The 57,671-nt window shown below is 41.9% G+C and carries 57 protein-coding genes and 1 riboswitch (2 of these 58 running past the window's edge); of the genes, 33 read left to right on the top strand and 24 right to left on the bottom strand.

Going from position 1 to position 57,671, the window contains the following annotated elements; all coding sequences use genetic code 11:
- The 3 genes from EWE74_RS15885 to EWE74_RS15875 form a co-directional block, all read left to right on the top strand.
- Positions 1-415: the 3' end of a DUF5686 and carboxypeptidase-like regulatory domain-containing protein gene (locus EWE74_RS15885; protein WP_130142587.1), read on the top strand. Its footprint begins 2,120 nt before the window's first position; the window shows 415 of its 2,535 coding nt (coding positions 2,121-2,535); the start codon falls outside the window, past its left edge; it ends in the stop codon at positions 413-415.
- Between the two features lie 85 nt (positions 416-500).
- Positions 501-1,280 carry an enoyl-CoA hydratase/isomerase family protein gene (locus EWE74_RS15880; protein WP_130142586.1) on the top strand — a complete coding sequence of 260 codons (780 nt, stop codon included), beginning with the start codon at positions 501-503 and terminating at the stop codon, positions 1,278-1,280.
- A gap of 36 nt (positions 1,281-1,316) precedes the next feature.
- Positions 1,317-2,363, top strand: a complete 1,047-nt coding sequence (locus EWE74_RS15875; RefSeq protein ID WP_130142585.1) for an AI-2E family transporter — start codon at positions 1,317-1,319, stop codon at positions 2,361-2,363.
- 45 nt (positions 2,364-2,408) lie between these two features.
- On the opposite strand, the gene EWE74_RS15870 is transcribed toward EWE74_RS15875, so the two are convergent.
- Positions 2,409-3,578 (bottom strand): alpha-hydroxy acid oxidase, encoded by a 1,170-nt coding sequence (locus EWE74_RS15870; RefSeq protein ID WP_130142584.1) that lies wholly within the window; start codon positions 3,576-3,578, stop codon positions 2,409-2,411.
- A gap of 411 nt (positions 3,579-3,989) precedes the next feature.
- Positions 3,990-4,091, top strand: a riboswitch (SAM riboswitch).
- Positions 4,092-4,165: 74 nt separating this feature from the next.
- Here EWE74_RS15870 and metE point away from each other — a divergent pair.
- The 4 genes from metE to EWE74_RS15850 all read left to right on the top strand — a co-directional run bounded on the left by metE (position 4,166) and on the right by EWE74_RS15850 (position 12,956).
- On the top strand, positions 4,166-6,478 hold the full coding sequence (gene metE, locus EWE74_RS15865) for a 5-methyltetrahydropteroyltriglutamate--homocysteine S-methyltransferase (RefSeq protein ID WP_130142583.1): 2,313 nt from the start codon (positions 4,166-4,168) through the stop codon (positions 6,476-6,478).
- 143 nt (positions 6,479-6,621) lie between these two features.
- Complete coding sequence (locus tag EWE74_RS15860; RefSeq protein WP_130142582.1) at positions 6,622-6,993, top strand: hypothetical protein; 372 nt, start codon at positions 6,622-6,624, stop codon at positions 6,991-6,993.
- 243 nt (positions 6,994-7,236) lie between these two features.
- Positions 7,237-8,340, top strand: coding sequence for an efflux RND transporter periplasmic adaptor subunit (locus tag EWE74_RS15855; RefSeq protein ID WP_130142581.1), 1,104 nt, complete (start codon positions 7,237-7,239; stop codon positions 8,338-8,340).
- Between the two features lie 38 nt (positions 8,341-8,378).
- Positions 8,379-12,956 carry an efflux RND transporter permease subunit gene (locus tag EWE74_RS15850; protein ID WP_130142580.1) on the top strand — a complete coding sequence of 1,526 codons (4,578 nt, stop codon included), beginning with the start codon at positions 8,379-8,381 and terminating at the stop codon, positions 12,954-12,956.
- A 6-nt stretch (positions 12,957-12,962) separates the two neighbouring features.
- Here the strand turns inward: EWE74_RS15850 and cdaA are convergent, their stop codons facing one another.
- Positions 12,963-13,757 (bottom strand): diadenylate cyclase CdaA, encoded by a 795-nt coding sequence (gene cdaA, locus EWE74_RS15845; RefSeq protein ID WP_130142579.1) that lies wholly within the window; start codon positions 13,755-13,757, stop codon positions 12,963-12,965.
- A gap of 87 nt (positions 13,758-13,844) precedes the next feature.
- Here cdaA and EWE74_RS15840 point away from each other — a divergent pair, with 87 nt between their 5' ends.
- Positions 13,845-14,564, top strand: a complete 720-nt coding sequence (locus EWE74_RS15840) for a pyridoxine 5'-phosphate synthase (protein ID WP_130142578.1) — start codon at positions 13,845-13,847, stop codon at positions 14,562-14,564.
- Between the two features lie 3 nt (positions 14,565-14,567).
- Here the strand turns inward: EWE74_RS15840 and lepB are convergent, their stop codons facing one another.
- The 5 genes from lepB to EWE74_RS15815 are packed head-to-tail and all read right to left on the bottom strand — an operon-like array spanning position 14,568 to position 19,332.
- Positions 14,568-16,058, bottom strand: coding sequence for a signal peptidase I (lepB, locus tag EWE74_RS15835; RefSeq protein ID WP_130142577.1), 1,491 nt, complete (start codon positions 16,056-16,058; stop codon positions 14,568-14,570).
- A gap of 13 nt (positions 16,059-16,071) precedes the next feature.
- A complete protein-coding gene (gene dapB / locus EWE74_RS15830; RefSeq protein WP_130142576.1) occupies positions 16,072-16,812 on the bottom strand; it encodes a 4-hydroxy-tetrahydrodipicolinate reductase in 741 nt (246 codons plus the stop codon).
- An 18-nt stretch (positions 16,813-16,830) separates the two neighbouring features.
- Positions 16,831-17,616 carry a DUF5683 domain-containing protein gene (locus EWE74_RS15825; RefSeq protein WP_206365278.1) on the bottom strand — a complete coding sequence of 262 codons (786 nt, stop codon included), beginning with the start codon at positions 17,614-17,616 and terminating at the stop codon, positions 16,831-16,833.
- Positions 17,616-18,533, bottom strand: coding sequence for a ParB/RepB/Spo0J family partition protein (locus EWE74_RS15820; RefSeq protein ID WP_130142574.1), 918 nt, complete (start codon positions 18,531-18,533; stop codon positions 17,616-17,618). Before EWE74_RS15820 ends, EWE74_RS15825 begins: the two co-directional genes overlap by 1 nt.
- Position 18,534: 1 nt before the next feature.
- Positions 18,535-19,332 carry a ParA family protein gene (locus tag EWE74_RS15815; RefSeq protein ID WP_130142573.1) on the bottom strand — a complete coding sequence of 266 codons (798 nt, stop codon included), beginning with the start codon at positions 19,330-19,332 and terminating at the stop codon, positions 18,535-18,537.
- 217 nt (positions 19,333-19,549) lie between these two features.
- On the opposite strand from EWE74_RS15815, the gene EWE74_RS15810 reads away from it, so the two are divergent.
- A complete protein-coding gene (locus tag EWE74_RS15810) occupies positions 19,550-20,071 on the top strand; it encodes an NADPH-dependent FMN reductase (RefSeq protein ID WP_130142572.1) in 522 nt (173 codons plus the stop codon).
- Here the strand turns inward: EWE74_RS15810 and EWE74_RS15805 are convergent.
- The 3 genes from EWE74_RS15805 to EWE74_RS15795 all read right to left on the bottom strand — a co-directional run bounded on the left by EWE74_RS15805 (position 20,068) and on the right by EWE74_RS15795 (position 22,139).
- Positions 20,068-20,898: a UDP-2,3-diacylglucosamine diphosphatase gene (locus EWE74_RS15805; RefSeq protein WP_130142571.1), complete on the bottom strand. Its 831-nt coding sequence runs from the start codon at positions 20,896-20,898 to the stop codon at positions 20,068-20,070. The genes EWE74_RS15810 and EWE74_RS15805 overlap by 4 nt on opposite strands.
- Before the next feature lie 161 nt (positions 20,899-21,059).
- Positions 21,060-21,701, bottom strand: coding sequence for a 4'-phosphopantetheinyl transferase family protein (locus EWE74_RS15800; RefSeq protein WP_130142570.1), 642 nt, complete (start codon positions 21,699-21,701; stop codon positions 21,060-21,062).
- 42 nt (positions 21,702-21,743) lie between these two features.
- The gene (locus EWE74_RS15795; protein WP_130142569.1) at positions 21,744-22,139 is read right to left on the bottom strand and encodes a hypothetical protein; all 396 of its coding nucleotides are present in this window, start codon (positions 22,137-22,139) and stop codon (positions 21,744-21,746) included.
- A gap of 121 nt (positions 22,140-22,260) precedes the next feature.
- Between EWE74_RS15795 and EWE74_RS15790 the strand changes: the two genes are divergently transcribed.
- Complete coding sequence (locus EWE74_RS15790; RefSeq protein ID WP_130142568.1) at positions 22,261-24,120, top strand: sensor histidine kinase; 1,860 nt, start codon at positions 22,261-22,263, stop codon at positions 24,118-24,120.
- 15 nt (positions 24,121-24,135) lie between these two features.
- Entirely contained in the window at positions 24,136-24,822 is a 687-nt protein-coding gene (locus EWE74_RS15785) for a response regulator transcription factor (RefSeq protein ID WP_130142567.1), read from the top strand.
- Positions 24,823-24,854: 32 nt separating this feature from the next.
- Here the strand turns inward: EWE74_RS15785 and pfkA are convergent, their stop codons facing one another.
- The 4 genes from pfkA to EWE74_RS15765 all read right to left on the bottom strand — a co-directional run bounded on the left by pfkA (position 24,855) and on the right by EWE74_RS15765 (position 29,096).
- Positions 24,855-25,829 carry a 6-phosphofructokinase gene (gene pfkA / locus EWE74_RS15780; protein WP_130142566.1) on the bottom strand — a complete coding sequence of 325 codons (975 nt, stop codon included), beginning with the start codon at positions 25,827-25,829 and terminating at the stop codon, positions 24,855-24,857.
- 85 nt (positions 25,830-25,914) lie between these two features.
- Positions 25,915-27,627, bottom strand: coding sequence for a protein-disulfide reductase DsbD family protein (locus tag EWE74_RS15775; RefSeq protein WP_130142565.1), 1,713 nt, complete (start codon positions 27,625-27,627; stop codon positions 25,915-25,917).
- A gap of 77 nt (positions 27,628-27,704) precedes the next feature.
- The gene (locus EWE74_RS15770; protein WP_165384745.1) at positions 27,705-28,154 is read right to left on the bottom strand and encodes a protein-disulfide reductase DsbD domain-containing protein; all 450 of its coding nucleotides are present in this window, start codon (positions 28,152-28,154) and stop codon (positions 27,705-27,707) included.
- 147 nt (positions 28,155-28,301) lie between these two features.
- Positions 28,302-29,096 carry a biotin--[acetyl-CoA-carboxylase] ligase gene (locus EWE74_RS15765; RefSeq protein ID WP_130142563.1) on the bottom strand — a complete coding sequence of 265 codons (795 nt, stop codon included), beginning with the start codon at positions 29,094-29,096 and terminating at the stop codon, positions 28,302-28,304.
- 28 nt (positions 29,097-29,124) lie between these two features.
- On the opposite strand from EWE74_RS15765, the gene rsfS reads away from it, so the two are divergent.
- The 4 genes from rsfS to EWE74_RS15745 all read left to right on the top strand — a co-directional run bounded on the left by rsfS (position 29,125) and on the right by EWE74_RS15745 (position 32,955).
- Positions 29,125-29,499 carry a ribosome silencing factor gene (gene rsfS, locus EWE74_RS15760; RefSeq protein ID WP_130142562.1) on the top strand — a complete coding sequence of 125 codons (375 nt, stop codon included), beginning with the start codon at positions 29,125-29,127 and terminating at the stop codon, positions 29,497-29,499.
- A gap of 45 nt (positions 29,500-29,544) precedes the next feature.
- Positions 29,545-31,599, top strand: coding sequence for an ATP-dependent zinc metalloprotease FtsH (ftsH, locus tag EWE74_RS15755; RefSeq protein ID WP_130142561.1), 2,055 nt, complete (start codon positions 29,545-29,547; stop codon positions 31,597-31,599).
- Positions 31,600-31,665: 66 nt separating this feature from the next.
- Positions 31,666-32,313 (top strand): LutC/YkgG family protein, encoded by a 648-nt coding sequence (locus EWE74_RS15750; RefSeq protein ID WP_130142560.1) that lies wholly within the window; start codon positions 31,666-31,668, stop codon positions 32,311-32,313.
- A 12-nt stretch (positions 32,314-32,325) separates the two neighbouring features.
- A complete protein-coding gene (locus EWE74_RS15745; RefSeq protein ID WP_130142559.1) occupies positions 32,326-32,955 on the top strand; it encodes a rhomboid family intramembrane serine protease in 630 nt (209 codons plus the stop codon).
- A gap of 6 nt (positions 32,956-32,961) precedes the next feature.
- On the opposite strand, the gene EWE74_RS15740 is transcribed toward EWE74_RS15745, so the two are convergent.
- Complete coding sequence (locus tag EWE74_RS15740; protein ID WP_130142558.1) at positions 32,962-34,500, bottom strand: YifB family Mg chelatase-like AAA ATPase; 1,539 nt, start codon at positions 34,498-34,500, stop codon at positions 32,962-32,964.
- Between the two features lie 228 nt (positions 34,501-34,728).
- Between EWE74_RS15740 and EWE74_RS15735 the strand changes: the two genes are divergently transcribed.
- The 3 genes from EWE74_RS15735 to EWE74_RS15725 are packed head-to-tail and all read left to right on the top strand — an operon-like array spanning position 34,729 to position 35,948.
- On the top strand, positions 34,729-34,998 hold the full coding sequence (locus EWE74_RS15735; protein WP_130142557.1) for a YtxH domain-containing protein: 270 nt from the start codon (positions 34,729-34,731) through the stop codon (positions 34,996-34,998).
- Positions 34,999-35,029: 31 nt separating this feature from the next.
- Entirely contained in the window at positions 35,030-35,449 is a 420-nt protein-coding gene (locus EWE74_RS15730; protein ID WP_239018683.1) for a hypothetical protein, read from the top strand.
- Positions 35,424-35,948 carry a hypothetical protein gene (locus EWE74_RS15725; protein WP_206365277.1) on the top strand — a complete coding sequence of 175 codons (525 nt, stop codon included), beginning with the start codon at positions 35,424-35,426 and terminating at the stop codon, positions 35,946-35,948. Before EWE74_RS15730 ends, EWE74_RS15725 begins: the two co-directional genes overlap by 26 nt.
- A 2-nt stretch (positions 35,949-35,950) precedes the next feature.
- Here EWE74_RS15725 and fcl read toward each other — a convergent pair whose 3' ends face one another.
- Positions 35,951-36,877: a GDP-L-fucose synthase gene (gene fcl, locus EWE74_RS15720; RefSeq protein ID WP_130142555.1), complete on the bottom strand. Its 927-nt coding sequence runs from the start codon at positions 36,875-36,877 to the stop codon at positions 35,951-35,953.
- Positions 36,878-36,923: 46 nt separating this feature from the next.
- On the opposite strand from fcl, the gene trmB reads away from it, so the two are divergent.
- On the top strand, positions 36,924-37,571 hold the full coding sequence (gene trmB, locus EWE74_RS15715) for a tRNA (guanosine(46)-N7)-methyltransferase TrmB (protein ID WP_130142554.1): 648 nt from the start codon (positions 36,924-36,926) through the stop codon (positions 37,569-37,571).
- 3 nt (positions 37,572-37,574) lie between these two features.
- On the opposite strand, the gene EWE74_RS15710 is transcribed toward trmB, so the two are convergent.
- Complete coding sequence (locus tag EWE74_RS15710; protein WP_130142553.1) at positions 37,575-38,303, bottom strand: RDD family protein; 729 nt, start codon at positions 38,301-38,303, stop codon at positions 37,575-37,577.
- Positions 38,304-38,408: 105 nt separating this feature from the next.
- Between EWE74_RS15710 and EWE74_RS15705 the strand changes: the two genes are divergently transcribed.
- The 6 genes from EWE74_RS15705 to EWE74_RS15680 all read left to right on the top strand — a co-directional run bounded on the left by EWE74_RS15705 (position 38,409) and on the right by EWE74_RS15680 (position 44,621).
- Positions 38,409-39,371, top strand: coding sequence for a stage II sporulation protein M (locus tag EWE74_RS15705; RefSeq protein WP_130142552.1), 963 nt, complete (start codon positions 38,409-38,411; stop codon positions 39,369-39,371).
- Complete coding sequence (locus EWE74_RS15700) at positions 39,362-40,279, top strand: ABC transporter permease (protein WP_130142551.1); 918 nt, start codon at positions 39,362-39,364, stop codon at positions 40,277-40,279. Before EWE74_RS15705 ends, EWE74_RS15700 begins: the two co-directional genes overlap by 10 nt.
- Positions 40,236-41,096, top strand: coding sequence for a hypothetical protein (locus EWE74_RS15695; RefSeq protein ID WP_130142550.1), 861 nt, complete (start codon positions 40,236-40,238; stop codon positions 41,094-41,096). The genes EWE74_RS15700 and EWE74_RS15695 overlap by 44 nt, the downstream gene beginning before the upstream one ends.
- Positions 41,087-42,301 (top strand): DUF4350 domain-containing protein, encoded by a 1,215-nt coding sequence (locus EWE74_RS15690; RefSeq protein ID WP_130142549.1) that lies wholly within the window; start codon positions 41,087-41,089, stop codon positions 42,299-42,301. Before EWE74_RS15695 ends, EWE74_RS15690 begins: the two co-directional genes overlap by 10 nt.
- The gene (locus tag EWE74_RS15685; protein ID WP_130142548.1) at positions 42,298-43,293 is read left to right on the top strand and encodes an AAA family ATPase; all 996 of its coding nucleotides are present in this window, start codon (positions 42,298-42,300) and stop codon (positions 43,291-43,293) included. Before EWE74_RS15690 ends, EWE74_RS15685 begins: the two co-directional genes overlap by 4 nt.
- 107 nt (positions 43,294-43,400) lie before the next feature.
- Entirely contained in the window at positions 43,401-44,621 is a 1,221-nt protein-coding gene (locus EWE74_RS15680; RefSeq protein WP_239018682.1) for a DUF58 domain-containing protein, read from the top strand.
- Here EWE74_RS15680 and EWE74_RS15675 read toward each other — a convergent pair.
- From EWE74_RS15675 to EWE74_RS15645, 7 genes are all read right to left on the bottom strand, one after another.
- Positions 44,616-45,035, bottom strand: a complete 420-nt coding sequence (locus EWE74_RS15675) for a 6-pyruvoyl trahydropterin synthase family protein (protein WP_130142546.1) — start codon at positions 45,033-45,035, stop codon at positions 44,616-44,618. The two genes, EWE74_RS15680 and EWE74_RS15675, sit on opposite strands and share 6 nt — an antisense overlap.
- 26 nt (positions 45,036-45,061) lie before the next feature.
- Complete coding sequence (lipB, locus tag EWE74_RS15670; protein WP_130142545.1) at positions 45,062-45,757, bottom strand: lipoyl(octanoyl) transferase LipB; 696 nt, start codon at positions 45,755-45,757, stop codon at positions 45,062-45,064.
- A 26-nt stretch (positions 45,758-45,783) separates the two neighbouring features.
- Complete coding sequence (hflX, locus tag EWE74_RS15665; RefSeq protein WP_130142544.1) at positions 45,784-46,974, bottom strand: GTPase HflX; 1,191 nt, start codon at positions 46,972-46,974, stop codon at positions 45,784-45,786.
- A gap of 173 nt (positions 46,975-47,147) precedes the next feature.
- Entirely contained in the window at positions 47,148-48,122 is a 975-nt protein-coding gene (locus tag EWE74_RS15660) for a helix-turn-helix transcriptional regulator (protein ID WP_130142543.1), read from the bottom strand.
- Positions 48,123-48,185: 63 nt separating this feature from the next.
- Positions 48,186-49,028, bottom strand: a complete 843-nt coding sequence (locus EWE74_RS15655) for a heme ABC transporter ATP-binding protein (RefSeq protein WP_130142542.1) — start codon at positions 49,026-49,028, stop codon at positions 48,186-48,188.
- 3 nt (positions 49,029-49,031) lie between these two features.
- Entirely contained in the window at positions 49,032-50,072 is a 1,041-nt protein-coding gene (locus EWE74_RS15650; RefSeq protein WP_130142541.1) for a FecCD family ABC transporter permease, read from the bottom strand.
- Positions 50,069-50,908, bottom strand: a complete 840-nt coding sequence (locus EWE74_RS15645) for a heme/hemin ABC transporter substrate-binding protein (RefSeq protein WP_130142540.1) — start codon at positions 50,906-50,908, stop codon at positions 50,069-50,071. The genes EWE74_RS15650 and EWE74_RS15645 overlap by 4 nt, the downstream gene beginning before the upstream one ends.
- Positions 50,909-51,044: 136 nt before the next feature.
- Between EWE74_RS15645 and EWE74_RS15640 the strand changes: the two genes are divergently transcribed.
- The 8 genes from EWE74_RS15640 to EWE74_RS15605 all read left to right on the top strand — a co-directional run.
- Complete coding sequence (locus EWE74_RS15640) at positions 51,045-51,611, top strand: biliverdin-producing heme oxygenase (protein ID WP_239018681.1); 567 nt, start codon at positions 51,045-51,047, stop codon at positions 51,609-51,611.
- A 9-nt stretch (positions 51,612-51,620) separates the two neighbouring features.
- Positions 51,621-51,881, top strand: coding sequence for a transcriptional repressor (locus tag EWE74_RS15635; RefSeq protein ID WP_130142539.1), 261 nt, complete (start codon positions 51,621-51,623; stop codon positions 51,879-51,881).
- A gap of 81 nt (positions 51,882-51,962) precedes the next feature.
- Entirely contained in the window at positions 51,963-52,667 is a 705-nt protein-coding gene (locus tag EWE74_RS15630) for an HmuY family protein (RefSeq protein WP_130142538.1), read from the top strand.
- Between the two features lie 45 nt (positions 52,668-52,712).
- Complete coding sequence (locus EWE74_RS15625) at positions 52,713-53,654, top strand: HmuY family protein (RefSeq protein ID WP_130142537.1); 942 nt, start codon at positions 52,713-52,715, stop codon at positions 53,652-53,654.
- 64 nt (positions 53,655-53,718) lie between these two features.
- Positions 53,719-54,969: a hypothetical protein gene (locus tag EWE74_RS15620; protein ID WP_130142536.1), complete on the top strand. Its 1,251-nt coding sequence runs from the start codon at positions 53,719-53,721 to the stop codon at positions 54,967-54,969.
- 107 nt (positions 54,970-55,076) lie between these two features.
- A complete protein-coding gene (locus EWE74_RS15615) occupies positions 55,077-56,105 on the top strand; it encodes a DUF5018 domain-containing protein (RefSeq protein ID WP_130142535.1) in 1,029 nt (342 codons plus the stop codon).
- Positions 56,106-56,126: 21 nt separating this feature from the next.
- Positions 56,127-57,326 (top strand): HmuY family protein, encoded by a 1,200-nt coding sequence (locus EWE74_RS15610; RefSeq protein ID WP_130142534.1) that lies wholly within the window; start codon positions 56,127-56,129, stop codon positions 57,324-57,326.
- Positions 57,327-57,404: 78 nt separating this feature from the next.
- A protein-coding gene (locus tag EWE74_RS15605) for a TonB-dependent receptor (protein ID WP_130142533.1) crosses the window boundary here: on the top strand, positions 57,405-57,671 show its 5' portion. The gene runs 2,103 nt beyond the window's last position; only the first 267 of its 2,370 coding nucleotides appear in the window; its start codon is at positions 57,405-57,407; the stop codon falls past the right edge of the window.

Below are 57,671 nucleotides of genomic sequence, written 5' to 3'. Positions count from 1 at the left end.
TGAGGACACGCGTCATGAAATTGATTTTTCAATGATGCGTAGCATGGAGTTTGTCGCCGACGCGTATATCCGTATGGCATTTGAACATCAATTGGAAGGGTTTATCTTGAACAAGATTCCATTGATCAAGAAACTTAAGCTCCGGGAGATTTGGGGTGCGAAGATGTTTTATGGAAGATTGAGCGATGAGAATAATCCGTATATTAGTAAAGATGTAGTCCATTTTGATACGGATGCGGATGGCAATATCATGACACACGTATTTGATAACAAGGTACCCTATTGGGAGGGAAAAGTGGGCATTGATAATATTTTTCGTCTGCTGCGCGTTGAGTATATACGTCGGTTGAACTATGCAGCATTACCGAATGTCGATAAGGACAGGTATCGGGTAAGCCTTCATTTAAATTTCTAATGTGATGCAACCATCATGATTTATCCGAACCTCGCAGGAGTGAAAAATCTGATAGCTTCATCACCTTTAAAAATAATTTATTACGATGAAAAAAACACCTACTTATTTTCTATTGGAGATCAAACATAAAACGGCTTATATCACAGTGAATAGACCGGATAAACTGAATGCGTTGAATACTTCTGTCTTGAAGGAGCTTACGGAAATATTGGCCGGGCTAAAAACAAATGATGATGTGCGGGGTATCATTTTGACCGGGGCAGGAGACAAAGCTTTTGTGGCTGGTGCCGATATTAAAGAATTTCAGGAGCTTTCGCCCGATGAGGCCTGGCAGTTGTCGAAATCGGGGCAGGAAGAGGTGATGGATGAATTGTATACCTTTCCAAAACCGGTGATCGCGGCCATCAATGGGTTTGCGTTGGGTGGAGGCTTGGAGTTAGCCATGGCCTGTCATATCCGTGTGGCTAGTGAGCTTGCAAAGATGGGGCTTCCGGAGGTTTCTTTGGGGATTATTCCGGGATACGGCGGCACACAACGATTGCCGCAACTGGTCGGACGCGGAAAAGCGTTGGAGATGATTATGACCGGTGAGATGATTGATGCAGCGGATGCATGGCAATGGGGGCTGGTTAATTACGTAGTACCTTCAGCGGAATTGATCCCTGCTTGCGAGAAGCTTTTGGAAAAAATGTACCAGCGTTCGCAAACGGCGATCGCGGCGGCTATCCGTACGGTGAATATCGGGCTTATGGAACCGGAAAAGGGATATGAAGAAGAAATGGATGCGTTTGCAGATGCTTTTGATACGCCGGATTTTAAAGAAGGGGTAGCAGCTTTCTTGGAAAAACGAAAACCAAACTTTTAATATGTTTGTTCATATGTTATAGATGTTATTAACTGTATGAACAATCCTGTTTTTTCCCAAAAAGAGAGAAACATTATTATTCTCTTAATCGTCCTGACTTTGGGCGGTATTCTCCTGTATGCTACGCGAGGAATTTTTGGTGCTTTTCTCGGTACGTTGGTTATGTATACACTCTTCCGTACACTAAACATTTTCTTTATCGAGAAATGGCGATGGCCGAAACCTTTGTCTGCCGTGGTTATTATTATCCTTTCTATTTTTATTATCGTTCTTCCCTTTGTAGGTATTGGTAGCATGTTGGTCCGAAAAGCAATAGAACTACAGGAAAACCCGGTTTGGATAAAGCAGATTATCGATGCGATCAACAAATTTGCGGGCGATACCTTGGGAAAGCCGGATTTGCTGAAAGAACAGCTCCAGTCAAGTGCCGCTTATTTCGGAACATTGCTAACGGCGGTTTTGGGTGGAGCAGCTAATGTATTTATCGAGGTAACGGTGATGTATTTCATCTTGTATTTTCTGTTTATCAACTACCAAGGGTTTGAAAGTGGTATATTATACTATCTGCCGTTTGATGAGGAGCAGGCGGTGGTTTTTGGGTCAGAACTAAAAAATATCACCTATTCTAATATTGTGGGACAAACGATCATTGCGATTGTTCAAGGCGGATGTCTGGCAATCGGCTTTTGGATATTTGGGGTTAATGATGCGTTATTCTGGGGTGTTATTTGTGCCATTCTGTCTTTTATTCCCCTTTTGGGACCGCCATTAATTTTTGTTCCCGCTACGTTGATACTGCTTTCTCAAGGACAAACTTGGCAAGGAATAGGATTGCTTATCTGGGGTTTCGGCTTGGTGATTAATATTGATAATGTGCTCCGTTTTATTATTAACAAAAAGATCGGGAATATCCATCCGCTGATTACCGTAATCGGGGTGATTATTGGGCTTCCACTTTTCGGTCTTATAGGCCTAGTGTATGGCCCTTTATTGCTGGCTTATTTTTTAATAGCGGTGAAGATATATAAAGCGAATAAGCGTCTATCGCTAAAACGAGAGCAGCTAGAAAAGAGAAAAGAATAAAAAACAGGCTGTATCAAAAGTAAGAATACAGCCTGTTTTGACTCGCTATCTTTTCAATAACCTTTCTGGGAATTGGCTCACCTTTTCTAAGGTGAGTTGCTGCATTACCTGATATAATTGTGCTTTAAACAAACTGATGGTATGCTCGCCACCTTCGTCGCCTAAAGCACCGACACCGTACATGAACGGACGGCCCATAAAGTTAAAATCGGAACCTACGGCATGAGCCCGGGCGAGATCGACTCCGGAGCGTATTCCGCCATCTAGCATGATTTTTATTTTTTCTTTGTAAGTTGGATTGCTGGCGAGGTGTATTAACGAATTGATAGATGATTCTCCAGCATCTATTTGGCGTCCTCCGTGATTGGATACAATCACGCCGTCCGCACCGATGCTGATAACCGATTCCATATCTTCATCGCTTGTAATACCTTTTACCACGAGTGCGCCTTTCCAAATATCACGGATAGCTTTTACTTTTTCAATATCAACCTTGCCGGTAAAAGTACGATCCATAAACTTACCTAGTTGCGCAAGATCGAGTCCCTTTTCCATATAAGGTTTTAGCGTGGCGAAAGAAGGTATGCCGTGCTGCAAAGTTTTGATACCCCAAAGTGGGCGCATCATAGCTTGGGTGATATTGGCGATATTCATCTTGGGAGGCATGGACAAACCGGCTTTGATTTCACGGTAGCGAAGCCCAAAAGACGGAACATCGACCAAAACAACCAATACAGGGCATTCTACTGCCGCCAAACGACGCAAGATATCATCGCGAAGCCGGTTCTCTGTCGGGTGGTACAATTGAAACCAAGCCTTACCTTCCGATACCTCGGCAATACGCTCGATACTGCTGGTGGATACCGTGCTCAAGGTATATGGAATATCATGTTTGGCCGCGGCTTTCGCCAAGATTTCGGGTGCATTGGGCCACATCAATCCTTGGAGACCAATGGGAGAGATGCCGAAAGGTGCGCTGTAGCGCTTTCCGAAAAGCTCAACGGACATGTCAATATCGCCCGATACACGAAGGTATTGCGGTTTAAGCACAATGTCGTCGAAATCACTTTCATTTTTTGCTAAGTTCCATTCTTCATTGCAGCCTCCTTCGAGGTAATCAAATGCGAATTTTGGAATCCTGGATTTTGCTTTTTTCCTTAAATCTGCGATAGAAGGATATTTTGAATTATATCGATATACGATTTTCCCACTCATTTCTGAAAAAGTAATTTAAAAAAGTCTAGCGAATATACACACAATTTCCATATGTACTGTCCTGTTGTGTGTCGCTCGAGCCGTTAGGCTGTTACTTTTTTTTTCCGCAAAAAAAGTAACCAAAAAAACTCGCCACTTTAAAATTTTGAAAGAGTGGGTAGTGCATCTATAATATTTTTACATATTTCAAAATTTTACATGTGGCATTCAGAGGTTAAAGGAGGATTGTGCAATTGTATTATCCCTTCTTAACTTTTGAGGCCGCATCCGAATGTTTTACAACTGTACAAACTCATTCCTAGTACCATCCCTAGTGTAAAACATTCGAAGCGGCGATTTTTGTGCTCCTTTTTCTAAAAAAGGAGCATAAATAAAATTTGGTGAAACCCCATTTTATTCTTATCTTAGCCCTGCTTATAGAGAAAGGCCGAGGGAGTAGACCCAGTGAAGCCTTAGCAACCTGTCTCTTGACAAGGTGCTACATTCTACTCCTGATTGGGAGAAAGATAAGCTGAGCACACTCGTTCTGGTGTCCTTTTCTCCAAAGCAAACAGTAAAAAGAATTTAAACACAACACGTACATATTTATGTTATTAACAAACAATTTAGGGTACCCGAGAGTGGGTGCGTTCCGCGAATTGAAAAAGGCCAACGAAGCGTATTGGGCTAAGAAAATCAGCGCGGAAGAATTATTGCAAGCTGGACTTAAAATCCGTGAAGGCAACTGGAAGACACAACAGGAAGCGGGTATCGACTTAATTCCATCCAATGACTTTTCGTTTTATGACCAAGTATTGGATTTATCGTTGACAGTAGGAGCTATTCCGGCTAGATACAACTCTTTGTTAAACAAAATTGACCGCCAATATAACTTAGATTTATATTTTGCGATGGCACGCGGTTTCCAAGAGGAAGGTGTGGACGTCACGGCGATGGAAATGACGAAGTGGTTTGACACAAACTATCACTATCTTGTTCCGGAATTTACGAAAGATCAAGCGTTTAAATTGACGTCTGAGAAATTCCTGAACGAATACAACGAGGCGAAATCATTGGGTATCGAAACAAAACCCGTATTGATTGGCCCCATTACTTATCTATTAGTAGGTAAAGAAAAAGAAGAAGGCTTTAATCGGATTGATTTGATCGATCGATTATTGCCGGTTTATGAAGAAATTTTGGGCAAACTGGCTGATGCAGGTGCACAATATGTGCAGATTGATGAGCCTTTCTTGGCTTTGGATATTGATGATGCTACGCGCACTTTATATAGTAAAGTGTTTGAAAAATTAGCGACAGCTGCTAGAGGTATCAAATTAATTGTGGCGACTTATTTCGAAGCACTCCGTGACAATGAGGAAACAGCGGTAAACTTACCCGTTCACGCACTTCACCTTGACCTTGTTCGTGGAGAAAATCAACTAGATACTGTTTTATCAAAAGTTCCTACATCCTTAGCGCTCTCTTTGGGTATTGTGGAAGGTAGAAACATTTGGAAAAACGACTATGAAAAATCGTTGGCAAAAATTAAACAAGCGGTAGACGCGCTGGGTGCTGACCGCGTATGGGTAGCCCCTTCCTCGTCTTTGTTGCATGTTCCTTTTGATTTGGACAACGAAGATAATGAAGAATCTTTACCTGCTGAGGTTAAGAACTGGTTAGCTTTTGCAAAACAAAAGTTAGCAGAAGTAAAAGATTTAGCCGTGTTGGCTGATGGTGAGGTAGATGCGAAAACAACTGAACGTTTTGAAGCGAACAAAGCAGCTGCGGAAAGCCGTCGTACATCACCTTTAATTCACAGACCGGAAGTAAAAGAACGTACGGCAAATATTACAGATGATGATGCGACACGTACTTCTCCGTTCTCTGCCCGTAAAGCGGCGCAACAGACGAAATTTAATTTGCCGGCTTTTGCGACAACAACCATCGGATCTTTCCCGCAGACGAAAGATGTTCGTAAGTGGAGAGCAGACTTGAAAAAAGGTACGATTACACAAGAACAATACGATAAAGAGATTGCGGAAGAGACGGAAAGAACAATTCGTTTGCAAGAAGAACTTGATATTGACGTGTTAGTACACGGCGAGTTTGAGCGTAATGACATGGTGGAATACTTCGGTGAGCAGTTAGCAGGTTATGCGTTCACTAAAAATGGATGGGTACAGTCTTATGGTTCGCGTTGTGTAAAACCTCCGATTATTTATGGTGATGTTCATCGCCCTGCGGATATGACCGTTCGTTGGTCTGCTTACGCACAATCCTTAACTAATCGTCCGGTAAAAGGAATGCTGACGGGTCCGGTTACGATTTTGCAATGGTCATTTGTACGTAACGATCAACCGCGATCAACCACGACTTACCAAATTGCTTTAGCTATCTTGGATGAAGTACAAGCATTGGAAAAAGCGGGTATTAAAATTATTCAGATTGACGAGCCGGCTATTCGTGAAGGACTTCCTTTGCGTAAGGCTGATCAGCAAGATTATTTGAACTGGGCTGTTCGTGCATTCCGTGTTTCTTCCTCGAATGTGGAAGATGATACGCAGATCCATACGCATATGTGTTACTCCGAATTTAATGATATCATTGAAGACATCGCGGCAATGGATGCGGATGTCATTACGATAGAAACTTCGCGCTCACAAATGGAATTGCTTGACGCATTTGCAGGAGATTTCAAATATCCGAATGATATTGGTCCTGGTGTGTACGATATTCACTCACCACGTGTGCCTAGCACCGAGGAGATGGTACACTTGCTACGCAAAGCAAAAGCGGTCGTTCCTGCGGAACAATTGTGGGTAAACCCTGACTGTGGTTTGAAAACCCGTGCATGGCCAGAAACCAAAGCGGCACTCGAATCTATGGTAGAAGCCGCGAAAATATTGCGTGCGGAATAATGTAAGCGATAATTAGTATTATAAAAGTAGACGCAGCTCGAAGATTTTTCTTCGGGCTGTTGTTTTTTCATAAACGTAGAATTAACATTTTTTTTACAATAGCGGGTAGATTACTTCAAATAAGCTTAGTAATTTTGCAGGGCATGTTATTTAAGATTATTCATTCCATCGTGTTGCTGTGCTACTTGAATATTCTGGTTTATCAACCGGAGACAGGGTTTGCTATGCGTTATGACGATTCGCTGTTGAATGGCGAATCTCTCTTGGAGATTGTTCTAGATGATGTGTTGGCGCTGCCGATCGATAAAGACGCGGCAGATGTGGAAATACTATACGACGAATATAGGTCGTATGAATACCAAGTCTTTTCCTTAACATTTTTCGTATTGGTGTTGGCTGTCCTGTTTTCCTTTAAGCAGTTGGCGTCCTATGTAAAACATCCGGTATACGACGGAAAGAAACGACGTATTATACCGGGCTATTACACGCACTTGTATAGGCTACAACCTTTTTAGCCTTTTCATTCCCAATAGTTTCCCAAATCTTCGAATATTTTCGTAGATGTTAGCGTTTGGTTTTCGTCCCAATGCAGTAATAGGCAGAAATGCGTATACTTTTTTATTGATTTTCGAATATTTTTTTCTTGTCAATATGAATAAAAAGGACGCTAAAAATAATGTTTAAACACATTGCCTATTTCAAAAGGTTTCAAGTTTAATATAGGTTGATCATTTTTTAAGTAATAAATAATATAGTACATGAAGACACGTTCATTGGTATTCCCGGCAGTAGGATTGGCATTATTTGCTGGTAGTTGCACCGTTAAGAGTACGGAAAATAGTGCAGAGATGGTGAAACAGGTACCTGTGGTAAGTCTTACCGTAATGGATACCACCGTTTATAAAGAATACATTGCAGATATTCAGGCCACGAAAAATGTGGAGTTACGCTCGCGTTTAACAGGATTTTTGGAAAAGATATACGTAGATGAGGGTGCGCTGGTTAAGGCAGGCCAAGTTCTTTTCCAACTGAACAATGAAGAATATAAAGCAGATTATGCAAAGGCAGAGGCAGCGCTTAATATTGCCATTTCCGAAGCTAAAAAGGTAGAGTTAGAGAAGGAACGAACAAAGAAGTTGGTGGAGAAAAATATCGTATCTACGACAGAGGCCGATCTTATAGCCGTGCAATATAAGGCCGCACTTTCCAAAATAGAGGAAGCTAAAGCGGTGAAGAACCAGATGCAAACCAAACTCTCCCAAACGCTTATACGGGCGCCTTTCAATGGACGAATTGACAGAATTCAACTTAAGGAGGGTTCTCTGCTGGAGGAGGGATCTTTAATAACGACCATATCCGATTTAGGGAAAGTTAACGTTTATTTTGATATTTCTGAATCAGAATATCTCGATCTGGCTAGTGATTCCAATTTCCGTAGCAATACATTTAAGCGGGCTGTAAAGCTTGTTTTGGCAAATGGCGAGGAGTATCCGCATGGTGGAGAAGCAAAAATTGTAGAAAGTGAGTTCAATCCTGGAACGGGTTCGATCTCGCTGCGTGCAAAATTTCCGAACGCGGAAGGGTTATTAAAACATGGCGCTTCAGGTAAGATTGCTGTGCCCGTATCGACAGGTGACACGAAGTTTGTCCACCAAAAATCGGTCGTGGAGATTCAAGACAAAGCATATGTGTATGTTGTGGATAACAACTCTACCGTGAAAATGCAACCCTTTCAGGCGGGAGCGCGTGTAGGACATTATTATATCGTCGAAGGGGGCCTCGATGATAATCAAATGATTGTATTTGAAGGCGTTCGAGGGCTCCGCGATGGTATGAAAATACAGTCTGTGACACAGCAGTAATACGATTGGATATACACTAATTTTTAGCAAATAATTTCATGTTTGAAACTTATATAAAACGACCGGTTCTTTCGTTGGTGATCTCTATTTTTATCACCCTGCTGGGACTTCTAGCCTTATTTACCTTACCGATTACACAATTTCCCGATATTGTACCGCCATCTGTGGTGGTAACTGCAAATTATACCGGTGCGAATGCCGAAGTGAGTACGGATGCAGTAGCCATTCCTTTGGAACGGGCAATTAATGGGGTCGCTGGTATGACATCCATGAACACCGTTAGTACGAATAACGGAAGTACACTGATACAAGTGACTTTTAATGTGGGAGTGGATCCAGATATTGCCTCGGTGAATGTTCAGAATAGGGTGGCAACAGTGCTAGATGAGCTTCCAGAGGAAGTTATCCGTGCTGGGGTTATTACCGAGAAAGAGGTAAACAGTATGTTGATGTACCTCAATATTTATACGACTGACGAAACAGCCGACGAACGGTTTATCTATAACTTTACGGATATTAATATTCTGAAAGAGTTAAAACGGATCGAGGGGGTGGGTTTCGCTGAGATCATGGGTTTCAAAGACTACGCTATGCGGGTGTGGTTAAAGCCGGATCGTCTGGCGGCATACCAGATTTCTACCGAGGAGGTCATTGAAGCATTACGCAGGCAGAATATCGAGGCAGCTCCCGGACAGACCGGAATCGGTTCGGATAAAACTGTGAACATGCAGCAATACGTGTTGCGTTATCCTGGACGGTTTACAGAGCCTGAAGAGTATGAAAATGTGCCTATACGGGCGAATTCGGATGGTTCGATTCTGCGGATTCGGGATATAGCCGAGGTGGAGTTTGGTTCGCTGGAGTATGAAATGGCGTCAAAAGCCGACGGTCGGCCATCGGCCTCTATTATGATGAAGCAGCTCCCGGGATCGAATGCACAGGATGTAATCCAGCGTGTTAAAGACCGTATGGAAGAGTTGAAGGTGATGACTTTCCCTCCGGGAATGGAATTTAGTATGGGATACGATGTTTCCCGGTTTTTGGATGCATCCATGTCTAGTGTGATAAAAACGTTAATCGAAGCGTTTATCCTGGTTTTTTTGGTCGTGTTTATCTTCCTGCAGGATTTTAGAGCAACGATCATTCCCATCCTTGCGGTTCCGGTAAGTTTGATAGGAGCCCTGTTTTTTATGTTGATGATGGGTTTCTCTATTAACTTGTTAACGTTATTTGCACTCGTCCTTGCCATTGGTATCGTCGTGGATAACGGCATTGTCGTGGTAGAAGCCGTCTTTGCCAAGATGGAGGAAGAACATTTACCTCCTATGGAGGCAACACTTGCCGCTATGAAAGAAGTAGGCTCGGCAGTTATCGCTATCACCTTAGTGATGTCCGCTGTGTTTATCCCGGTAGCGTTTCTTTCCGGACCGGTGGGGGTGTTTTATCGTCAGTTTTCGCTGACGCTGGCGGCAGCTATTGTGATTTCGGGAATTAACGCGTTAACCCTGACACCGGCCCTGTGTGCACTTATTCTTCGCTCGCCGCACGATAAAAAAGAATCTAATAGTTGGTTAAGCAGATTCTTTAAAAAATTTAATGCGTCCTACGATAAAACCGCAGGTGGTTACAAAAAACTATTGACCCGTATTGCGGGGCGCAGGATGGTAACGGTGGGCATGCTTATTTTCTTCTTTATCGCCACGTGGGGCGCCAGTAGCATATTGCCATCGGGTTTTATTCCTACCGAAGATCAGGGAATGGTGTATGTCAACGTCACAACGCCGCCGGGAGCTACGGTAGACCGTACAGAACGGGCATTGAATGAAGTGGACGAGATCGCCCGAAGCTTGGAGTCGGTCGAGACCGTATCTACACTTGCGGGATACAGTCTTTTAACGGAGGTGTCAGGTGCTTCTTATGGCATGGGAATGATCAACCTTAAACCTTGGGATGAACGTGATGTGACGGTGGACGACGTTATGCGGGAATTACAGGAGAAGACAGCGCATATAGCGGACGCCGAGATTGAGTTTTTTCCACCACCGACCGTTCCGGGATTCGGTAATGCTTCAGGCTTCGAGTTACGATTATTAGACCGCAGTGGAAATGAAGATTTAAATCAAACGGCAGAAGTTGTCGAAGAATTTATAACGGCTCTTAACAACTCGGAAGCCATAGAAGGGGTGTCCTCTAGTTTTGATGTGAGTTTTCCGCAATATATGCTAGAGGTGGATTATGATATGGCTGCTAAGCGAGGAATTTCAGTAGAAAATGCCATGACTACCTTGCAGACATTAATGGGAAGTTTTTATGCGACCAATTTTATTCGCTTTGGGCAGATGTATAAGGTTATGGTACAGGCCGATCCACATTACCGGCAACGTCCGGAGGATGTCTTAAATCTATTTGTAAAAACAGCAGATGGAGAAATGGTGCCGTATTCTTCTTTCATCCAAATGAAGCGTATTTACGGACCGGAGCAGATAACGCGGTATAACATGTTTACATCGGCCATGTTAAATGGACAGCCGGCACCAGGATTCAGTACGGGACAGGCTATTGAAACGATTCAACAGCTGGCGGAACAATTGCCTCAGGGATATGTAATCGAATGGGCGGGCATGACACGTGAGCAGGTTATTTCGGGGAATCAGGCAATCTATATTTTTGCCCTGTGTTTGGTTTTTGTGTATTTATTGCTTTCGGCGCAATATGAGAGTTTCTTGTTGCCGCTTCCGGTTATCCTTGGATTGCCAGCAGGTATTTTTGGCTCTTTCTTGTTTCTAAAGTTGCTAGGATTGGAGAATGATATTTATGCCCAGGTGGCCTTGGTGATGTTGATTGGTCTACTCGGAAAGAATGCCATCCTCATTGTAGAATATGCCGTGCTAAAACAAAAACAAGGTATGAGTATATTACAGGCAGCGATCGAAGGTGCTTATGTCAGGCTACGCCCGATATTGATGACATCGTTCGCGATTATCGCTGGATTGATACCGTTGATGCTGGCTTCGGGTGCAGGTGCTATTGGAAACCGAACGATCGGTACGGCATCTGTTGGCGGGATGTTAATCGGGACGTTATTTGGCGTAATTATTATTCCGGGATTATATGTTCTATGTTCGCGTAAGAAAAAGGAAAAGAAAATAAAGAAGGAGAGTGTGGCAACCAACGTCTTAACATTATTGGCCGTTACCGGATTGATTGTATCGTGTAGCGTACCAAAGCAGTTGGAAAAAGGAACACATGCTGAACTGCCCACGCAATTTAATGGGGATAGTCTGACGCTAATAGATGCAGATACGTCAAATATCGCTTACCGGCCTTGGAAAGATGTATTTACGGATCCGTACTTAAAAGAGTTGATCGATTCGGCATTAGTTTATAATTATGATTTGCAGCAAGCTGTGCAGCGGATCGAAATTGCACAAGCGAGCTTTAAACAACGAAAAGCCGCTTTATTGCCTAGCTTAGACTTGGCAGCCGAAGCGGGATTACAGAAGTATGGATTCTATACGGAAGAGGGTATTGGGAATTATGATACTGGCTTTTCCGAGAACTTGAAAGACGATGAACAGATTCCTGAAATATTACCGGATTATTTTGTAGGCGTTCGGGCGTCTTGGGAACTGGATTTATGGGGTAAATTACGTGCGCAGAAGAATGCTGCATTTAATAGCCTGCTAGCAGAAAATGAAGCGAGACGACTTGTGGAAACCGAATTGGTGACCAATATTGCGTCTGCGTACTATGAGTTGCTGAGCTTGGATGCGAAGATTAATGTTTTTAATAACAATATCGTATTGAATGAGCAGGCTTTGGAGATCACGGAATTACAGAAAGATGCGGGTCGTGCTACACAGCTTGGCGTACAGCAGTTTAAAGCTTTTTTGGCAAATTCACGAGGAGAGCGTGAACGTATTAAACAAGAAATTGTGCTGTTGGAACATCATATTAATTACTTAACTGGGCGATTTAATACAGCGGTTCAACGAACAGAAGTTGGATTTGGCGCGCAACCTTTGTTTGAAAAATTGGACGTAGGAGCACCTTTTCAAATGCTAGCCTTGCGACCGGATATTAGGGAAGCATCGTTTCAACTTATCGGCGCAGAGCAGGATGTGAAATTTGCAAAAGCCGCATTCCTTCCTAGTGTTGTATTGTCCCCATTCGTCGGTTTACAGGCGTTTAGTTTTAATAAGCTTACAAACATCGAAAAGTCATTGACGTATGGGTTGACAGGTGGACTGACAGCGCCGATTTTCAATCAGCGTCAGCTTAAAAGCCAGTATGAAACCTACAAAGCGATGTATGGACTAAGCTTTTTGGAATATGAAAAGCGGGTTCTTAATGCCTATAACGAAGTTTCGAATGCTATAAAAACCCAAGACCATATCGAGCAACGACAGCAGTATATCCAAGAGGAAGTGGAGGCACTCAAAGGTGCCGTGGCTGCGGCGAATGAATTGTTTATTGCCGGACGTGTATCTTACCTGGAAATTATTACGGCACAAAAAGATGCGGTAGCCGCTGAATTAGATGAGGTGGAAGTACAGAAAGAAGAATTGTTGAATGAGATTGTCATTTACAAAGCACTTGGAGGAGGTTGGCAATAGGAATTGCTAAAGCTCCTCCTTCAGGATTTTTTCCAGTTCCTCTGGACTGAGGTTCATATTGACGTTTCCATCTTTGGTAAACGATATTTCACCGGTTTCTTCCGATACGATAACGGCAATGGCTTCTGACACCTCGGTAACCCCAATAGCTGCCCGGTGGCGCAATCCAAATTGTGGTGGTAAATCTTCACTATCAGACAAGGGCAATACACAGCTCGCTGTCATGATGCGAAAGTCAACAATAACGACAGCCCCATCATGTAGCGGGCTGTTTTTGAAAAAAATACTTTCCAATAAACGTTTGGAGACGGGGGCATCGATATATTCACCGCTGGATTGATAGTATTCTTCATCAAAATAGCGGGAGAATACAAGTAAAGCTCCAGTACGGGAGCGGGACATGCTACGACAGGCATCGATAATAGGTTTTATTTGTTCACCATTATCTATTTGTGCTGTTTTTTTAGTATTCAGAAAAGACCAGAAGAACTTTTTCCGTCGTAGGGAAATGTTTTTGCCGATGTGAATTAAAAAGCGCCGTATTTCCTGCTGAAAGACGACGATCAAGGCAATGGAACCAACAGATATGAACCCTCCAAAAATTTCGGTGAGTAGACGCATTTCCATTTGTTTAACAACCAAATAGATGCCATAGAAAAGACCAACTCCTATCAAGATATTAACGGCAATAGTACCCTTTATCAAACTATATATATAATAAATGATAATGGCCACCAACAAAATGTCAATGATGTCTAGTAGCCGGAAACCGCTGAGAATATTTGGATCAAAATTGTTCATTATCTGTTTGCAATTTAAGGTTTTTTTTGGATTTTCGTAAGAGCAAGGGATGTTATGTCCTTACGAAAATCCAAAAAAAGAAACATCATGACAAAACTATCTGTAAATATTAATAAGATTGCCACCTTACGAAATTCCCGAGGAGGGAATGTACCGAATGTATTGGCTACCGCTTTAGCCTGTGAGCGCTTTGGTGCACAGGGGATCACCGTTCATCCGCGCCCGGATGAACGGCATATACGTTACCAGGATGTTTATGACCTTAAGGCCGAGATTACCACAGAATTCAATATAGAGGGAAATTGCCAGGAACCTAAATTTGTAGACCTGGTGTTGGCAAACAAACCGACGCAGGTAACATTGGTTCCCGATGTACTTCATCAGATTACCTCCAATCATGGCTGGGATACCATCAAAAACAGAGACTATTTAAAAGAGATGGTGAAACGTTTTCAAGATAGTGGAATTCGCGTATCTATTTTTGTTGATCCCGATGAAATGATGGTGGAAGGCGCGGCAGAAACGGGTACCGATAGAGTAGAACTCTACACCGAGGCTTATGCAGCGGAATTTGGTTACGATGATCAAAAAGCGATAGCACCTTATATAAGAGCCGCTAGAAAAGCAGGGGAAGTGGGACTCGGACTAAACGCCGGCCATGACCTAGACCTTCATAATCTAAAATATTTTAACGAACATGTTCCTGGACTTCTTGAAGTAAGTATCGGTCATGCACTGATTGCAGATGCATTATATCTGGGGTTGGAAGAAACTATAAAACGCTATTTGGCGGCGTTAAAAGCTTAGACACTATTTTATCCCTTTAAATATTCTATTCCATCGTATTTTGGAAAGGAATGTTCCTTTTTCATCCCAGCTCATCCAGGTAAATAATGCTTTGCCGACGATATGATCTTCGGGAACAAAACCCCATGAACGGGAGTCTAACGAGTTATGTCTGTTATCGCCCATCATCCAATAATAATTTTGTTTAAAGGTATAGTTGGTTACTTTTTCACCGTTAATATAATAGTCCCCGGCTTTTTTCTCTAGCGTATTACCTTCGTAATCACGTATGGCGCGACCATATAGTGGAACGGTAAGGGAATCTAGGTTTACCGTCCATCCTTTAGCGGGAATGGTGAGCGGTCCGAAATTATCAATGGTCCAATTATAGTGTTTGTCATGCGGATAGGCAATTGAGCTCTCGTCAATGATCATTTCTACATCCTGTACATTTCCCCAATTCTTAATCATTTCGGCTTGCGGTACCGTCATGTGCATCATGAAGACGCTGGGGTCAGACATTTGTTGAAAATCTATACGTAAATCGTGCATCCTTTCACGGTTGAGCCCTGAGCCATCTGTATAAACAAAATAGGCATGTTGCATCTCTGGAGGGGTAAAGGCTGGTTCTCCATTTATCAGCAATTTTGCCCGTTCTAGAGATACAACGTCACCGGGCATTCCAACACAACGTTTGATATAGTTTTCGCGTTTGTCGATTGGACGGGTGACAATCGTAAATTGATTGTGCACGGTCTCTTTTCCCATATTGCGTACGAGATCCGCATAGGTAGTTTCTTGATATTCCAAAGCTACGGTGTCTCCAGCCGGAAAATTAAAGACGACCACATCATTCCGCTTGATTTTTTGAAAACCGGGAAGACGCTTGTAGGGTAATTGTACGACTTCAGAATAGGCTTTGCCTCCTGTGACAGGCATGGTGTGGTGTGCAAAGGGAAAAGCAATGGGTGTCATAGGAACACGTGGTCCATAATTCAGCTTGCTCACAAACAAGAAGTCTCCAATCAATAAGCTGCGTTCCATGGATCCGGTAGGGATCATATAGGCCTCGATCAGAAAGCCGCGAATCAAAGATGCCGCTATCGTAGCAAAAATAATCGCATCTGCCCATTCCCGTGCAACGGATTTCTTGTAAGGGTATTTTTTATGAAATTCTTCCGTATTAGACTGCCCTAGATATTTTATGTTGGGATCTCTTCCCCAAAGCGGCAAAAATATAAATGGTAATAATACGGCGACAACGGTTTCCCAAAAGCGACGCTTGCCGAAACTTTTTAGAAAATCGAGATATAGCGCATAAAAAATAAATATATTGACGATGGGCACCAAAAGGAGGATGACCCACCACGTGGGGCGAGCTGTCAATTGGGCCATGATATATTCCCGGTAAAAGGGAATAACAGCTTCCCAACCTTGCTTTCCAGCCTTTCTGAATAGCAACCACAGTCCGTATAGCGTGGCAATAATTAATATGAAGAAAATAATATAGTACATAAATTACACAACATTAAATAAAATCAAACATCTCTGTTACCTGATAAAACCCTTTTTTATCTTGCACCCATTCGGCGGCAACCACCGCTCCCAAAGCGAAGCCTGCGCGGCTATGTGCAGTGTGTTTAAATTCGATCTGATCAACTTCAGAGCTGTACAAAACGGTGTGTGTACCCGGAACTTCTTCTATACGATGGCTTTCGATTAGCAATTCATCGGGTTTTGCAATTACTTCTTCGCCCGTGTCAATGACATTGTTAACCCAATTTGTTTTACCGGGAGTGTTCTCTAAAATGCCTTCTGCAATGGTGATAGCCGTTCCGCTTGGCGCGTCGAGTTTGTGGATATGGTGTATTTCTTCTACCTGCACATCATACTGCTGATAGGGACTCATCGCTTTTGCCAGCAATTTATTGACATGAAAAAAGACGTTTACACCAATGCTAAAATTGGAGCCATAAAGCATTGTCTGATTTTCGTCTTCGCATATTGATTTTACTTCATCCAAGTGGGTGTACCAACCGGTGGTGCCCACAACGATGGGTAGATTTGCTTCAAAGCACAAATGGATATTGTCTAGCGCAGCTGCAGGCTCACTGAAATCTATGGCGACGTCTGCTTCAGCAATGTCACTGGCTGAAATAAATTCACGGTTGTCTTTGTCCACGATGAGAAAAATTTCGTGGCCACGCTTCATCGCGAATTTTTCGATAAGCTGACCCATTTTGCCGTAACCTAAAATAACTACCTTCATATCTGATAACTGGTTAATTTAATTTAAATTCATTGTAAGTTTGATGCCTGGCGCTACTCCGAAACCTCCTAAAGCGTGAGACCCTGCTAACGTGGTCTTCACATTCGGCATAAGTGTGGGACGAACCCGCATGGTCATGTCGGAGCCAATATTCCATCTATATTTTAACATAGAGTCTACATAAGCTTCTACAACGTTTAACCCCCAAAAGCCGGCTGTGATGAGGATAGTTAAATCACGATTTCGACGTCCGTAGTCTTTTTGTTGAACTAAGCCTTCCATATTCACGTAATTTATTAAATCGGGGTCGCGTCGGTCACCGTTATTTGCAATGCGATAATCCAATTCATCCAGGAACTTTTTATAATACCACTGCCAGTAATCAAACACAACATATCCCGTAACTAATCCGCCATATATAATAGGTACTTTAACCCACCATAATCCTTTGTTGGTATATTGTCCCCATCCAGGTAAAATCAAAGAACGTTTCCAAGCTGTGCGGGAAATCTGTTCGATTTCTAAGCGAGCTGAATCTTTTTTGATGTCTTTATAATAATATTTTTCGCGTTCTTTCTCTGCTTTCTCCCGTGCTCTACGCTCTTTTCGAGTTTCTTTTTTTACAGTGTCTTGTACCGCTTCTAACGAGTCTACAGATAGCGCCAAGGTATCCTGAAGCGCGACCTTCTTTTTAACGGTATCTATTGCCGTCGTATCTGTGGTTTTCGTTATCGTATGCTGCTCCTGTGCCCGTAGACTCAGCACGACAAAAACGCTTAAGGACAATATAAATATATAACGCATTACCAGTCCAATAATTCCAGGATACGGCTTAGGTCGTCTTCACTCTCAAAAGGGATCTCAATAGCGCCTTTGCCTCTACTGTTTTTCATGTTGAGTTTTACGCGTGTAGAAAATCTGGAAGCCAGATCGTCTTCAATTTTTTGGTATTGGAAGTCCAGTTGCTTACCTACTGGATTTTTCTTCGGTTTGTTCTGTTGCTGTATATTCCGCACCAAAATCTCAGCCATCCGTACAGAAAGTCCTTTGTCGATAATTTCCTGATAAACATATAACTGTTTCTCTACTTCGCCTACATTGATCAGGGCGCGTGCATGTCCCATAGAAATCTGCCCGTCACGGATACCTGCCTGAATAACAGGGGGTAATTTCAGTAGACGAAGGTAGTTCGTTACGGTTGATCGATTTTTACTCACCCGTTCGCCAAGCTCTTCTTGTTTAAGGTTGCACTCTTCGATCATACGTTGGAAGCTCAATGCAACTTCAATTGCGTTGAGGTTTTCGCGTTGGATATTCTCGATAAGCGCCATTTCCAACATCTGTTGGTCATTTGCTGTACGGACGTAAGCTGGTATATCATTAATGCCAGCTAATTTTGCAGCTCGTAGACGACGCTCTCCACTAATTAACTGGTATTCATTTTTACCCACCTGGCGTACCGTAATGGGTTGGATCAATCCTTGCACTTTAATAGATTCGGAAAGTTCCTGCAGGGCTTGTTCGTCAAAATCGGTACGCGGCTGAAAAGGGTTTACGGCAACCTGGTTAACTTTGATGAAATTAATACTGCCAGCGGCCGTATTGGTATTTTCTTTCGCTACAGCATCTGTTTTACCTGCGTTCTTTGTTATTTGAACGTCATCACCTTGCAATAGTGCACCTAAACCCTTTCCTAATCCTGTTTTTCTTTGTAATGCCATACTATACTGTTGCTGTTTGCGAATTCTCTGTAACTAAACCGTTTTTCTGTAATATTTCACGCGCGAGATTTAAATAGTTGATAGCACCTTTACATGACGCATCGTGCATAATGACAGAAATACCAAAGCTGGGCGCTTCGCTTAACCGTGTGTTTCGTTGAATAATGGTGTCAAAGACGAGGTCGCTAAAATGTGTCCGGACCTCTTCTACCACTTGGTTGGACAGACGTAATCGTACATCATACATAGTTAATAGGATACCTTCGATCTCTAAGCTTGTGTTCAACCGTGTTTGAACAATTTTAATGGTGTTCAACAATTTTCCTAAGCCCTCCAACGCAAAATATTCGCATTGTACCGGAATGATAACAGAATCCGACGCCGTCAATGCATTAATGGTAATTAATCCTAAAGAGGGCGAACAGTCTATGATAATGAAATCGTAGTCGTCTTTCACTTCATCCAGCATTTTCTTCATTTTGAACTCTCGTTCGTGCATATTGATCATTTCAATCTCTGCACCAACGAGGTCAATATGTGCTGGTAGCAAATCGAGATTAGGTGTGTCTGTCTGTTGAATAGCCTCGCGGGGGGGTAAGTCGTTCACTAAACATTCATATACACTTGCTTTGATTACCCGCGGGTCAAACCCAATTCCTGAAGTAGAATTTGCTTGAGGATCGGCATCTACCAACAACGTCTTATGCTCTAAAACAGCCAAACTTGCCGCCAAATTGATGGAAGTTGTTGTTTTTCCTACACCGCCTTTCTGATTGGCTATTGCTATTATTTTTCCCATGAGATTGAACCCTTTTTTGTCTAAATGCCGTTCGAATAAAACTTTCCCAAAGTTACTGCCAAATTTACATTCCTTAAATAAAGAAAATGCTTAAATGATGTTAAAAATCGTATTTTTGGCAAAAGCTCTCGCCTAACGGCTAAGGTTGCTAAGATACGAAAAAATAGCATTACCCTTTTATATAGAATGAGGGCTTTTTGTAAAGAAAGATAATTAGATGAACTTAATTATATCGGGAACAAATCGCGAACGGAGTAATTCGTTAAAAATTGCCAAATATTATCAACAGGAGCTACAGCGGAAGGGGGAATCATGGGAATTGCTATCGCTGTCTGATTTACCCCATGATATTACGGTTACGGATTTGTACGGGAAACGTAGTGAAGCTTTCAAGCCCATACAGTCGTTAGTATCCGCAGCGCAGAAATTTGTTTTTATCATCCCAGAATACAACGGTAGTTTCCCCGGTATACTAAAAGTATTTATAGACGCCTGCTCTTTTCCCGCTTCGTTTTTCCACAAAAAAGCAGCTTTGGTGGGGGTGTCTACCGGGAAATATGGAAATATACGGGGAGTCGACCATTTCACTGGCGTATGTAACTATATGCGTATGCACGTATTGCCCTTGAAGATCCATTTATCAAAAGTACACGATGAGTTAGACAGTGATGATCAACTTATCGATGAGTTGACGACGAAATTTGTGCAGGAACAGATTGACGAAATTGCACGTTTTTAGATAGGTCCATTGACGATGCTTTTTAATAACTCTTCGACGTTGTGTTGTAAATTTGTATCTTCTTCAGGGCGTTGTTCCAATTGGATTTTATGGTTTTCATAACTGAATAAGCTCCAGCTCCCCTGATGGTATTCCAAGGCAGTCAGGTTTTCAATCCAATCACCAGAATTCATGTAAGTGCAAGTGCCTTTCTTTGTTTCTATTTGTCGGATTTGTGGTTGGTGAATATGACCACAAATTACATAATCATAGCCGTTTTCAATAGCAAGGTGCGATGCAGTCTCTTCAAAATCTGAAATGAATTTTATCGCTTTTTTTACAGAGTTTTTGATACGCTTCGATAAGGAATATTTTTCATATCCTAATTTAACCAATCCCCAATTGATGATATTATTCAGTTGGATTAATCGGTCGTATCCCCAGCCGCCAAGTTTGGCGAGCCACTTGGTGTGTTGGATAGAAGCGTCAAACACATCGCCATGAAAACACCAAACTTTCTTGTTGTCGATATCCATAAGTTTTCGGTTGGTCAATTCGATACGTCCAAACTGCATCTTTCCGAATTTTCGTAACATCTCGTCATGATTGCCGGTGATATATACCACTTCACAGTCCGTATAGGCCAAATCTAATATATACTTTAATACCTGCAAATGGGGCTCGGGGAAATAACTTTTTCGAAATTGCCAAATGTCGATAATGTCACCATTGAGAATAAGCTTTTTAGGTGCTATAGAAGATAGGTATCGAAGGAGTTCTTTTGCACGGCAACCGTACGTTCCAAGATGAACATCGGAAATAACGACTAATTCAACATTTCGTTTCATCCGTTTACTTTTTATTTTTCAATTGTAGGATGGCACCTTGATAATGATGTTAATCATCCCGGGTTCCTATTCGTTTTTTCAAAGTAAACTTTTTTTTGTTAACCTAAAATGTGCAGGGAGTTAACAAATTATCAAATTTATTGCCCGAAATGAGATTGCATTTAATGTTCATCTACGACGTAACCGAGCATGTAGTCTTGAAATTTTTCGTAGTAAACGTGAAACGATTTGACGGCACTTGCTTTGCGTAACATAACGGTCATGACGCCCTGTGGTTTATATTGGAAAGGTAAGATAGTCATGTTTTCTAAGAAAGAAATACCTTTATTGCCTTGTAGTTTATAGACAGCTTCTTTGGCGCACCAGCAGGCGTATAATTGTTCGATATGATCATGCTGTATAAAAGCCAATTCATTCGGCTTCATAAACTTTTCTTTGATACGCACGACTTTATCTTTGACAATTTCGAGGTCAATGCCACAAGGACCTTTTTGGCTCATCATCAGTCCGGCATAATCATAGGAGTGTGTAAAGGATATTTGATAAGGGTAATCAGGTAAATACGGCTTTCCATTTGTATCGGATGGACAGGCGATAAATGCATCTGTTTTGAGGAGGTAACGAAGCAATACACGTGACGCCAACCAGTGTAGGGTACGCTTTCCTTTACTGAAACGTTCTAAGAGAGATTTCTCCCGTTCATCAAGTTGTAACCGGTCTAATAATTCTGTAGCCGTTTCCTCTATTTTCCATATTGCGAATTTCGTTTCGGCGTCTAATTCTCTGAGATATACCAATGCCATAGTCAAATTTAAATAAAAAAACGATCCTTTGAGATCAGTCTTTTATTTATTTTTTGATGATGTCTTAATCAGGATTTTAGGGTAAGGAGTGGATTCTGCCATGGCATTCCGTTTGTCCAAGCTGTCCAGTTTTTCTGTTCCGGGCATTGGAGCAAGTTCGTGGCCGTATAAGGTTTTTACTGGTGTCGGGTAGGTTTTCGATGTATCCATTTTCAGAGTCGGAATATCGACTATGGATGCTTCGGGAGCTCTTTTAATGATTGTTTTTTGTTTGATGATTTTTGCTGTATCGTCAGGGTCTATCGGTGTCGTGATAGCTGTATCGACCACGGTCATGATGGTAGCTCTAGAACCAGATGTGTTCTTGTCATTTTCGGTTTGTTGAGCTGATACTGCCGTCAGCAATATACAGCTCCATATTGTTAGCAACAACTTCATGTTTGTACGAATTATTAAATCATGAAGTTACGTAAAAAACTTAATTTTTACGGTGTTTGCTGTTAAATAGTGTTAAAGGCTGATTTTTAACGCTAACCCATACCTATTTTTGTAGTTCAAGATGAAAAAGCGTAGTATCACACTGATTATTTGGTTAATGTCTATAGCCCTTATGGGGGTGATGGCTATGCAATACTATTTTGTAAGAGAATCTTTTAAGCAGAAATCCCAACTTTTTGATGAGGCAGTTACGGCGGCACTTGCCTCGGTTGCCAGCAAGATTGAAAAGCAAGAGATTTTTGAATTTGCGCGCGAGCAGGACCGCATTAATCAAGAGAAGTTTAAAGCTGACCAAGCCATGCGGGAGCGAAATGAACAGCTTTTAGCGAGCCAATTACAAATTCAAGAGCAGATAAAAAAGTTACAACGTCAGCAATTTGATTATCAGCAGCGTTATCGGGCAGAGGAGGAGAATTTAAAAGCTGTTTTTCCGAATGCCATCTATGTTAACAATGCTTTTTATGAAACGTATATCAGAAGAAAGCGCTACCAAAGTTTTATAAATTTTAACGTAGACAATAAATACTTAGGCGAGGGGTATTTTGATACCGATATAAAATTAACGGCGACGCGCGAAGTGCCTCTAGTTCCCGCGAAAGATGATAGCACGCGGTTTATCATTCCTTATTTTAGGAATAACCAAGTGGAGGCCATGCAGACGGCCACCTTGATACCACGTTTAAATGGGGAAATAGCAGATCAATTGCAGACATTGGAGAACCAATTGGTCGTACTAAATGCTAAAAAATTGCAACAGGCGACTACGCTTTTTGACACCTTAGCTATTATTGGTGGTAAAAGTGAAGATATCTTGAAAGATGTGCAATCAAGTATGCTGCTCGCCAAAAAGCCGTTTCGTGAGCGTTTGAATGTCAAGTATTTAAAAAAGGAATTGGATGCCGAACTTAACAAACGTGATATCTATGTGCCGTTTAATATCGAAGTGAGAGACGACCAAAGTTATATTATTTACGAGACGTTACAAAGCAACAATCCGAAATCAAGAAAGCAACTTGCGAAATACAGCACCAAGTTGTTTGAGAATGATATAAACAGCTCGCCCGGCCTCTTGTCTATTTATTTTCCCAATAAATCCTCTGTTATCAGGGATACAATGGGCTATATGATGTTGCCTATGATAGCGCTTTTGGCTTTACTGATTGGTGCTTTCGCATACACCTTAAGCATTATCTTTAGGCAAAAGAAAATTTCGGAGATGAAGACAGATTTCATGAATAATATGACCCACGAGTTTAAAACACCTGTGGCAACTATTATGATCGCCAGTGAATCCCTCCGCGACCCCGAGATAGCTGCCGATGGTAAACGTGTAAACAGATTGGCGAATATCATTTATGACGAGAACGTCCGACTTGGAAACCATATTGAGCGGGTACTGAATATTGCTCGGTTAGAAAAAGAGAATTTAAAAATAGAGAAAGTGGATGTCCATATCAACGCAGTTGTTTTTGGCGTTTTGGACAGTATGAATCTGCAACTTCAACGAGCAAATGGCATACTTCATACGGATATATCCGCACCGAAAGATTTAGTGATTGGGGATGAGCTCCATTTGTCTAATGTATTTTTTAATTTAGTAGACAACGCGATTAAATATAGTAAAGATGCTCCTGAGATTACGGTGAAAACATATAACGCTAAGGATCATGTAGTTATTACTATCGCTGATAAGGGGATGGGGATGACGAAAGACCAAAAAGAAAAGATTTTTGACCAGTTCTACCGGATTCCGACAGGAAATGTACATAATGTCAAAGGATTTGGATTAGGGCTAAGTTATGTTAATGATATTGTAAAACGGCTTAACGGGAGAATTCAAGTGAAAAGTGAAAAAGACAAAGGCACAGTCTTTGAGTTAACTTTTCCATTAAAAGGGACTGCACTTGATCGTGAAGCATAAAAACTCAATACGCGTATGCAAAAAATATTATTAGCGGAAGATGATCCTAACTTAGGCGAACTTCTAAAAGATTACTTGGAATTAAAAGGGAAATTTGATGTCACATTGACCCAAGATGGCGATGAAGCGCTGAGCGCTTTTCGCAAAGACAAATATGATCTGTGTATTTTTGATGTGATGATGCCGAAAAAAGACGGTTTTTCGTTGGGTAAGGATATCCGTAAAATGGACAAAACCATACCGATTATCTATGCTACGGCAAAAGGTATGATGGAAGACAAAACGCAGGCATTCGAATTGGGAGGGGATGATTATATTACGAAGCCATTCCGTGTGGAGGAGTTATTACTACGTATCCATGCCCTGTTAAAACGTGTGTCTAAGGAGAAAGAGGAAGAATTAGCCGATAAATTTGAAATTGGAGATTATTTCTTTGACTATACCAGTCAGATTATTTCCTTCAAAGGTCAACAACAAAAGCTATCTACCAAAGAAGCAGAATTGTTACGGCTACTATGCTTAAACAAAAATGATGTTCTTACGCGAGAGGAAGCGTTGGTGAAGATATGGCATGATGACAATTATTTTACAGGTCGTAGTATGGATGTATTTTTAAGTAAATTGCGTAAATATCTCAAGGAGGACCCCAATGTGGAGATTGTCAATGTACATGGCAAGGGTTATAAGCTATTGGTAAGTTGATAGGAGGGCGCATTTTATGCGCCCTTTTGATTTTATAGTGATAAAATCTCTACGATTCTGGTCAGGTTCTCGTTTATCTTATCAATATGTTTAATAGCTTTGTTAAAGGGAGTGAATTGTACTTGTCCGCAGATAAGTCCAGCCATTTCTCCTCTTCTTCCCTCTAGTAATCCTTCTACCGATGCCACCCCTAGTCTACTTGCTAAAACTCTATCCATACAGCTTGGTCTGCCGCCACGCTGGATATGTCCTAATATAGACAGACGCACGTCGTAATGCGGAAAGTTCTCCTTGATTTTATCTGCAACGACTTCGCCACCCTCTTTATCACCTTCTGCTACAATAATGATACGCGAAGACTTGTTTTTACGAGATTTGTCCAAGCGCTTCATAATCGCATCGTAATCTACATTTAGTTCTGGGATCAATACCGCTTCTGCTCCTGTGCTAATGCCGGACCGTAAAGCTATCAAACCGGAGTCCCGTCCCATAACTTCGATCACGAATACACGATCATGCGATTCTGCGGTATCTCTTATCTTGTCCACCGCATCAACCACGGTATTGATAGCGGTGTCGTATCCAATGGTGAAATCCGTTCCGGCGAGATCATTGTCGATCGTGCCCGGCATGCCTAAAATGGGAACGTCAAATTCCTCGATAAACTTAGACGCACCTGTAAACGTGCCGTCGCCACCGATAACAATTAAAGCATCAATTCCTAATTTTTTAATGTTTTCGTATGCTTGTTTCCGTCCTTCGTAGCTTTTGAATTCCTCACTTCTAGCTGTTTTGAGTATGGTTCCACCACGTTGAATGATGTTGGCGACCGATTTAGCATCCATAGGTACAATCTCGCCCTTTACTAAGCCATCGTAACCGCGACGCACGCCAAATACGTTTAAGTTGTTGTATATCCCTGTACGTACAACTGCACGGATGCCCGCATTCATTCCTGGAGCATCACCTCCAGATGTCAAAACGGCAATATTTTTTATGGTTTTCATCTAATTATATTTTTTAGTTGTTGATAAGAGGTTCCCATACGCTGGGGCGGTCTCCTGTTAGATTGATTATTTATGCTGTTATATTTTACTCTTTGTTGTTAAAAACGTCGATACCTTGTTGTAAATAAGCAGCATAGCTATTTACATTGTAGTTTGCACCACTGGGTGGTATTAATACGTTGCCTGCTGTGTCTACGATGACATACAACGGTTGCGAGTTACTATTGAATGCCGAAGCTTGGAAGTCGCTGTTCTTTGCGCCGATTGTCCGAATACGCTTGCCCGAGTATTCCGAAATGTATTGCTCCTCCTTAGATAGTTCCGTCCTGTCGTCTACGAACAATTCCACCATTACGAACTCCTCCCGAAGTAGGGCGGCTACCTTAGGGTCGGTCCACACATTAGCCTCCATCTTGCGACAATTTACACAGTTCCAACCTGTAAAGTCGATCAGCACCGGCTTGTTCGATTCTTTCGCTGCGGCAAGTCCCTCTTGATAATCATAATAAGGGTCGAACCCCTTGGGCGTGCCGCGTTCATGGAAGATCTCATAGTATTTCTTCTGTTTGCCAGCGCTGGTTGTCCCAGTAGGGGCAACACCTAAGTTTACGGTAGAAAGGTCGAAGTCCTGCGTAGCCGAGGGAGGCAAAAATGCGGAGATTGACTTTAAAGGTGCTCCCCACATGCCCGGTACCATATATATCACAAAAGCGAATACGATAATGGCCAATATGGTTCGAGGCACGGAGAGGTGCCCTGGCCGGCTGTCGTGCGCAAAGCGGAGCTTGCCAATAAGATATAGTCCTAATAACCCGAAGATGGCTATCCAAAGTGCTAAAAACACTTCTCTATCCAGCCAATTCCAGTGATAAGCTAGATCCACATTCGATAAGAATTTCAGCGCTAATGCCAACTCTAAAAAGCCTAATACCACTTTGACGCTGTTAAGCCATCCGCCCGATTTAGGTAAGGATTTCAACATAGAGGGGAAAAAGGCGAACAGCACGAATGGTATCGCCAATGCAATTGAGAAGCCTAACATCCCCACGGCAGGGCCGAGACGTTCACCCTTGGACGCCGCTTCTACTAGCAGTGTGCCGATGATCGGTCCTGTACATGAGAACGATACCAATGCCAAGCTGAAAGCCATAAAGAACAAGCCTAGCAATCCGCCCCTATCTGACTGTGCATCTATCTTGTTTACAAAAGAACTAGGCAAGGTAAGTTCGAACGCGCCAAAAAAGGAAGCTGCGAAGACTACCAAAATAAGAAAGAACAGGAAATTGAAAAAGCCGTTGGTAGACAGGGCGTTGAGTGCATCGGAACCAAATGCTATCGTGATGAGCATACCCAAAGCTACATATATCACGATGATGAATAATCCGTATAGGAGTGCTTGTGATACACCTTTTGTACGAGAGCCACCTTTCTTGGTGAAGAAACTGACCGTAAGTGGGACCATGGGAAATATACACGGCATGATAAAAGCCGCAAACCCGCCGAGCAGACCTGCAATAAAAATACCCCACAGAGACTGCTGTTCGGCACCACTGGCGTCTACATGTTGCATAGGCGTATCACCTGCCGTTCCTCCATCCACCTCTTTGCTGGCTATTCCATCTCCAAAGATTAGGTCATCCGGCACTTCTAACAAGGTATCGTCTCCTGATTCAATAGAACCATCTGTAAATTCTATATCATCAAAGGAGATTAGGCTATCTTGCTGAGCAAATGACGGAGTATATAAGGAAAGTGTTAAAATTTGTAGTACGATGAGGTACTGAAATAATGAACGCATAGCTTATTTAGATATTTTGCTAAAATAAAAAAAAGGCAGTAAACTTACCGCCTTATCGTTTTTTATATTCACAATTACTACTTAATTGTGACGTTGAAAGCGTATTCTTCTGGAGGTAAACATCGTTCCGCATCGCAAGCCATAAATTCAACTGTTCCTTTTACCGTTGTTTGGCCTTTATTTAGCTTTATTTTCTGCTGGAAAACAACCTCTTTCGTATAATATGGAACATTCATATCAAAAACTTTCTCAAATTTCGACTTTGGTGCAGGTGCCGCAACCTTTCCGTTTAAGCTATAATCTTTAGATGCTCCGAAAGCAAAGGATGTGGCAATTGGTCCACCGGTAGGAGCATTCAAGCCGTATATATGCCAGCCGTTATCGATGGTCGCTTTAATAAATACGACAGCTTCTTTGTCCGTTAATTTTTGTGATGCAACGCTCCATTTTACAGGCTTATATATTTGAGCCACCCCACTAGCCATAGTAAATAATACGATGACAATTAATAGACTTAATTTTTTCATACTAATAATTATTTTTAATCGTTAGATTCTCTTATGTAAGACTATTTCTGCTCGATAAGGTTTAAATCTAATCTGTGTTGAAAATGATCTTCAAATTTAGGAATAGTAAAAGCGATATGCAAACAGATTGTCAAAGCGATATGACCTTTACAGCTTAAAACGAATTCCCTGAAGATCAAATAGCCGTTCTTGGTTATCGATTACGATGTTTAATTTCCCATCACTTTTCACGCCCTGGATAATGCCCGTGACGGTTTTTCCTTCTACTTCATATATTGCTGGGATCCCTTTTCTAAACAGCGAATTATTGTAAGCATCCAGTAGCTGCTGGGTATCTTTTAAATCTATGTTCTCATAGCATGCTGTTATAGTAGAAAGAAGGGATAGACCATAGTGCTCGATGGGTTTGGTTGGTGTCGTCGGTTTTTCGAGATAAAGTGAAGTCGCTTTGTTTTGTATAACGATGGGAAAGGTTTGTTGTTTTATGTTGATGCCGATACCGATTACACTTGAACGGATATGGTGTCCAGATAATTGATTTTCGATTAATATCCCGCCTAATTTCTTACCGTGGATATAGATATCATTAGGCCATTTAATCTGCACATCAGGAAGTAAGGCGGACGCCCAACGTTGGACGGCCAAACAAACGAGCATATTTAGATTAAACGATTGATGGGTGGAGAAGTCTTTTGGATATAAGGCGAAACTTATAGCTAATGTTTCGGAGGGTTTATCGAGCCAGGAATTTCCCCGTTGACCTTTTCCTTTTACTTGGTGGGTTGCCATAATGGCAGTTGCTTCGGGAAGTGGCTTAATATTTGACAAAAGTTGTTTTAAATAATCGTTAGTAGATGTTACCTCTTCCAATACAATTAAATTTTGTCTAAGGTAAAGTCGGGAAAATGTGTTATTTTGCAAGGGAAAAATATTTAAAGACATAAATATCGTTCAAAACTAATGTTTTTTAATGAATAAAGATACAAAAAAGGATTTATCGGATAGACTTGCAGAAGTTGTAGTACACGGGATGCAAGAGAAAAAAGGTAATGATATTGTGCGGATGGATATGCGGAACGTGAATGCCACCTTATCTGATTATTTCGTTATCTGTCATGCGGATTCTGCAACACAAATCAATGCCATAGCGAATAGTGTAGAAGAAGAGGTTTACAAAGCCTTTGGGCAAGAACCGTGGCGGAAAGAGGGACATAACAATGGTGAATGGATTCTGCTGGATTTTGTAGATGTCGTTGTTCATATCTTTAAAACGGAAAAAAGGAGCCATTATGGCATAGAGGATTTGTGGGGTGACGCGCAGGTAGAAACATACCAAAGCGCATAGAGGTTTAGCAAGTAAGAGTAGAAGAAATAGATATAATAGATTGTAATGAAGAAAATTCCAAGTAAAAAAGTAACTCCTGTTCCACCCAAATTTAATATGATGTGGTTATGGATATTGATTATCCTCGGGTTCTTTGGACTGCAGTACTTTTTTAGTAGCGATAATACCGAAGAAATTACGTATTCAAAATTTGAGAAAGAGATACTGTTGCCTGGCGATGTAGAAAAATTGGTCGCTTTTAAGAGCAATGATTTGGTTGAGGTAGAGGTATACATAAAAAAAGATAGACTTAAGGAAGACAAATATAAAAATGTCGCACCTAGTCCGAATTCCCTATTGTTATCTCCTGATATGGGACCGCAATATACGTTTACAGAGCCTTCCGATGTGATTTTAAACGCAAAGCTGGAAAAATCACAGGCTGGACTGCCCGAAGATCAGCCCCGTATTGAGCCTCATTACGAAAACAGGTCTAATCCTTGGGCCGGTTGGTTTATTTCGTTTATGCTCCCGTTATTAATTATCGTGGCCATATGGATGTTGTTGATGCGTCGTATGGGAGGAGGAGCTGGTACCGGTGGTGGTGCGATTTTCAATATTGGAAAATCTAAAGCGCAGCTTTTTGACAAAGAGTCCCAAATAAACATCACATTCAATGATGTCGCCGGATTGGAAGAGGCTAAAACAGAGGTTATGGAAATCGTGGACTTTCTGAAAAACCCAAAGAAATACACGGATCTAGGTGGTAAAATTCCAAAAGGAGCCTTACTTGTAGGGCCTCCGGGAACGGGTAAAACATTATTGGCAAAAGCTGTAGCCGGAGAGGCTCAGGTGCCATTTTTCTCCCTGTCGGGATCGGATTTTGTAGAAATGTTTGTGGGTGTTGGTGCATCGCGTGTACGGGACTTATTTAAACAAGCTAAAGAAAAAGCGCCTTGTATCATATTTATCGACGAAATTGATGCGATCGGTCGGGCTCGTGGTAAAAACTCTGTTATGGGAGGGAATGACGAGCGCGAAAATACATTAAACCAATTACTGGTGGAAATGGATGGTTTTGGTACGAACTTAGGGGTTATCCTTTTAGCCGCTACCAACCGTCTAGATGTATTGGATCAAGCGTTGTTGCGCCCCGGAAGATTTGATAGGCAGATTTCTATCGATAAGCCGGATTTGATCGGACGTGAGCATATATTTAACGTACATTTAAAGCCGTTGAAATTAGCAGAAGAAGTGGACGCGAAAAAGCTGTCGGCACAAACACCCGGTTTTGCGGGTGCAGAGATCGCTAATGTATGTAACGAAGCGGCATTGATCGCAGCTCGGAAAAATAAAGCGTCTATTAATATGCAAGATTTCCAGGATGCCATTGACAGGGTTATCGGAGGGCTTGAAAAGAAAAATAAAATTATCTCTCCAGAAGAGAAGAAAATAGTGGCTTATCACGAAGCGGGCCATGCTATTGCTGGCTGGTTCCTGGAGTTTGCGGATCCCTTGGTTAAGGTTTCTATTGTTCCGCGTGGTGTTGCCGCACTCGGATATGCACAATATTTGCCGAAAGAGCAGTTCTTATATACGACGGAGCAATTGCTAGATAGTATGTGTATGACCATGGGAGGACGAGTCGCAGAAGATATTACGTTTAGCCGTATCAGTACGGGCGCGCAAAATGATTTGGAAAGAATCACCAAATTGGCGTATGCCATGACTGCTGTATATGGTATGAATGATAAAGTAGGAAATGTATCTTTCCGTGATAGCGCTGGAGAAACACAGTTCCAAAAACCCTATTCTGATCAAACGGCAGAGTTAATCGACCAAGAGGTACGAAACTTAATCGCAGCGGTGTATGATAGAACGAAACAGCTTTTATTAGACAAGCAAGACGGCCTTATCAAAATCGCGGAAAAGCTATTGGAGAAAGAAATTCTGTTTCAAAGTGACCTGGAAGAGATTTTAGGCAAACGTCCGTTCGAAAATCGGACGGCGTATGACGAATTTGTAAACGGCGGTGTTGACGGCGGCGGTGTTCCACAAACGGATTTGCCGTTGGATCTCCCACAGGATAGTAATAACAACGATACAAAATCAGAAGAATAAGGAGCGAATTGGCATGGCGCTTGGTGACGACGAAGTCTTTACGTTTCATTCGTAAGGGGTACATAAATGAATATTCGAAATACAACAGCTAAAGAGCGGATGCTTAAAAAGATTCGTCAAGCGCTGTTACAGAAGCGTGATAATCCGCATAGTGATTTTGAGGATTCTCCCCTCTATAAAGATGAGGAGGAGCCGTTGGATGTTACGTTTGCACGGGAGTTTACGCAAGTTGCAGGCAATTTTGTGTATTGCGATGGCGAAATCTCGCTGATTGAAAATTTAATACTTTTAGCCGAAAACTTGCAGATAAAAAAGATTTTAGCGTGGGAGCCTAGTATACAAAAATTATTGGGACAATACGGTTTCCCGATTTATACAACCGATCAGCAACTTGACGCTGCAGATGCGGGAATTACAACTTGTGAAGCACTTATTGCACGCAATGGAAGTATTATGTTGTCTAATGGGAATGAGGCGGGGCGTCGATTGAGTATCTATCCACCTATTCATATTGTGGTGGCTAAAGCTTCCCAATTAGTCATGGATATTAAACATGGATTACAACGTATAAAAGAAAAATATGGAGATAAGTTTCCATCTATGATTTCAACGATAACTGGGCCCAGTCGAACGGCAGACGGGGAGAAAATGTTGGGGTTAGGTGCGCATGGCTCCAAAGAACTATATGTCTTTTTAATAGAAGACAGATTTTAACCAGCAGACTTTATGTTATATTACCTTTATGCGACTCCTGTTGCTTCCGTGATTTTTGTCTTGACAATAGGATTGAGCTTATATGTTTTTTCCAATCCGCAATGGTATACGAAATTAATGCTCCATCCCTATACATTGTATAGAGATAAGTCAAAATGGTATATGGTTTTTACGAGTGGCTTAATCCATAAAGATTGGATGCATCTTATTTTCAATATGATGACGTTCTATTACTTCGGATTCGGTCTGGAGAATATGTTTGTCCAATTTAGTGGAGCATTGGGTCATGTGCTTTTTGCAGGACTTTATATCGTTAGCTTAGTTCTTAGCGATATACCTACACTAATTCGGCAAAAAAACAATTCTGGTTATTATAGTTTAGGTGCATCGGGTGCGATTTGTGCCGTACTTTTTAGCTTTATTATGTTTCAGCCGAAAGCAATGTTGGGACTCTTTATGGTTATTCCGATACCGGCGTATTTGTTTGCATTCCTGTTTCTAGGGTATTGTATCTGGGCTTCCAAAAAGGCGTATGATAATATCAATCACGATGCGCATTTGTTTGGTGCTTTGGCAGGTATAGGATTGACTATATTGCTTTATCCTTGGTCCATTGGCCACCTTATTAGCCAATTTTTTTAGATTTTTTCACCCGGCCCAATTTTCTCGATCTAAACTTCTAAAGTGAATGGCTTCGGCCAGATGTTGGTTTTCAATTTGCATTGAACCATCCATATCAGCGATGGTGCGCGATACTTTTAAAATACGGTCATACGCCCGAGCCGAAAGTCCGAGACGTTCCATGGCGGCCCGCAAAAGTTTCTTGCCTGAGTCGCTGACTTGACATACTTGGTGTACGGTGGGTGTGTTCATCTGTGCATTGCTATGGATATCCGCAAAACTTGTAAAGCGCTCTGCTTGAATTTTGCGTGCTCGTATAACCCTTTCCCTAATAATCTCGCTGGTCTCCGTATTTCTGTTGGTAGAAAGCTCGTTAAATTCAACAGGTGTGACCTCCACATGTAAATCTATACGATCCAATAAAGGACCAGAAATTTTGTTTAGATAGCGGTGTACAATGGCGCTGCCGCAGATGCATTCTTTTTCTGGATGGTTATAATAGCCACATGGACAGGGATTCATAGCGGCAATCAGCATGAAACTAGCTGGGTAATCAATGGAGAACTTGGCGCGTGAAATCGTAATATTTCGAGATTCTAGCGGTTGCCGCATGACTTCTAGAACAGATCTTTTAAATTCCGGAAGTTCATCCAAAAATAATACACCATGATGAGCGAGTGAAATCTCTCCTGGTTGTGGAGACGCTCCCCCACCAACGAGCGCAACGTCCGATGTCGTATGATGGGGAGCCCGGAAGGGGCGAGCCGTCATGAGCGAGGAAAGTGCACGGAGTTGACCCGCAACGGAATGGATTTTGGTCGTTTCAAGTGATTCGCCTAAAAGCAGCGGCGGGAGGATCGTCGGAAGACGCTTGGCAAGCATGGTTTTACCAGCGCCGGGTGGACCAATTAAAATGACATTGTGCCCTCCTGCGGCTGCTATTTCCAACGCCCTCTTTATATTTTCCTGTCCTTTCACGTCGGCAAAATCGACATCATAGTTATTTATATGATGCAAGAATTCATTTTCAATATCGATCTCTATACTCGTTAACTGCTGTTGGCCATTAAAGAAAAGGATAACTTCTTCTAAATTATCTGCAACTAGGACTTCCAGATCCTGGACGGCTGCAGCTTCACGTCCGTTGGCGGTGGGTAAAATAATACCCTTAAACCCATCCTTTTTGGCTTGCAGGGCTACGGGTAAGACACCCCTGACGGGTTGGATATTGCCGTCTAGCGATAATTCGCCTAAAACAATATAATCTGTTAATAAGGTATCCCGGATCTGTTCCGAAGCAGCTAAAATACCGATTGCCATAGACAAATCGTAGCCAGATCCTTCTTTACGAATAGCGGCCGGAGCGAGATTGATAACAATTTTTTGACGAGGCATACGGTATCCTGCATTCGTAATAGCGCTTTCAATACGGTGTAGACTTTCCTTGATCGCACTATCGGGCAATCCGACGATATAATAATGTAGGCCAGGACAAATGAGTGTTTCTACCGTAACAGTGGTTGCATTTATGCCATATACGGCACTACTAAAGGTTTTGACGAGCATAGCTGTGATGTTAAAATGGTTAATTAAAAGTAGGTGAAAAAAAGGAGAAAACAAAAAAAGCGTAGAAAAGTATTACTTTTTGCAAGATTTCTGTTTTCTTTTTTGGCAGGGATACGGAAGCCCAAAATACTTTTGTATTTTTAAAACGATTACGAAGATTATTTGTTATGTGTATAACTTATCTAATCTTCATGGGTAAAATGGGGAATTATTTAAATGACAAAAAATATGAATGATAACAGTAAAGTAGTAACAGCGCTATTAGCAGGATTTGCAGCAGGAGCAATTGTAGGATTATTGTTTGCTCCCGATAAAGGATCTGAGACAAGGGATAAGATAAACGAGTCATTGTCAGATTTAGGTGATGCCATCAAAGAACGGGCGGAAGAGCAGTTTGACCAACTTAGTGAACTTAAGGATAAATTAATAGGTTTAGTTAAATCAAAAGTTTCTGAAGTGGAAACTATGGTGGATGACGAAATAGAAGAACACGCCTAACATCTCGATTAATAGCATAAAAAAACAGTTGATGGAAGAAGAAAAATTTTCGCTTAGTGGTACCTTTCAAAAAGGTAAAGAATATATAGACACCCAGTTAAAGCTATTGCAGTTGAAAGGCTTAGCCAAAGGTTCTCGAATAATGGGATCGTTGGTACTGGATGTCGTTAGGATCGTATTTACTTTATTCATTGTTTTTTTCTGCTCATTAGCATTAGGCTTTTACCTTGGAGAAGTGTTGGAAAGTAATGCGTTAGGGTTTCTGCTAACGGGTGTTATATTCTTCGTGCTCGTGTTACTCATGCGTGCATTTGAACCTAGTCTGGAAAGGATTTTTATGAACCTTACCATCCGTAAGGTGACAAGCAAATGGCAAGGAGAAGAAGACGATGATATCGTGGAAGAGAAAATTAAATCAAGCGTAAATGAAGAGTTCACAGAAAATAAATAACATACATGATTTAAAAGCCGAGATTGCTCGGCTCAGTTTGCGACGAAAAGAACAGGAGGCCTATCTAACTGATCAATATGAGTTATTAAAGGTAAAAATAGCTACTCCTTTTCGTTTTTTTCAACGAATTACGTCTCACGTTCCAGGAGCAGGTATGCTGAAAGGCTTCACATCTGGTATCGCGAAAGCTGTGCAGAGTAAAGATGCTGACTGGCTAACAAGGGCTTTACAGCTGGGCGCGCCCATTGTGCTAAATTCAACGGTACTTCGAAAAGCTGGTTGGTTTAAAAAAGCTATGGTTTTGTTAGCTTCAGAAACGGCTATAGGGCAGGTTAACCAGGATAAAATAAGTGGATTCGTGAATAAAGTTACCTCTTTTATAAAGCCTAAAAAGAAAAAAAAGAAGAAAAAACTAGCGGAAGATACGATAGAAAAAATAGCCATTATGGAACAGCAGTCTGCTATCTTGGAAGACGAACGATTTACGGACGGGGCTTAGGCTTAGTACTTATGGAGAAAATCTGCATAGGCTAACGCAATTCCTTCTTTTAAGGAAGTCTTATGCTTCCATCCCAATGCATGTAATTTATCAACATTCATAAGTTTGCGTGGGGTACCATTTGGCTTACTTGTGTCGAATCGGAGCCCACCGCTGTATCCTACAATTTCACTTACGAGATAAGCGAGATCCCGGATGCTGATATCCTCACCCACACCTACATTAATAAACTGTTCTTCATTATAGTTTTGCATCAAAAAAACACAGGCTTCCCCTAAATCGTCTGCATATAGAAACTCCCGTAGTGGAGATCCAGTTCCCCAGATATTCACTTCACTTATTCCCGCTAGCTTCGCCTCATGGAAACGTCGGATTAGAGCGGGTAATACATGAGAGTTTTGCGGATGATAGTTGTCATTGATGCCGTATAGGTTTGTGGGCATCGCGGAGATGAAATTGCATCCATATTGTGAACGGTAGGATTCACACATTTTAATCCCCGCAATTTTTGCTATGGCGTAAGGCTCGTTGGTAGGTTCTAATGTGCCGGTCAATAGGTAATCCTCTTTAAGAGGCTGTGGGGCAAGTTTAGGGTAAATACAGCTCGAACCTAAGAATAAAAGCTTTTTTACGTTTTGAACATACGACTGGTGGATTACATTTGTTTGAATCATGAGATTCTCATAGAGAAAATCAGCACGATAAGTATTGTTGGCCACGATACCGCCGACTTTTGCAGCGGCCAAGAATACATATTCCGGTTGTTCTTCAGCGAAAAAATCGGCTACCTTAGTTTGATCGCGCAAATCGAGTTCCTTTGATGTACGTTTGATAAGGTGAAAGTATCCCTCTTTTTCCAATGCTCTTACAATCGCTGACCCTACCATGCCACGATGTCCAGCAACGAATATTTTAGCTTCTTTTTCCATTGATTCCTACAAATATAAGATTATTTTTGCCAACAAATTATTGGAAATGGGTAAGGATAAGTTACGGAAATTTGCCGAAGTGGCTACATTTAAGAATGTTATTCAATTGGATGCGGGAAAAGATTATAAAGGTGGATGGGCATCAAAGTTCTTTGGAAATAATAATCCTGTTGTCTTGGAACTTGCATGCGGGAAGGGAGAATATACCGTCAACTTAGCGAAAATGTTTCCCCATATCAATTTTATTGGTATCGACTATAAGGGAAACCGGATCTGGAGAGGAGCAAAAACAGCATTGGAAGAAGGAATTAATAACGTGGGATTTCTACGTATTCAGATTGAAACCATATTGGAGTATTTTGCAGAAAGCGAAATAACGGAAATATGGATTACTTTTCCGGATCCGCAACCACAAGATAGCCGCGAGAAAAAGCGTTTGACCAATCCTACGTTTTTAGAAAAATATAAAACGATTCTGAACGATAATGGCATCATGCATCTCAAAACGGATAATGACGGTTTCTATGCCTATACCTTAGAACAGATTGCATTGTTAAAACTTCCTAAAATGAAAGAAACGACAGATCTATACCACTCGGATTTAGTAGATGATGTGCTTTCTATCAAAACATACTATGAACGCAAGTATCTCGCCGATAATAAAAACATCAATTACGTAAAATGGCGGTTTTAAGTGTTACCTGTCTCGAAACGTATAATAATAATCCTTAATCACAACATCAATAAACTCTTCGGGACGCATTTGCGGTTTGACGTCCAGCAGTTCGACAAGCTTATTGCTCAATGCCAAAATGATATTGTAATCTTTGCGTTCGTAACCCTTTTTGTATATATCTTTAATGGTGTTGGCATCTTTGTCTGACAAGCGCATCACTTGAGGAAAGGTAACGGTATATTCTTGCGTAATCTCTGCAAAAAGCGTTTGTTGCAACACCATATTTTGTTTGGTGCTGATGACGGTTGTGTCGGCGGCGATATCCCCAATCCGTTGTGCATGTTTTGTGGCAATTATACTGCTAATTCCTAATGCTCCAGCACATAAAAAGATGTCAACGATGGAGCATACCCAACGGATAAAATATTGATATATCGAGGCGCGTGTACCGTCAATTTTTACAACTTTAGTACGCATAATCATTTTACCTATGGTTTGCCCGTTAAAGAATGTTTCCATAAGAAAAGGATAAAAGAATGCAGGAAGCAAAATAAGCATATAAACACCCGCTGTCAGCCAAGGGTCGCTTGTATTAAAAAGACCGAGCCGAGACACCATGTAATAGACCATGATGGCATAACACATAATGATGAAATAGTCAATTGCAAACGCGATGATGCGCGAACCTAGTGAAGCCAAGTTATATTCAAACTTTACGTTTTGGGGTGTATTAATAGAGAGTTTGTGCATTTTGAAACGTTAATATTTCCTATATTAGCCTCGAGTAGACGCTACTTGCTGAGCTTCTCCTCATTACTTTGTTATTATTTAATAATAGAAAATTAGAAAAACAAAATGAGAGAAGCGTCCTTTATTGAACGAAATAAAGAAAAATGGATCTTAATTGAAAATAATTTAAGAAATAAAATCAATGTAGATCCTGATGTACTAGCTTCCAATTATATCGAATTGACGAATGATCTGGCATATGCACAGACCTTTTATCCCCGATCAAAGACCAAAGATTATCTGAATGAGTTGGCGATATTGGCCCATCAACAATTGTATCGCGATCAAAAATCATCGGAAAACCAATTCAAGCGTTTCGTACAACAGGAGATTCCCGAAGCGGTATGGCAATTGCGACGCCCGTTGTTTTATTCCTTATTAATTTTCTGCCTGGCGATAGCCATTGGATTCATTTCAGCCCAATACGATCTGGATTTCGTACGCCTAATCTTAGGTGATTACTACGTAGATATGAGCATAGCTAATATCGAAGATGGAAATCCCGCAGGTGTTTATCAAGGAGGAAGCGAAGTAGGCTCTGCTTTAGCGATTACGATCAATAATGTTAGGGTCGCTTTTTTGGCGTTTGTATTAGGCGTATTTTATAGTATCGGTACGGGTTATATTTTATTCAGTAATGGCATCATGGTAGGTGCATTTCATCACTTGTTTTTCCGATATGACATGATGCAGGAAGCTATGTCTGCGATTTGGATTCATGGTGCTATTGAATTGTCGGTGATTGTGATTGCCGGAGGCTGTGGTCTCGCTATCGGTAACAGTATATTGTTCCCAAAGTCCTATACACGACTTGAATCATTCAAACGCGCCATGAAAACTGCTTCTAAAGTGTTGGTAAGTACCATTCCGTTCTTTATTGTGGCTGGCTTTTTGGAAGGCTTTGTAACAAGACATTATCAAGTTTCAATTTGGTTATGCATCAGTATCATTATCATTTCGTTTGCAGCTATTATTTATTTCTATATCATCAGACCTTATCAACTGGCAAAAATTAACGGATGGAAATAGACTTCGAATTTCGGAAAGAACGAAAGCTGAGTGAAATTGTTCAGGATTTCGTCAATCTCTTACGGTTGGTGTTACGGCATTTTTTTCAGACTATCCTTAGACTCGCTATTGTTCCATTGTGCCTCATGCTTATCCTTATCTATTACGGAACGACCAAGATTAATTTAACAACAACGCAAAGTTGGACAGAATCAATGGATCTTATATTCATAGCTGTTGCTGCTTTATTTGCGCTACTGGTGGTGAGTATGGTATTCTTCGGTTTCGCCATTGAATACTTCATCTTACTGAAAAATAAGCGAGGAACTGATTTTGATTCTAATGATGTTTGGCAGGCATTTGTTGCGAATCTGGGCAAGTATTTCAAATTTTTACTAATCAGTATCATTGCCTCTATCATCTTATTTATTCCGTTTATGTTTGCTTTGATTATCCTGATGTTTATTCCGTTTATCGGGAGTTTTGCAGCGGGTATACTGGGAGCGTTCGTCGGCGTTTGGTTTTTCTGCGCATTCCTATTTTATCGGGAAGGATATATGCCTGCCAGCAATGCCATACAACAGAGCTTTTCCATTTTAAAGAAAAAAATTATCGATTACAGTATATCTTCATATGTGGTCAGTTTGGTTTTCCAGACGCTTCTTGTGATGCTGACCTTAATACCTTCTCTTATTATTGGGATTATTGCTTACAACACGATCGGATTTGAAAATACCTTTTTTGACAGCATGGCGGGGCGCATGTTTACATCTATTGGGGCTACTTTGTTGGTGTTGCTCTATATTGTGTATTATATGTTTACGGTGTTGGTGTCGGGAATTATTTATGAGACAGCAAAAGAAGTAACATACGGTGAGGATGTGTATGAAAAAATACAAAACCTGGGAAGGGAGGAAGATGGGCAGTAGATTATTTTTTGTCCTACTTGCGATGGCCTTAATATCTGTTTCCCGTGCGCAGGACACCGATTCGATAGAAACCTTATCTCCTCCCTTACCGGAAGATAGTATATCCATGAAAGCACCGGAATATGCGCCACAGCATTGGATCGATTATATGGAGGATGGTTATTATGACACTATTCCCCGTATGCATCAGATTCCACAAGTAGACATAGTGGCATATACCGAATTGATAAAGCGTTATCAAGGGGAGGAATTTGATTATGATAAAAATAGCCCCAATCGTATTGGCCTATTCAAGAAAATATTGGAAAGGTTAGGGCGTATGTTGGATAATCTTTTTCCTGCGAGGGAGTATTTTCAGTTTGCCGATGTGGTATATAAGGTATTGGCCGTTGCTGCACTGGTTATTTTCCTTTGGATTATTTATCGCGTGCTATTTTCGGGTAAACGCCTACTGGCGAAAGATAAAAATGATGAAGATGTGTCTGACGAAGTAAAGTTCGTTGAGAAAAACCTGTTGGATATTGATTTAACAAGCTATATCGAGAACGCCAAAAAAGAGGGGGATTTTGCACTGGCTATTCGCTATCTCAACCTCCTGAATATACAATTACTGGCGAAGCGGGAACTGATTCATTGGAAATATACCAAAACACATGTCGAACTGATTGAAGAGATCGAGCATGAAGAACTGAAACGAGATTTTACCCGAAACGTAAATATATACAACCGCGTGTGGTACGGAAATATGGCTATAGACAAAGCTAAATATGAGGAGTATGCCCCTTATTTTTTAACTTTTCAATCAAAATGGCGATGAAGAACTCTGGGAAATTTGGGCTTATATTACTCGGCATTACGGTCTTGATTATTGCCTTTATTGACTTGGCAAGTGATAAGCAGATCGATTGGTCAAAAACGTACGACCAACGGGATAAGATTCCATACGGTTTATATGTGACCCGGGAGGAATTGCCGGAAATATTGGGGAGTCAGGTAAAGATAGAAGACTTCACGTCCACGAACTATGATTTTCTGAAAACGTTCTTGACAGCGAAAGAACGAGGTAGTTTGGTTTATATCGTCAACGGATTTTACGAGGGAAAAGAAGTAACGGGAGAACTGTTGAGCTTTGTAGAAAGGGGAGGAGAAGTTTTTATTTCTGCCAATAATTTTCCACTTTACCTAATGGATACACTGGGGATCAAGCAACAATTTCATTATCCGTATAATTTTAATGAGGTCATCAATGTGGAAGACCGGCCCTTCTCGTTAGTGGATGGTAAAACAGCATATTATAAGGACCTAGACTATCCGGGGCTGTTCTGCAACTTGCATACGGTTAACACCCATATAATCGGTTATTATGAAGTGGAAGATAAGGAAATACCCAATTTTATCGAGATAAAAAGAGGAAAAGGTCGTTTTCTTTTGCATTTAGAACCACTGATGTTTACCAATTACTATATGCTGAGAGAAGATAACTTTATATACGGAGCGGCTGTATTGAAATTGCTTTCCAATGAGGATGTATATTGGTTTGATAGTACCTTTAAGGGAACGGTGGAAGCAAACACACCCTTACGTGTATTGTTGCAAAATGACGGACTGCGTCAGGCATGGTATATTTTACTTTTTGGGCTTATCCTGTTTTTATTGTTCAAAAGTAAACGGGAACAAAGGGCTGTCAATGTCGTAGAACCAGAACCAAATCTATCCAAAGAATTTGCACGCACGATTGCTACTTTATATTATGAGAGTGGAAATCCGGGCAATCTTATACAGAAGAAAGTGGAATATTTTCTATATGATATAAGGACGCATTTCCAACTAGATATTCTGCAGTTGGAGGGAAAAGTTTTTGCGAAGCAATTGTCGCTAAAAACAGGCGTATCATTGGAAGAGTGTGAAAACCTGATCAAGCTCCTGCTAAGATATAGAAAAGTACGTATGTCTACGGATGCCGAATTGGTAGAACTAAATAAAAGAATAGAAGATTTTAAACATAAAGCAAATATGCTATGAGTGAACTAGGAAATAAATATGAACCGAGTTTTGAAAACAGAATAGACCTCACCGAGCTGAAAGATAAGATGGGAGCGGTGAAACAGGAAGTTAAAAAGGTCATTATAGGTCAAGATGAAGTCATCCATAAACTGTTGATTGCTATTCTGGCAACAGGTCATTCGTTGATAGAGGGTATGCCGGGTGTCGCCAAAACATTAACGGCAAAGTTGCTAGCAAAAGCAGTGAAAGGTGAATTTAAACGCATCCAGTTTACGCCTGATTTGATGCCGTCGGATGTAACAGGATCTTCCGTGCTGGACTTAAAGACGAATGAATTTGAATTTAAGAAAGGTCCGATTTTTGGCCATATCGTCTTGATTGACGAAATAAACCGCGCCCCGGCAAAAACGCAATCATCTTTGTTCGAGTGTATGTCCGAAAGGCAGGTGACGGTGGATGGTATCACGTACCCTGTGCCAACACCGTTTGTGGTATTTGCTACACAGAATCCTATAGAACATGAAGGAACCTATCGTTTGCCCGAAGCGCAGTTGGATCGCTTCCTGTTCAAAATTAATATTGATTATCCGGCGATAGAGCAGGAGTTAGCTATATTGCGTGAGCATCATGCGCAAAAAGCAAACAATAAGGAAGATCTGGTACAGCCGGTATTGGGTATCGATGAATTGATCCATTTTCAGCAGTTGATAAAGTCTATTTATGTCCATGAAGATGTATTGACCTATATCGCGCAAGTGGTTTATCATACGCGTTCCAATCCAAATCTTACGCTGGGAGCTTCGCCACGCGCGTCGATTGCCCTATTGGAAGCTTCAAAAGCAAGTGCGGCACTTCAAGGAAGAGACTTTATTACACCGGATGATGTAAAGTATGTCGCTCCCGCTATATTGGGGCACCGTGTGCTGCTGACCCCCGAAAAGGAAATGGAAGGGTTCACGAGTGATTATATCATTAAACAGATTGTGGACAGTATCGAAATCCCGAGATAATGCGTTTTATCCGTAGTTTATATGTAACTAATAAATTTTTCTATGCGCTACTTCTATTAGCGACATGCTTTGTCCTGTCCTTTTTTATCAAAGTGTTATTCCCGTTTGTGATCGCACTTCTTTGGCTATTTGTGGCAGCCTGTGCATGGGATATGCTGTTTCTATACTATCAGAAAAGTAAGATAGTTATACAGCGAAAATATCCCGAGAAGCTATCAAATGGGGATGAAAATGATATGGAGATTCAGTTGACCAGTCGTTATCCTACCAAAGTGCACATCCGTCTGTTAGAAGAGTTTCCGGTACAGCTGCAACTACGGAACGTGGAGTTGGAGTCAACGATTCTACCTCGGGAAATCAAAGCAATCCGCTATCAAATCCGTCCGACCTCCCGGGGGGTGTATGCTTTTGGAAGATGCCATGTCCTGGTGCTGCGACTTGGATTGTTTGCTCGAAAGTTTACGTTGAACGAATCCCTCGAACTGCCTTGCTACCCCTCGTTTATCCAAATGCGGAAATATCAATTATTGGCCACGACGGATAGACTAGTGGAATTGGGAGTTAAGCGCATCCGAAGAATTGGGGCTACATTGGAATTTGACCATATACGGGAATACGTTCGAGGAGATGAATATCGGCACCTCAACTGGAAAGCGACAGCCAAGCATAAAAAGCTGTTGGTGAATCAATATCAAGAGGAGAAATCCCAACCTATTTATGCGCTTATAGATACCGGGCGGGTTATGCGCATGCCTTTCGACGGTTTGACTTTATTGGATTATGCGATTAACTCGACCCTGGTGCTGGCGAATGCAGCTATCCTAAAACGGGACCGTGCAGGTATGCTTACATTTTCTAAGGCGGTATCAGACCATATCGCAGCGGAGAAACGTAATAACCAGATGCAGCTAATCTCCGAAAGACTCTACAGCATAACGACTGCGTTTGAAGAATCGGAGTTTGGCAACCTCTATACTTTCTGCAATAAGCATATCAATAAACGCTCCTTGTTGATGTTGTACACAAATTTTGAAACGATGGATGCGCTTTCGCGGCAGATGGCCTATTTGCGTATGCTGGCCAAGACACATATTGTGGTGGTGGTGGTATTCAAGAATACCGAGTTAATCGATATGGCGAAAAAAGAAGGAAAGAAAACCATTGACGTGTATAATCAGATTATTGCGCAGAAATTTGTCTACGAAAAGCATCTTGTTATCCAAGAATTGCATAGACAGGGAATTCAGACCATCTATACATCGCCGGAAAACCTCACCATCAATGCCATCAACAAATATTTGGAAATTAAAGCGAGAGGGTTGTTATAAGCTATACGTCGCAGAACACTTAGCGGTTTCTTCCACTCTACACGAGACTAACCGGACGGGGTAATCTTTTAATTGTTGCGGTCCGATATGTTCTACCAGATACTGCGCAATATTTTCGGCTGTAGGGTTGAAAGGTACGACGACCAAACTGTCACCAGCCACTTCCTGCAATTGAGACAACAATTCATCATTCGCCCAGATTAAAAATTTGTGATCGAAATGTTCCTCCAGCCACTCACAAAGGGCGGTTTTGATCACGGAAAAATCAACCACTCGACCTATTTCGTCCAACTGATCAGCCGCCACCGTAAAATGTATACGATAGTTGTGGCCGTGTAAAAACCGGCATTTACCCTCATGCCCCACCACCCGGTGTCCACAGGATATATCATGGTATCTTTCTGCAAGTATCATCTGTCTTTTAATTATAAAACATATCACTATATCAATTCCATCTGAAATAAATCAGCGATATGGCCTTTGAGTTTGCTTTTAGCCTCTTCCATATCCAGTTTGCGCCCAAGTTCACGCTCCAGTGAAGTCACATCCTTATCGTCTATGCCACAGGGGACTATATTTCTGAAATAACCAAGATCTGCATTCACATTAAAAGCGAATCCATGCATCGTTACCCAACGGGAAGCGCGGACGCCCATCGCACATATTTTACGCGCTTTGTCATTATCGGCATCCAGCCAGACCCCGGTGTACCCCTCATATCGCCCAGCTTCTATACCATATTCCGCACACGTTCGGATAACGGCTTCTTCCAGTGTGCGTAGATATAAATGGATATCCGTAAAAAAATTATCCAAATCCAAGATGGGATAGCCTACAATTTGTCCCGGTCCGTGATAGGTGATATCCCCCCCGCGGTTAATTTTATAAAAGGTAGCGTTTTTCTCTTTTAGACCTACTTCATCCAACAATAAGTATTCTTCATGGCCACTTTTACCCATGGTATATACATGCGGGTGCTCCGTGAAGATCAGATGATTAGGGGTAGGATGAGCGGTACCGTTTAGCCGGTTTTCGTTCTTGACCGCGACCGTTTGAGTAAATATTTCTTCCTGACGATCCCATGCCTCCTGATAATCGACCAGCCCCCAGTCTGTATATTGTACTTGTTTGTTCATTTAAATAGCTATCTATAAATCGTAAGCTAGTAAAGCAAATTATTATACGGATAGCGTGCCGTATGCATTTTGGAGATGATTTCGTATAGCTTTTGCTTGAATTCTTCCACATTGGTTTTCTCCGTAGCCGATAGGAAAATTGCCGGATCGGCGTTTTTTGCCATCCAGGAGTTTCTGAAATCTTCCAGCGTCACCTTAATTTCTTCACCATTCTCATCAACCTCTACAGGAGCTTTATAAGCATCAATCTTGTTGAAAACGGTGATAACGGGTTTGTCCAGTGCATGGATATCTTTCAGTGTTTCGTTTACGGCAGCAATATGATCCTCAAAATTGGGGTGGGAGATATCGACCACGTGTATAAGTACATCCGCTTCGCGGACCTCGTCCAACGTGGATTTAAAAGATTCCACCAAATGGTGTGGCAGCTTGCGGATAAACCCAACCGTATCCGAAAGTAGGAAAGGGAGATTGTCGATAACCACCTTTCGCACCGTTGTATCTAGCGTTGCAAACAGTTTATTTTCCATGAGCACGTCCGACTTGGAGATCATGTTCAATATCGTGGACTTCCCGACATTGGTATAGCCGACGAGGGCGACACGTATAAGCTCACCCCGGTTTTTACGCTGGGTTTCATTCTGTTTGTCGATGACCCGTAACCGTTCTTTAAGCAACGATATTTTGTTGAGGATAATCCGCCTATCTGTTTCAATCTGGGACTCTCCCGGGCCGCGCATACCAATACCCCCTCGCTGCCGTTCCAAGTGCGTCCACATACGTGTCAGCCGTGGTAATAGATACTGCAGTTGTGCCAGCTCTACTTGTGTCTTAGCCTGTGCGGTTTGCGCATGCTTGGCGAAGATGTCCAGAATCAGGTTGGAACGATCCAAGATTTTACGTTTGAGTTCACGCTCTACGTTGCGGAGCTGTGAAGGCGACAGTTCGTCGTCGAACACAATCATGTCAATATCTTCGGCATCTGCATACTGCCGGATTTCTTCCAGTTTGCCCGATCCCACAAAAGTGGCGTGTTCCGGTTTGGCCAATTTTTGCGTAAAAACATCTTGTACTTCACCTCCGGCTGTCTGCACGAGAAACTCGAGCTCCTGCAGATAATCTTTTGCCGTTTGTTCTGAAATGTCTGGCGTTATGACTGAAACGAGCAATGCCCTTTCTGGCTTAAGTGCCGTATCGTATATTTTTGTTTTTCCCATGTATTTTTTCGTCTCCAATAGCTTTTGTAAAAAGAACAAGCATACAAAGATAATGGTTTTTGCGCTAACGTAAGCGACGATTCCAACCAGCGGATTTCGGCATCATAAGACAGGATATGGAGAAATGAAGAAGACGGGATTTTAGATACGAATACGGAATAAAATTATGCACCCTAGAGTTTCAATTCGCTAGGAGGGACTCCGAAATATTTTTTGAATGCTATACTAAAATTGTTTTGATGGGAGAAACCAACTAAAAAGGTAACCTCACTAATAGACCGCTGTTCGTCCAGCAGCAATTTCTTTGCCTTTTCCATACGAAGCCGGGTAATAAAATCATAGACTGTTATACCAAAATATTCTTTAAAGCCCCGCCGTAGCTTAAATTCATTAAGCCCAACCTCACGCGAAAGCTCTTTTTGCGTTGGCGGAGCCGCGTATCGTTCGTTCAAGATTTCCCTTGCCTGTTCCAGCTTAAAGATATCGTCTCCTTTAATGACTTCCTGTTCTTGTCCATTGCCGCCCAGCTGTTCCAGCTGGTACATCAAAAGCTCCAAGATACGGGCCTCGGTATGGACGCGTTTTAGTTCTCCTTCCTGTTGGCACTGAATGATGTCGTCGATAACACGGCGCATTTCCAATGTAACAAAGAAATCCTCGTCGGTAAATGAAGTATAATTACCCCGTTCGATCTCGCGGACAAAATCTTCATGTAGAATTGAATGCCGATCGATAAGGTTAAAATAGTAATCCTTACTCAAAACGATAAGGAAATACATGTAGTCAATACCCGACTTGACTTCGTGTTCACTACTCGTCGTTGGGATATAACGGATATTGTGTCTGCTTCTTCCGTAAAGCGCATTTTTTACCTTTGCACCGTCGTCTGCTTTCTTGTAGAAAATAAATTGGCTACTAACTGTCTCACCGTTTACTTCGGTGTAAATCGTCGTTGGCTTATCGAATCGCATGGAAGAGTACATCATAAACAACCCACCGGATGTTACCCGTGTGTTTTCCAAAAAAATAGACCCCTCCCGGACCGCGATACTTTTTTCGGCCAAACTGTAGTTTGGAACATAAGCATCTGGAACGTTTTCTTCAAACAACCAGCCAGATAGTCCTTCGATACGTGATTTGATCAACATGTTAATGTTCTCTACTCCGTTATACACAAAGATACATTTTTTGTATCATTATTTAAAAAGATTCTAAATAACGGCTTGATTATTATCCGCTATTTTCTTTTTATTCAGGATAAAGTCTAAAGACAATGGCCGTACTACTTTGGGCACGATATACGTATGCAATGTCGTTGGATTAACTACAACATCCGCGTCTATTCCAAAAATGGTATAGATATTTCTGGAATTTAAGACCTCGGATGGCGTCCCATCCATCAACTTTCGCCCATTTTTCATAAGAAATAGGCGGTCAGCATATTGCGCCGCCAAATTGATATCATGTAAAACTGCAACCACCATCCACCCGTAGTCGGCCAGCGCCCGCGCCAAGGTCAAAGTCTGGTGCTGGAATTTGATGTCCATGGCGGAAATCGGTTCATCCAGAAGCAACAGGGCATTGGGTTGTTTCCATAGTTGAGTGAGTACCCGCGCCAAGTGTACGCGTTGTGATTCACCGCCAGACAAGCTTAAAATAGAGCGATCCTCCAGATGACTCACCCCGCACAGCTCCATAGTCTGCTCCACCGCTTCCAGATCTGCCGTTTGCGGCTGTTGATTATAATGTGGGTATCTTCCCATCATCACAATTTCTTTCACCGTGAAATCCGCCGATACCCGATGTTGCTGCGCCATAGTGGCCCGCATTTTGGCTAAAGAAACAGCAGAATAGGATTGAAGGTTATTGCCACACAGATTAACTTGTCCATCCGTAGGTGTATACTCTCCGTTCAACAACTTGATTAAACTCGATTTCCCCGCTCCGTTGGCACCAAGCAAACCTACCATCTCGCCGGGACGAATAGCAAAATTCACCCCTTTCAATATCGTATGCTTCTTTATGGTGTATGTTAGGTTTTCTGCTATTAGCATGATCTAAACTATTATCTTCTTCTTATCGCGTATCAGGATATATAAAAATAACGGTGTACCTAGCAACGCTGTTACTACACCGATTGGTATTTCCGAAGGTATGGCGATGGTTCGGGCAATTAAATCTGCGACAGTCAAAATAATGCTGCCCAGCAAGGCTGATGCTGGTAAGACATATCGATTGTCAGAACCGCCCAACATACGCACAGCGTGCGGAACCAATAAGCCCACAAAGCCGATAATGCCCGACACCGAAACCGCCGCACCCACGGCCATCGTGCATAAGATAATCACCAGGATCTTGACACGTTGTGGATTCTGCCCCAATTGGCTCGCTTCCTGTTCGCCGAGTGAAAAGACATTCAAAGCCTTTGCCAGAAAAGGTAAGCCTACCGCTGCAAACAATACAAAAGGTACCATGGTCCAGACGGCTTCCCAGCTCGCACCCCCTAAGCTTCCCAGCATCCAGAAGGTGATCGTCCGCAGCTGCTGTTCGTCTGATAGGAAAGAGATCAGTCCCGTCAAAGAACCCGCTAATGCGTTAATGGCCACACCCGCCAATATCATCGTGCCGATATGGGGCTTCCCGTCATGCAGGGATATTCGGTAAACGACCCAGGTTGCTATACCGGCACCGGCAAAAGCACCGACCGCTAATAGATAGTGGCCGAACAATTGGCCCAACGAAGCAAAAAGCATGGCTTCGAACGCGATAATGGAGGCAGCGACTAAGGATGCTCCAGCCGACACACCAATTAACCCCGGTTCCGCAAGTGGATTCCGGAAAATCGCCTGGATAGCTGCGCCACTTATACCTAAAGCGGCGCCCACCAAGACGCCCAGTAGCGTCCGTGGCCAGCGAACCAAATCGATAACACCACCGTACAGTTCATCTATCGGTGTAGCGCGAAACAAACCTATTTTGTGCAGTATGTTCAGCCATACTTCCGTAAGGGGTATGTAAAAGGCACCAAAACTAAGGGATGAAACCATCGCCAGTAAGAGGACAATGATGAGGAAAAGGTATATGATTTTCGTTTTCAATTCCGATACAACTGTTGATTCAATTCCTTGATCGCCTGTGGTAAACGGACTGAAAAATTGACCAATAAATTTCCGTCCATCGAGATGACCCGTTTGTTTTTTCCGACATTCGTAAGCGATACACCCGGCATATTCAATACTGCATTCTTTCCACCTAAACTGCTTGTCCCAAAATCAAACAATAGCAGGACATCGGGATTTGCTTTTATCAGTGCTTCCGTGCTATAGGGCTTAAAATCATTAAACTCCTGTACCGCGTTGCGGCCACCTGCAAGGCTGATGATGGCATCGAGCGAACTACCTTTGCCGGCTACGCTCATCGTGCCGACACCACGCGCATAAATAAAAATTACTTTTGGCTTGTTCGCACCGGTTTGGAGACCAGCCAGCGCTTGCTTTATGTCTGTCTGAAGCTTTTTTACCAGCGTCGCACCTGCAGCGGATGCGCCAATGGCATCGGCAACCTCCCGGACGAAGCGTTCGGCTCCCTTCGCGGAATATTCCTGTTGGATGGTGACCACTTTTACACCTAATCGCTTCAGCTTGCTTTCCACGGCGTAACTGATTTCGTTTGGTGGAACAAGGATTAAATCCGGCTTAAAGGCCAATAGTCCTTCCAGCGAAAATGTACGGTCACGACTGGCACGTGGTTTCTGTTTAATAGCAGCAGGATATTCACTTGTGACATCCACGGCCACAATGTTTTTTCCCTTTCCCAACGCATGCACTGTTTCGCTCAATGCACCACTTAATGTGATGATACGGTTCTGGGCCACAATGTTTTGTGTGTAAAAAACAGTCAGCAAGGAAAAGCATAAAACGATTATATGTGTCATATTTCTTTGCAAAGAAATGATTAAAACAAGCTAAAAACAAGTTCTTATGTAGACTTATTAAAAATAATACGGATTGCATATAAAGAAATACGGATTCCATATAACGACTACCATGCTTGTTCCTCAACTTTGTACCATGATGATAAGTACGAAAATTAAAGAGGCTACGAAACAGGCCCATCAAGAATTAGAAAAAACGGTCGTCTTGCAATTGAAGAACATTCGAAGCGAGACCGATTACGCACAGGTATTAAAGAATTTCTATGCCTATTTTTCGGCGGTAGAACGAGCGGTAGCTCCTTATATCAATAGTCATACATTGCCGGATATTAACGAGCGCAGAAATTCATCCTATATAAAAACCGACATTCAGGAACTAGGTGGCGATATCGCCGATCTGCCAGCAGCGACAGCACCTACAGTTCATAATTTACCTGAGGCCTTCGCAGTTTTGTATGTGCTGGAAGGCTCCATCATGGGAGGTCCCTACATCGTACAGATGTTACAAAAATATGGGCTAAATAAGGGTTTCCATTTTTTCTCTGGATATGGAGCAGACAGTGGCAAGATGTGGCAGGCATTCACAGCAATACTAGACACTGTTCCGCAAACAGAAGCAGATGAAGAAGCAATGACCCGGAAGGCCAACGAAACTTTCCAACGTTTTGGTGATGTGTTTGCGGCCCAGCCGACATTATCCTAATATTTGGTTATGGAGGAAGCTAAAGATATGATCATGACGCTTTTGGCTGATAACGGATATGTTGTCAGCCAAAAGCGCCGTGTTATTATCGACATCCTCTGTAGGAAAAAGTACATCCAAAGTGTAGACGATTTTTGGTGGGATATCCGACGCCAACATAACATTAGCTGGGCGACGGTCTATAACACCATCCGGTTGCTCGTACAGATTGGTTGTGTAATACCCGCAGACACCGAAAGTCGGCAGCAGCAATTCACGCTATGCGTGTAGTTGTTTAAAAAATACAGAACGCATATAAAATAATACGGATTGCATATAAATCTTTTGAATCTTATTAAGCACCTTTGTGTCATGTTATTTAGAATTGGTTTAAATAAAATAATACTTATCTCATTTGCTATCCTTCTTGTAGGATGTAGCAAGGATGATGAACAGGCACCATCCTTAGAGGATGGCAAAAGCATGGTTATTGCTGATTTGGCGGGAGATACCAAAGCTTCAATGGCTGAAGGTATTGACGGGAAGGAGCAACGGGATTTTTATACGTTCCTATTCAACTTGGAGAGTAAGAGGCAGATTTGGTTGCGACCAGAGTCAGATTCCACGGTGATGCAGACGGACAAATGGGACCTGGCTTTTTCCGGACCATATAATAGTATTGTGTCTATCAACAATGCGACGCAACAGGACAATCCGGGGTACGGCGGGCCAGCTGCTAAAACGGGAATTGTGTTACTGCGGCAGTCGTACGAGTCTGTGACTACGGCACCCAGTGATGCGGAATTTGACAACAATAACTTGGTCAGTATAGGCCAAGCAGACAATGAGCAATCGCCAGGTTGGTATGCCTACAATTCCAGTACGCACGTGATGCGTCCCTATACCAACCGTACGTACGTGTTGCGGTTGCCGGATGGCAAATTCGCCAAACTGGAACTGTTCAGTGTTTACAAAGGGAATCCGCCTGCGGTAACGGATATGTTCTGGCCAGCGCCTTACCTCACTTTCCGATATTTTGTGCAGCAGGATGGTAGTAAAAATCTGAAAACGAATTGATAAATACCTGACAACTATCCATTGATTACTGACAACTGATAAAAAATGAAAGCAATATGTATACCTATAATAAAGAAGCTAACTGCCATGATATTTGGCTCCATTTTGTTCTTATCTTCCTGTGGAGAAGTGTACGACCTCAACGCTTTTGAATGGGAGCCGGAGACGCCGTTGAACGACTCGGTTTTTAATCGGGAGATTACGGTATTAAATTTCCAGCCATTTGAGGGTGTGGAAAATATTCAACAGCCCTCAGATCGTTCCCCTTTGGATGCTGAACAACCAAGTACGTTATTTAGTTTAGAGCGTTTTTCACGAATCCATGACGCCTATACCGTATCAGAACGATGGGATTTGTCGATTGGTGGATTTGGAGATATTACCGCCAATAGTGGAAGTGCTAGGGGAATTGGTTATGGCAGTAATGCTGTCGGTGGATTAGTCGTTCTCGATACATTCTACAGTAAAATCATGGATGTACCGGCAGGAATAATCTTAGAAGTACCTGGCTACGGTGGCTTGGACGCTCAAGGGACAATGTCAACAAGAATAGGGACGACCGTCTATACTTATGGCGGAAATTTTATACGCCCTGATAAGGTCATCAACCGTGATAGCCCGGATCCGGTACTGGCGGAGGAAGCACGGATGTACTCACACATGCTGTATGCACTTTCCGAAGAATTACTACGCACCTTTCCAAACGCAAAAAATATTCATGGAGGTCCTCTTCGTCCGAGAGCGATGATTGTCCGGACGGCAAGAGGGAATTACGCAAAAGTGGAAATGCTTTCTTATTATCATGATATTTTAGACCCGGAGCTTATGCGTCGGGGTTTGGAAAACTTTTTGGTAGGATCGGTGAGTTTCCGCTACATGGTGATCAAGGCAGAAGAACTACGCTTTGGTTTTGTGGAAAGAAGACCCCCTCTAACAATTGATATGACACGTGGCACTAAGATAATTAGTGATTCCTTAAGTAACTAATACGTTTTTAATCATAAATAAATAACAACCATATTCATATAAAATGAAAAATCCTCTCGTTAAAATGTCACTTCAAAAAAGAATAGCAGCTCTATTGTTTTTTAGTATGTTGATTATATGTTTTAATTCCTGTACAAAAACCGAAGTTGTAGAATACGAATCGGAAGCTAAAAACAGGATACTTGCCTACAAGGTCCGCAATACACCACACGAGATTTTGGCGGCAATCAACCAAGAGCAAAATACGATCGACGTACGCTTGCCTTATTATCTCGGTTTGGATTATATATTAGCTGATATCACCTTAGATCCCGGTGCTACACTTTTGGACGTTGATAGTTTAGAAATCAATTTATTAGAGGACGAATTACAAGCTGTCGCCATTGGAGATACGATTAAGTATATCGTAAGAAGCGAAGATAATCAATATAGGACCTATACCATTACGCAAGAATATACGCCACATCGAGATACATTAGTGCTAGCGTTTAGAAATAATAGTTCAACCTCTAATGGAAAGTATTACGATGGAGGAGATCTGTTTCAAAGAGTTAGAGGGTCGTCCCTCGAAGGTCCAGTTTTTATCGAGGGTAATTTCAATTCTTTGAGTATGGAAAGCTTGAAGGTTTACTTCACAAACCAAATAACAGGAGAGAAAATTGAATATAAAAACCCTTCTAAAATGAACTTAGATATTGGTGCAGAAAACTATGTATTATCTTTAGGCTGGCTGGAAGATGCTCCCATAGGATTCTTTGATGTGCATGTTGAGCATCAAGGGCGCCAAATAGATTTGCCGGTTGGATTAGCGATCGCTGAACATTCAATGCCTACTAGAAATAATCTATCAGGAACGATTGTTCTCAATGACGGCACAAATGCTGCAGTACTAGGTTTTGATCGAGTATTTAAGAAAAGCGAAGCGACTATTACCAGAACTTTAGATAAACGCTACCCAGGAGCTACCGCTTTCATAGGTGTCAAACGTGTGTATTTAAAAGTGGATGCGGATGCAAAGTTTACGCAAGCACCAGCCGGTTTTGTCGAGGACTTTGTAGGCAAAGAAGTCGACCTGGAAATTCTAAAGTCAGAAATGTATGAATTATCATTTCGTTTTCCAAATCTTCCAGAGGGGGTGTACGAAATGAAATCCAATGATGTGCTTCAGACCCCATTTAACGTGTATGTTGAATACGAAAATAACCCGGAATTGGGAATCGCTTGGGGTAAAGATAATATAACCTGGTTTTTTGGAGGTATTCAATTTGACAGAACGACCAACATACGCACATTAAGATTTAGTGTACAGAACTAATATTGATATAATTTTAATTAATCATAGAACAATAATTTATGTCTACTCCAAATAAAAATATTTACATATTGTATAAGGTATCAAGCCTTATATGTTTAAGCACAGTTTTGTTTTTTACGCAATCGTGCTCAAAAACAGAATACGAACAACTAAAAAGACCATATGCAGATATTCAGGCGTTTACAATAGCTGGCTATGGTCTGGTTGACTCCATTGATGCGGTAATTGCCGGAGATAGCATTACCATCTATTGGGATGATGCCGTGCCATTACCAGCAGAAATATCGCCATCAATTAGCCTGTCAGCTGGTGCTACTATCGAACCACAAGCGAATGTGAGCGTAGCCTTTTCCCGTAACACGGTTTATACCGTTACAGCCGAAAATGGCGATAAACGTGAATATAGATTGATACCTAAGCCAAACAGAGAAATCCCAAGACTCCAAGGATTACTAATTAATGCTTTTCCTTGGTTAAGTAGATCAGAACTTACTTTACGCGGAGAATATTTTATGGCAGCTCCGCTCGATCAGTACAAAGTGTATATGCAACGGTTGAGAGACGGTGTTGAGTTTGACTTGGAAATAGATCCAAGTACCATTACACCACATCAGATTACTGCAAAACTTCCACCGTTTACAATGGAACAAGATACGGGGATGCACCGCGTTTGGGTAGATTTGGGCGGTGTACGAACCGAAAGTTTGGAGTTGGATATGTACCAGCCAACATTGAAGAATGAACAATATACGATTGCATATCCGTCCGGTACACAAAGCGTAAGGCCAGGTCAAACGATTACGATTCAACATGAAATCACAGATGATTCGGATGGCGCAGCAGCTCGCTATTATCAGGGAAATAACATATTGCATATTCGGTTAGGTATCCGGCCTTCAGGTTCTACGGGAGCCCTAGAATACCATGAAATTGGAATAGAATCTATTACAGAATCCACAATCACATTCAAGATTCCAGATAATTTCTCGCAATATGTGGATTACGATATAATAAGTTCGCAAGTGACATATAAGGCGTATACAATGGGTGTTATGTGGGGAAGTTATACTACGTCTATTACTGTTTCATCAGGGCTTCCGCAACGTGCATATATTAAGATCGCGTCAGCAGAATAAACGTAAAATAAGCATTGACCAATGAGATATTTTATTATCCTACTATTGTTAGGGTTAACCGTGTCGTCTTGCTATAAGTTAGAGGATTTAACCCCTAATTACGAGGATGGACATAGTACGATAGTTTATGATTTGCCGGGTGACACATTGGCTACGGACGGTTGGGAACATCAATTAGAAAATGAGGATCTTTTTATAAGACAGCGTTATTACAATTCACCTTGGACAGATTCGATTCGTTTTTTTCCTTTGGATAATGAGTTGATCAATGGAGCGATAAATGTGAATAGCAGTTCTGAAAACGATATCCGTTGGTTGAACCCATCTTCTTCTCATCCCGTAGCTGTTGTAGAAAACGATGCTTATTTAAACACTACGGATAATTTTCATTACATCAGGCGTTCAGATAGCTGGTATCAGATGGAAATTAATGTGGATTTCGCTGATACATTGCAGGTCGATGAGGATTATGAAGTCAATTGGCGTGGTTTTATGGCACAAGCACCACGAAACCCTGATATGAATTGGGCTTATCGAAATAATCGAAACAATCGGGTATATGTTTATAACGGGATAGCTTGGGAAGTGTTGGTGCGATCGGCTAATTATCGAAATAATATGGATTTTATTGAAGTACAATTCAGTCGCAGTGGCAAAGAAGCAGGTTTATATAGTCCACTCTTGTTTCGTTTCAGTGATCATTGGCAGCATTTCCTTCGAGACAATGCAGACTCCTTAAGGTATTTGCGTACTGACGAGTGGGATTTGGCTTTTACGGGTGAATTCAATGGTGTCGTGTTCCTCAACAACGGTCAAGCTAAGCTCAGCCCGGCGTCGGGTAGCCCCCTCCGTCATGCCATCATCATGTACGAGTATGGGTACGACTTTATGGACGAAGCGCCTGAGGATGAGTTTTTCGACAACCGGCCGGCAGATCAGATGCAGATAACTTACGACTCGCAGTATGGACCGGGCATCAACTCTTGGTTTGAATTAGGTACTACCGGAATAGGAAAACCCTTTCCCTACCGGGCGTATTACTTACGGCTGCAGCAACCGGCAGGGAGCACGCATAAGTACCTGTATGGCAAACTGCAGTTGATCTCCATGTACAAAGGCGCTCCTGAAGTTCTTACCGACCGTAATTGGCCATCGCCGTACATGACTTTCCGGTATTTTATCCAGAAAGATGGTAGCCGGAATTTACGGACGAAAGATTAAATCTTAACGCATGATTATCGTGGACGAGCCCTTCGGGATTTTTAACTAGCTACGAATTACTAATCGCGAATCAAAAAAATGAAGAACTATATTATACCCATATTTTTGCTAATCAGCATGGTGATACAGAGCCATGCCCAACAACAGGCTGTTTTGCAAGGGAGAATCACCGACAATAAAGCAAAGCCCGTGGTTGGAGTAACCGTTGGGTTGGAACATAAAACAGCTCAGACAAATACGAACGGCTTTTACCAGTTAACAGATATCCCTGTTGGGATAAGCAAATTACTGGTGCAGGGTGTGGGCTATCGTGCATTTAACGATACCATCAACTTGTCTGCCGGT

The sequence above is a fragment of the Sphingobacterium corticibacterium genome, from assembly GCF_004208525.1.
GTDB lineage: Bacteria > Bacteroidota > Bacteroidia > Sphingobacteriales > Sphingobacteriaceae > Sphingobacterium > Sphingobacterium corticibacterium.
The sequence above is the reverse complement of the archived record's forward strand: the minus strand, read 5'-3'. Positions and strand labels throughout refer to the sequence as shown.

What these genes read in the sequence shown, in the direction of transcription:
- EWE74_RS15620 (WP_130142536.1), top strand. Translation starts at nt 53,719, where the DNA reads ATGTCACTTCAAAAAAGAATAGCAGCTCTATTGTTTTTTAGTATGTTG.
- EWE74_RS15875 (WP_130142585.1), top strand. Translation starts at nt 1,317, where the DNA reads ATGAACAATCCTGTTTTTTCCCAAAAAGAGAGAAACATTATTATTCTC.
- EWE74_RS15765 (WP_130142563.1), bottom strand. Translation starts at nt 29,096, where the DNA reads ATGTCTTTAAATATTTTTCCCTTGCAAAATAACACATTTTCCCGACTT.
- EWE74_RS15880 (WP_130142586.1), top strand. Translation starts at nt 501, where the DNA reads ATGAAAAAAACACCTACTTATTTTCTATTGGAGATCAAACATAAAACG.
- EWE74_RS15740 (WP_130142558.1), bottom strand. Translation starts at nt 34,500, where the DNA reads ATGCTCGTCAAAACCTTTAGTAGTGCCGTATATGGCATAAATGCAACC.
- pfkA (WP_130142566.1), bottom strand. Translation starts at nt 25,829, where the DNA reads ATGAAAACCATAAAAAATATTGCCGTTTTGACATCTGGAGGTGATGCT.
- EWE74_RS15660 (WP_130142543.1), bottom strand. Translation starts at nt 48,122, where the DNA reads ATGTTGATCAAATCACGTATCGAAGGACTATCTGGCTGGTTGTTTGAA.
- EWE74_RS15700 (WP_130142551.1), top strand. Translation starts at nt 39,362, where the DNA reads ATGGAAATAGACTTCGAATTTCGGAAAGAACGAAAGCTGAGTGAAATT.
- cdaA (WP_130142579.1), bottom strand. Translation starts at nt 13,757, where the DNA reads ATGAACAATTTTGATCCAAATATTCTCAGCGGTTTCCGGCTACTAGAC.
- EWE74_RS15725 (WP_206365277.1), top strand. Translation starts at nt 35,424, where the DNA reads ATGAAGAGTTCACAGAAAATAAATAACATACATGATTTAAAAGCCGAG.
- ftsH (WP_130142561.1), top strand. Translation starts at nt 29,545, where the DNA reads ATGAAGAAAATTCCAAGTAAAAAAGTAACTCCTGTTCCACCCAAATTT.
- dapB (WP_130142576.1), bottom strand. Translation starts at nt 16,812, where the DNA reads ATGAAGGTAGTTATTTTAGGTTACGGCAAAATGGGTCAGCTTATCGAA.
- EWE74_RS15800 (WP_130142570.1), bottom strand. Translation starts at nt 21,701, where the DNA reads ATGGCATTGGTATATCTCAGAGAATTAGACGCCGAAACGAAATTCGCA.
- trmB (WP_130142554.1), top strand. Translation starts at nt 36,924, where the DNA reads ATGGGTAAGGATAAGTTACGGAAATTTGCCGAAGTGGCTACATTTAAG.
- EWE74_RS15630 (WP_130142538.1), top strand. Translation starts at nt 51,963, where the DNA reads ATGTTATTTAGAATTGGTTTAAATAAAATAATACTTATCTCATTTGCT.
- EWE74_RS15770 (WP_165384745.1), bottom strand. Translation starts at nt 28,154, where the DNA reads ATGAAAAAATTAAGTCTATTAATTGTCATCGTATTATTTACTATGGCT.
- EWE74_RS15625 (WP_130142537.1), top strand. Translation starts at nt 52,713, where the DNA reads ATGAAAGCAATATGTATACCTATAATAAAGAAGCTAACTGCCATGATA.
- rsfS (WP_130142562.1), top strand. Translation starts at nt 29,125, where the DNA reads ATGAATAAAGATACAAAAAAGGATTTATCGGATAGACTTGCAGAAGTT.
- EWE74_RS15675 (WP_130142546.1), bottom strand. Translation starts at nt 45,035, where the DNA reads ATGATACTTGCAGAAAGATACCATGATATATCCTGTGGACACCGGGTG.
- EWE74_RS15705 (WP_130142552.1), top strand. Translation starts at nt 38,409, where the DNA reads ATGAGAGAAGCGTCCTTTATTGAACGAAATAAAGAAAAATGGATCTTA.
- EWE74_RS15840 (WP_130142578.1), top strand. Translation starts at nt 13,845, where the DNA reads ATGACAAAACTATCTGTAAATATTAATAAGATTGCCACCTTACGAAAT.
- hflX (WP_130142544.1), bottom strand. Translation starts at nt 46,974, where the DNA reads ATGGGAAAAACAAAAATATACGATACGGCACTTAAGCCAGAAAGGGCA.
- EWE74_RS15855 (WP_130142581.1), top strand. Translation starts at nt 7,237, where the DNA reads ATGAAGACACGTTCATTGGTATTCCCGGCAGTAGGATTGGCATTATTT.
- EWE74_RS15695 (WP_130142550.1), top strand. Translation starts at nt 40,236, where the DNA reads ATGAAAAAATACAAAACCTGGGAAGGGAGGAAGATGGGCAGTAGATTA.
- EWE74_RS15860 (WP_130142582.1), top strand. Translation starts at nt 6,622, where the DNA reads ATGTTATTTAAGATTATTCATTCCATCGTGTTGCTGTGCTACTTGAAT.
- EWE74_RS15690 (WP_130142549.1), top strand. Translation starts at nt 41,087, where the DNA reads ATGGCGATGAAGAACTCTGGGAAATTTGGGCTTATATTACTCGGCATT.
- fcl (WP_130142555.1), bottom strand. Translation starts at nt 36,877, where the DNA reads ATGGAAAAAGAAGCTAAAATATTCGTTGCTGGACATCGTGGCATGGTA.
- EWE74_RS15635 (WP_130142539.1), top strand. Translation starts at nt 51,621, where the DNA reads ATGGAGGAAGCTAAAGATATGATCATGACGCTTTTGGCTGATAACGGA.
- EWE74_RS15805 (WP_130142571.1), bottom strand. Translation starts at nt 20,898, where the DNA reads ATGAAACGAAATGTTGAATTAGTCGTTATTTCCGATGTTCATCTTGGA.
- EWE74_RS15790 (WP_130142568.1), top strand. Translation starts at nt 22,261, where the DNA reads ATGAAAAAGCGTAGTATCACACTGATTATTTGGTTAATGTCTATAGCC.
- EWE74_RS15735 (WP_130142557.1), top strand. Translation starts at nt 34,729, where the DNA reads ATGAATGATAACAGTAAAGTAGTAACAGCGCTATTAGCAGGATTTGCA.
- EWE74_RS15685 (WP_130142548.1), top strand. Translation starts at nt 42,298, where the DNA reads ATGAGTGAACTAGGAAATAAATATGAACCGAGTTTTGAAAACAGAATA.
- EWE74_RS15745 (WP_130142559.1), top strand. Translation starts at nt 32,326, where the DNA reads ATGTTATATTACCTTTATGCGACTCCTGTTGCTTCCGTGATTTTTGTC.
- EWE74_RS15850 (WP_130142580.1), top strand. Translation starts at nt 8,379, where the DNA reads ATGTTTGAAACTTATATAAAACGACCGGTTCTTTCGTTGGTGATCTCT.
- EWE74_RS15645 (WP_130142540.1), bottom strand. Translation starts at nt 50,908, where the DNA reads ATGACACATATAATCGTTTTATGCTTTTCCTTGCTGACTGTTTTTTAC.
- EWE74_RS15870 (WP_130142584.1), bottom strand. Translation starts at nt 3,578, where the DNA reads ATGAGTGGGAAAATCGTATATCGATATAATTCAAAATATCCTTCTATC.
- EWE74_RS15655 (WP_130142542.1), bottom strand. Translation starts at nt 49,028, where the DNA reads ATGCTAATAGCAGAAAACCTAACATACACCATAAAGAAGCATACGATA.
- EWE74_RS15785 (WP_130142567.1), top strand. Translation starts at nt 24,136, where the DNA reads ATGCAAAAAATATTATTAGCGGAAGATGATCCTAACTTAGGCGAACTT.
- EWE74_RS15795 (WP_130142569.1), bottom strand. Translation starts at nt 22,139, where the DNA reads ATGAAGTTGTTGCTAACAATATGGAGCTGTATATTGCTGACGGCAGTA.
- EWE74_RS15710 (WP_130142553.1), bottom strand. Translation starts at nt 38,303, where the DNA reads ATGCACAAACTCTCTATTAATACACCCCAAAACGTAAAGTTTGAATAT.
- lipB (WP_130142545.1), bottom strand. Translation starts at nt 45,757, where the DNA reads ATGAACAAACAAGTACAATATACAGACTGGGGGCTGGTCGATTATCAG.
- EWE74_RS15640 (WP_239018681.1), top strand. Translation starts at nt 51,045, where the DNA reads ATGATGATAAGTACGAAAATTAAAGAGGCTACGAAACAGGCCCATCAA.
- EWE74_RS15730 (WP_239018683.1), top strand. Translation starts at nt 35,030, where the DNA reads ATGGAAGAAGAAAAATTTTCGCTTAGTGGTACCTTTCAAAAAGGTAAA.
- EWE74_RS15775 (WP_130142565.1), bottom strand. Translation starts at nt 27,627, where the DNA reads ATGCGTTCATTATTTCAGTACCTCATCGTACTACAAATTTTAACACTT.
- EWE74_RS15825 (WP_206365278.1), bottom strand. Translation starts at nt 17,616, where the DNA reads ATGCGTTATATATTTATATTGTCCTTAAGCGTTTTTGTCGTGCTGAGT.
- EWE74_RS15820 (WP_130142574.1), bottom strand. Translation starts at nt 18,533, where the DNA reads ATGGCATTACAAAGAAAAACAGGATTAGGAAAGGGTTTAGGTGCACTA.
- EWE74_RS15610 (WP_130142534.1), top strand. Translation starts at nt 56,127, where the DNA reads ATGAGATATTTTATTATCCTACTATTGTTAGGGTTAACCGTGTCGTCT.
- EWE74_RS15810 (WP_130142572.1), top strand. Translation starts at nt 19,550, where the DNA reads ATGAACTTAATTATATCGGGAACAAATCGCGAACGGAGTAATTCGTTA.
- EWE74_RS15750 (WP_130142560.1), top strand. Translation starts at nt 31,666, where the DNA reads ATGAATATTCGAAATACAACAGCTAAAGAGCGGATGCTTAAAAAGATT.
- EWE74_RS15815 (WP_130142573.1), bottom strand. Translation starts at nt 19,332, where the DNA reads ATGGGAAAAATAATAGCAATAGCCAATCAGAAAGGCGGTGTAGGAAAA.
- lepB (WP_130142577.1), bottom strand. Translation starts at nt 16,058, where the DNA reads ATGTACTATATTATTTTCTTCATATTAATTATTGCCACGCTATACGGA.
- metE (WP_130142583.1), top strand. Translation starts at nt 4,166, where the DNA reads ATGTTATTAACAAACAATTTAGGGTACCCGAGAGTGGGTGCGTTCCGC.